Consider the following 57671-nt stretch of genomic DNA (forward strand, 5'->3'; position numbering starts at 1 on the left):
GCCACGTATTTTCGAGGCCAACCGCGAAACGCTCAAGGATCCGGACAAGATCTTTCCAGGGCAGGTCCTGCAGCTGCCGCCGAAATCGTAGGCGCATCGCACACCTGGCGCCTTTTCGACCCATTTTATAGTTTGATATCCGGAGATTGATCTATGCGTACTACAACCGTTTCCAGCACCCTCGCCATTGCCCTGGCCGGCGTTCTAGCGTTGTCGGGCTGCAACAAGAAGGCCGACGACGACAGCGTGTCCAAGGATCCAACCGCGGGCGCTGCCACCGAGGCAATGCCGGGTCCGGCCGGCACACCGCCGGCAAGCGATCAGGCCGGCCAGAGCAGCGCAACCGGCGCTGCCAGCACCGACAGCGCGGCATCTGCTGGATCGGCAGTCACGGTTTCCAGCGTGGTGGTGGGCACCCAGGCCGCTGCGGACAAGAGCGTGACGCCGTCTGCCAGCATCGGGAACAAGAACACGATCATCGTCTCGATCAAGACCGACGGTAGCGCCAATAACGTGCCGGTGGCGGCCAAGATGACCTATCAGGACGGCCAGGTTGCCGGCGAGCAGACCGCAACGCTCAACACCACCGGCGCAGAGACCACCAACCTGAGCTTCACCAAGCCTGATGGCTGGCCGGTCGGCACGTACACCGTGCAGGCGATGGTCAATGGCAAGCCGGCCGGTGCGCCGCAAACCATCTCGGTGAAGTGAGCACGCCGACGAACAAGGCACATCCCGCATCGCTAGTGGCGGGTGGCCGCACTGGCCATCCCCAGGGTTTTTGTAGACGGCGACAGTGCATTGGGCCGGATGCTTGACTCAGGCAATGACACAAAAGGGCGCGATCGCAAGGTGGCGCCCTTTTGCTTGCATGGCATGTTCGTTACAGCTGCATCCATTGCATCGGCCGGCGGCGGGATGGAGCATCCGCCTGTGGTCGCTTTACCCGGGCGCGGCTCAGACGCGACAATGCCGTGCTGATCCATCGCCGCGTTCCACGCGCTGGCTGATCGGCGTGCCAGCAGCGACCCCCGTCGCGCACGCCAACGCCAGTGCCAAGGACGCCGGCGCTCCTTCCGACCACACGAGCCATCGCACCTTATGTCGAAGACACCGAAGATCATCTACACGCTCACCGACGAAGCACCGTATCTGGCCACGCAGTCGCTGCTGCCGATCATCGATGCCTACACCGATACCGCCGGCATCGTGGTCGAAACCCGCGACATCTCGCTGGCCGGCCGCATCCTGTCGCTGTTTCCCGAGCACCTGAGCGACGCGCAGAAGATCGCCGACGACCTCGGAGAGCTGGGCGAGCTGGCCACCACGCCGGAAGCCAACATCATCAAGTTGCCCAACATCAGCGCCTCGGTGCCGCAGCTCAAGGCCGCCATCGCCGAACTGCAGGGCCAGGGCTATGCGCTTCCGGCGTATCCGGACACGCCCAAGGACGATGCGGAAAAGGACATCAAGGCGCGCTACGACAAGGTCAAGGGCAGCGCGGTCAATCCGGTGCTGCGCGAGGGCAATTCCGATCGCCGCGCGCCGCTGTCGGTGAAGAATTACGCACGCAAGCATCCGCACCGCATGGGCAAGTGGAGCAGCGACTCCAAGTCGCACGTGGCGCACATGGACGATGGCGACTTCTTCGGCAGCGAGCAATCCGCCACAGTGGCCGCAGCTGGCTCGTTGAAGATCGAGTTCGTCGGCAACGACGGCAGCAGCAGCGTGTTGAAGGACAAGGTCGCGGTCAAGGCCGGCGAGATCGTCGATGCCGCGGTGTTGAGCAAGCGCGCGCTGGCCGGCTTCATCGACGCGCAGATCGCCGATGCCAAGGCCCGCGACGTGCTGTTCTCGGTGCATCTGAAAGCCACCATGATGAAGGTCTCCGACCCGGTGCTGTTCGGCGTGGTGGTCGGCGAGTTCTACAAGGACACGCTGGGCAAGCATGCCGAGGCGCTTGCGTCGGCCGGCTTCGATCCCAACAACGGCATCGGCGACCTGTACGCACGCATCGCCACGCTGCCGGACGACCAGCAGGCGCAGATCAAGGCTGATATCCAGGCCGAATACGCGCAGCGCCCGGCCCTGGCCATGGTCAACTCCGACAAGGGCATCACCAACCTGCATGTGCCCAGCGACGTGATCGTCGATGCGTCGATGCCGGCGATGATTCGCGACTCCGGTCAGATGTGGAATGCCGAAGGCAAGCTGCAGGACACCAAGGCGGTGATTCCCGATCGCTGCTACGCCGATGTCTATCAGGCGGTGATCGACGACTGCAAGGCGCATGGCGCATTCGATCCGTCCACCATGGGCTCGGTGCCCAACGTCGGCCTGATGGCGCAGAAAGCCGAGGAATACGGCTCGCACGACAAGACCTTCCAGATTGCCGCCGCCGGGACCGTCAAGGTCACCGACGACACCGGCGCCACCGTCTTCGAACATGCGGTGGAAGCGGGCGACCTGTGGCGCATGTGCCAGGTCAAGGATGCACCGATCCAGGACTGGGTCAAGCTGGCCGTGGAGCGCGCGCGCCTGAGCCAGACGCCTGCGGTGTTCTGGCTGGACAAGGCCCGCGCGCACGATGCGCAGGTCATCGCCAAGGTCGACACCTATCTGAAGGACCACGACACCAATGGCCTGGATATCCGCATCCTGCCGCCGGTGGAAGCGACCACCTTCTCGCTGGAGCGCATCCGCAAGGGCCAGGACACCATCTCGGTCACCGGCAACGTGCTGCGCGATTACCTCACCGACCTGTTCCCGATCCTGGAGCTGGGTACCAGCGCCAAGATGCTGTCGATCGTGCCGCTGATGGCCGGTGGCGGCCTGTTCGAGACCGGTGCCGGTGGCTCGGCGCCCAAGCACGTGCAGCAGTTCGTCGAACAGAACAGCCTGCGCTGGGATTCGCTGGGCGAGTTCCTGGCCCTGGCCGCATCGCTGGAGCATCTGGGCAACCGCTACGACAACCCGTCCGCCACGATGCTGGCCAAGGCGCTGGACGTGGCCAACGGCCAGTTCCTGGACAACAACAAGTCGCCGGCGCGCAAGGTCGGTGAACTCGACAACCGCGGCAGCCACTTCTATCTGGCGATGTACTGGGCGCAGGCCCTGGCTGCGCAGACCGAGGACACCGCCCTGCAGGCCAAGTTCGCACCGCTGGCCAAGGCCCTGACCGAGAACGAAGCCACCATCGTGGCCGAGCTCAACGGCGCCCAGGGCAAGCCGGTCGAGATCGGCGGCTACTACCACCCGGACCTGGCCAAGGTCAGCCAGGCCATGCGCCCGAGCAAGACCTTCAACGACGTGTTGGCCACGCTGAAGGCCTGATCCAGCGCACCGCCTGGCGGTGCGTCCAGCAGCTGCGACAGTCAGGGCCCGCCTCGATCAGGGGCGGGCCTTGTCGTTTTCGGCGTTTGCATGCAACTGCGAGAACACCGTCGTTGCGTGCCAGGCCTGATGGCCTTGCAATGCCTTGCCTGCGAGAAATCCTGCGCCTGGTTGCGGGCAGCCCCGGTATCTGGTCGGCTGCGCGCCTGTTCGATTGGCCGGTGCGCTCGGCTGCACGCCGCAACATGCGCTGGGTACACTGCCGGCATGAGCCAGCTCCCGTTACCGCCGCAGTCCGAGCGCCGTGCGCTGGCGATCGCCCATGCCGTGTACGACGCCTTCGAGGACTACCACGCCCGGTTCGCCGAGATCACCGCACGCGCCAAACAGCGCTTCGAAACGCGCGACTGGAGCTGTGCGCGCGATGACGCGGTGGCACGGATCGCGCTCTACGACCAGTACATCAGCGAATGCATGCTGCGTCTGCGCGCGGTGCTGCTGGGGCAGGCGCACGATCGCGCGCTGTGGATGCGCGCACGCGTGCATTACGCCGCACTGCTGAGCGGGCTGATCGATCAGGAGCTGTACAAGACCTTCTACAACACCCTGACCCGGCGTTACTTCGGCACCCATGGCGTGGATGCGGATATCGAATTCATCGCGCTGGATATCGAGCCGACCGATGCGATCACCGTGCCGGTGGCGCGGCATACCTACGCTGTCTCGCCCGGCCGGCTGACCGACATGCTGGTGCGCGTGCTCGGCGATTATTCCTTCGAGGTTCCGTATGTGCATCGTACCCGCTGTGCAGCGGCGATCGCGGTGCGTCTGCTCGACGATCTCGCGCACTGGGGCGAGCATCCGGTGCGCAGTGTCGAATTGCTGGAAACGGTGTTCTATCGCGAGCGTCGCGCCTACCTGGTCGGCCGCGTGTTCGGCGAGCATCGCTTCTCGCCATGTGTCATCGCCCTGGTCAACGACGACGCCGGTCTGCGTGCCGAAGCGGTGCTGACCCGACGCAGCGACGTCGCGCAATTGTTCAGCAATTCGCGCAGTTATTTCCAGGCCGATCTGTCCACCGTCGGCGACGCGGTGGTGTTTTTGCGCAGCCTGCTTACCCACAAGCCGGTCGACGAGCTGTACACGATGCTCGGGCGCGCCAAGCAGGGCAAGACCGAGCGCTATCGCACCTTTTTCAGTCATTTCCAGGCCCATCCCTCCGAGCAGCTGGTGCATGCCGATGGCACGCCCGGGATGGTCATGGTGGTGTTTACGCTGCCCAGTTATCCGCTGGTATTCAAGCTGATCCGCGACCGCTTCGCGTATCCCAAAACCATGAGCCGCGCACAGGTGGAGGGCAAGTACGAGCTGGTGTTCCAGCTCGATCGCATCGGCCGCTTGCTGGACGCGCAGCCGTATCGCTTCCTGCGGTTTCCCAAGTCGCGTTTCTCGCCCGCGTTGCTGGAAGAGCTGCAGACCAGCTGTGCGACGAGTCTGAGCGAAGATGGCCAGGACGTGCTGATCGCGTTGTGCTACGTGCAGCGCCGCCTGCGCCCGCTCAATCTCTACCTGCGCGAACAACTGCCCGAGGCCGCGCATGCGGCCGCGCTGGACTACGGCCAGGCGATCAAGGACATGGCGCGCAACAACATCTTTCCCGGCGACATGCTGCTGAAGAACTTCGGCATCACCCGCCATCAGCGCGCGGTGTTCTACGACTACGACGAGCTGTGCCTGATCACCGAATGCACCTTCCGCGACTGGCCAACCCCCGCCACCTATGAAGAGCAGATGTCTGCCGAGCCCTGGTTCCATGTCGGCCCGCGCGACGTGTTCCCCGAGCGCTTCGCGCTGTTCATGGGCTTGCCGTCCTCGCAGCTGGAAGCGGTCAAGCACCTGCATCCGGAGCTGTTCGACCCGCAATGGTGGCGCGAGCTACAAGCCCGGCTGCGCGAGGACGACTACCCCGACACCCCGCCGTATGCGGATTCGCGTCGGCTGGCGTAGCCGCCGAACGACGGCAGGCGTGGCGCAGACGATAACCAGGTGCCCGTCTGCACGAATACCGCGCCCACAAAAAAAGCCCCGCGATGCGGGGCTTTTTCATATCGAGAATGCCGACCGAATCAGCGCTTCATCGAACTGAAGAACTCGTCGTTGGACTTGGTGGTCTTCATCTTGTCCAGCAGGAATTCCATCGCTGCGATTTCGTCCATCGGGTGCAGCAGCTTGCGCAGGATCCAGATCTTCTGCAGCAGCTCCGGCTCGATCAGCAGATCCTCGCGACGCGTGCCCGAACGGTTGATGTCGATCGCCGGATACACGCGCTTTTCGGTGATGCGACGGTTCAGATGCACTTCGCTGTTGCCGGTGCCCTTGAACTCTTCGTAGATCACCTCGTCCATCTTGCTGCCGGTTTCCACCAGCGCCGTGGCGATGATGGTCAGCGAGCCGCCTTCTTCGACGTTACGGGCCGCACCGAAGAAACGCTTCGGACGGTGCAGCGCATTGGCGTCCACACCACCGGTGAGCACCTTGCCCGAGCTGGGCACCACGTTGTTGTAGGCGCGTGCCAGACGGGTGATCGAGTCGAGCAGGATCACCACATCCTTCTTGTGCTCGACCAGGCGCTTGGCCCGCTCGATCACCATCTCGGCAACCTGCACGTGGCGGGCGGCCGGTTCGTCGAAGGTGGAGGAGATGACCTCGCCGCGCACGGTGCGCTGCATTTCGGTCACTTCTTCCGGGCGCTCGTCGATCAGCAGCACGATCATGTGCACTTCGGGATGATTGCTGGTGATGGCCGTGGCCACCTGCTGCATCATCATGGTCTTACCGGCCTTGGGCGGGGAGACGATCAGCGCGCGCTGACCCTTGCCCTGCGGCGCCATCAGATCCAGGATGCGGCCGGTGATGTCCTCGGTCGATCCATCGCCACGCTCCAGCCGGAAGCGCCGGCGCGGGAACAGCGGGGTCAAGTTCTCGAACAGCACCTTGTTCTTGCTGGCTTCCAGCGGCTCGCCATTGATGGTGTCGACGATCGACAGCGCGAAATAGCGTTCGCCGTCCTTGGGGAAGCGGATGCGGCCGGACAGGTGATCGCCGGTGCGCAGGTTGAAGCGACGGATCTGGCTGGGCGAGATATAGGTATCGTCCGGGCCGGCCAGGTAGCTGGCTTCTGCGGCACGCAGGAAGCCGAAGCCGTCAGGCAGGATTTCCAGCACACCGTCGGCGGCAACGCCTTCGCCGTGGCGGGTCAGCACCTTGAGCAGGGCGAAGATCACGTCCTGCTTGCGCGCGCGCGCCACGCCTTCCTGGATGTTGAGCTGGTCGGCGATGTCCAGCAGCTTCTGCGCCGGCATCCGCTTGAGATCGCTCAGCGAATAGACCGGGAAACCTTCCGGCACGGCCGGGTGCGGACGCGCGATGAACGGCTCGTTGCTGCCATCGGACGACGGCATGCCGCCGCCGCCCTCGTTGCCGAAGCGGTCGCGTCCACGGTCGCGGCGGTTGCGGAAGCGGTCACGGCGGTTGCCCTGCTGATTCTGCCCCTGGCCCTGACCTTGCTGGTTCTGGCCGCCATTCTGGGCTTGATCCTGGCCCTGGCCCTGACCTTGCGCCTGTGCCTGTGCCTGACCCTGGTTCTGGCCCTGAGCCCGGTGCTGCGCCTGATTCTGGTTCTGCTGCTGCTGCGCCTGATTGAAGCGCTGCTGCTGTGTCTGGCCACCCTCGCGGGAGTCGCCATGGGTGTCGCCGCCCGGGTTGCCCTGGTTGGCGCTGGGGGTGTTACCGGCATAAGAGGCGCCATCGCCGGACGTCTGCGCCGGTGCCGAGTCGGCAGCGTGCGACGGTGCCTGCGGGGCACGTGGAGCGTCGGATGCGGGGCTGGCGGGCAAGGGCAGGTTGGGCTGCTGCGCGCCACCGTCGTCGGTGGCAGCGGCGGTCTTGCTCACGCGCGGCTTGCGCACGCGCTTCTCGACAGGAGCGTCGACGCTGCTCCCGGTATCGGAGGAAGGATGATCGGACAAGTGCGTGATTCCTCGCTAAGAGTGCGAGCGCCCGGCTGGGGGGCGAACTTTAGGTGATGGGAGTCTAGAAGAGGTTTCTAGAGGGGTACGTCGGCGCACGAACGTGCTCCGGATCAACTGACACTATCACCGCTGCGCGCAACCGCGCAAGCGCCTGCCGCAGCAGGATTTAACTGCTGGCGCATCACCGGGCGCCCATCGCTGGACGCCCACCCGCTCAGGCGGCCGCGCCGCCCAGGGTCTTGTCGATCATCTGGGTCAGCTGGCCCTTGCCAACCGCACCGATCTGGGTGGCCTGCACCTGCCCGTCCTTGAACAGCAACAGCATCGGGATCGAACGCACGTGGTACTTGATGGCCAGGGCGCGGTTCTGGTCCACATTGACCTTGGCAACCTTCAGTCTGCCCTGGTATGTATCGGCCAGATCGTCCAGCACCGGGGCGATCATCTTGCAGGGTCCGCACCACTCGGCCCAGAAATCCACCAGCACCGGTTCGCCGGATTGCAGTACAGCTGTATCGAAGTCGGCATCGCCGACATGTTGAACCTTGTCGCTCACGTTGGGTCTCCTGGAAACCAAAACGGCCCGCCCGAACGGGCAGGCCGCTACATTGCGTTAAACTGGGGCATTGCGCGACTGAATCAAGTATCAGTCCTGAAGCCGCGCTGTCCGCCACAACAGCCGCAGTTTGCGACGCTGTCGGCATCGATGCAAGCCGCGCCCGGGCTGCCCAGGGCGCCTCACGAAGACGGAATAATGAGCGACAAACCGCTGACCGATTTGACTTTTTCCACGTTCGACCTGCATCCGGCGCTGATCGCCGGGCTGGAGAGCGCCGGGTTTACCCGCTGTACCCCGATCCAGGCGCTGACCCTGCCGGTCGCGCTGCCGGGCGGCGACGTCGCCGGCCAGGCCCAGACCGGCACCGGCAAGACCCTGGCGTTCCTGGTGGCGGTGATGAACCGCCTGCTGATCCGCCCGGCGCTGGCAGACCGCAAGCCGGAAGACCCGCGCGCGCTGATCCTGGCACCGACCCGCGAACTGGCGATCCAGATCCACAAGGATGCGGTCAAGTTCGGCGCCGACCTGGGCCTGCGCTTTGCGCTGGTCTACGGCGGAGTGGACTACGACAAGCAGCGCGAGCTGCTGCAGCAGGGCGTGGACGTGATCATCGCCACCCCGGGCCGGCTGATCGATTACGTCAAGCAGCACAAGGTGGTCTCGCTGCACGCCTGCGAGATCTGCGTGCTGGACGAAGCCGACCGCATGTTCGACCTGGGCTTCATCAAGGACATCCGCTTCCTGCTGCGGCGCATGCCCGAGCGCGGGACCCGGCAGACCCTGCTGTTCTCGGCCACGCTCAGCCATCGCGTGCTCGAGCTCGCCTACGAGCACATGAACGAGCCGGAAAAGCTGGTCGTCGAAACGGAAAGCATCACCGCCGCGCGGGTGCGCCAGCGCATCTATTTCCCCTCCGACGAAGAGAAGCAGACGCTGCTGTTGGGCCTGCTGTCGCGTAGCGAAGGCGCGCGCACCATGGTGTTCGTCAATACCAAGGCGTTCGTCGAGCGCGTGGCGCGCACCCTGGAGCGGCATGGCTACCGGGTCGGCGTGCTGTCGGGCGATGTGCCGCAGAAGAAGCGCGAGTCGCTGCTCAACCGCTTCCAGAAGGGACAGCTCGAAATCCTGGTCGCCACCGACGTGGCCGCGCGCGGTCTGCATATCGACGGGGTCAAATACGTCTACAACTACGACCTGCCGTTCGATGCGGAAGACTACGTGCACCGCATCGGCCGTACCGCGCGGCTGGGCGAAGAGGGCGATGCGATCAGCTTCGCCTGCGAGCGCTATGCGATGAGCCTGCCGGACATCGAGGCCTATATCGAGCAGAAGATCCCGGTCGAGCCGGTGACCTCCGAGCTGCTGACGCCGCTGCCGCGCACCGCGCGCGTGCCGGTGGAAGGCGAAGAGGCCGACGACGATGCGGGCGACAGCGTGGGCACGATCTTCCGCGAGGCGCGCGAACAGCGTGCTGCCGAAGAGCAGCGCCGCGGTGGCGGTCGCAGCGGCCCGGGCGGTGCGTCGCGCAGCGGCAATGGCGGCGGTCGTCGCGACGGCGGCAGCGCCGATGGCAAGCCGCGTCCGCGTCGCAAGCCGCGTGTGGAGGGCGCAGCCCCGGCCGCGGCAGCGCCGAGCGAAACGCCGGTGGTTGCTGCGGCGTCGGTCGAGGCGCCTTCCACCATCGTGGCCGATGCCGAGCGCGCACCGCGCAAGCGGCGGCGTCGTCGCAACGGCCGTCCGGTCGAGGGTGCCGAGCCGGCAGTGGCCTCCACACCGGTTGCCGCACCTGCCGCACCGCGCAAGCCCACCCAGGTGGTCGCCAAACCGGTGCGCAGCGCCGCCAAGCCGTCCGGCAGCCCGTCGCTGCTGAGCCGTATCGGTCGTCGTCTGCGCTCGCTGGTGTCCGGCAACTGATCGCCTACGGCCTGCGTCGCATCGCCGGGCTCCGGCGATGCGACGCAAGCGCTGGCGCTCCGGCATAATCGCCGGATGACCGTTCTGCGTTTCGACAACGTCAGCAAGCACTACGCCGGTGGCCACCAGGCGCTGACCGATGTCAGCTTCGAAGTGGCCGATGGCGAGATGCTGTTCGTGACCGGCCACTCCGGCGCCGGCAAAAGCACCCTGCTCAAATTGATCCACCTCAGCGAGCGACCCAGCCAGGGCGCGGTGCTGCTGGGCGAACGCAACCTGCTCAAGGTGCGCGGCCGGCAGATTCCGCTGCACCGTCGTCAGGTGGGTGCGGTCTATCAGGACCATCGTCTGCTCAACGACCGCAGCATCGCCGAGAACGTGGCGTTGCCGCTGATCCTGCGCGGCACCCGGCGTGCCGAGATCGGCAAGCGGGTGCGCTCGGCACTGGAGCGGATCGGTCTGGCCCATCGCGAGAGGGCCTTGCCGTCGCAGTTGTCGGCCGGCGAGCAGCAGCGCGTGGGCATCGCCCGCGCCATCGTCGGCGAACCGCGCCTGCTGGTGGCCGATGAGCCCACCGGCAATCTGGATCCGGCGCTGGCCGCGGAAATCATGCAGTTGTTCGCCGAGCTGCCCGCGCGCGGCACCAGCGTGCTGGTGGTCAGCCACGATTTGGCCCTGCTCAAGCAGATGCGCAAGCGCGTGCTGATCCTGGATCACGGCCGGCTGGTCGACGACATCTCGCCGCAGGATCTGGCCGAATGAGCAAACCCGCCAATACCGACGCCGTCGCCCCCTCGCGGGTCGGCGTGTGGATCGACCACCATCTGCACAGCATCGCCTTCAGCCTGGGCCGTGCCATGCGCAAGCCCTGGGCCACCTTGCTGACCATCGTGGTGATGGCGCTGGCGCTGGCCTTGCCGCTGGGGCTGTCGATCGCGCTGGACAACGTCAAGTTGCTGGCCGGCAGCGTGCAGCAGTCGCGCGAGATCAATCTGTTCCTGAAGGTCGAGATCGGCGCCGAGGCCGCGCGGGCCCTGGCCGGCGAGCTGCGCGCGCGCCCGGACGTTGCCCAGGTCACGCTGCGTACGCCGGCGCAGGGGCTGACCGAGCTGCGCGAGAGCGCCAAGCTCGACGAGGCGATCGATGCGCTGGGCGACAACCCGCTGCCCACGCTGTTGGTCGTCACGCCCACCGAGACCGCCGACGATGCGCAGCTGGCCGGCGCGCTGCAGGCCTTGCCGCAGGCCGACCAGGTGCAGCACGACGCGTTGTGGCGCAAGCGCCTGGATGGCTGGCTGCACTTCGGCGAGCGGCTGGTGCAGGTGCTGTCGGCACTGCTGGGCGTCGGCGCGGTGCTGGTGGTGGGCAATACGGTGCGGTTGGACATCCAGTCGCGGCGCGAGGAAATCGGCGTGCTGCAATTGCTGGGCGCCAGCGATGGCTTCATCCGGCGTCCGTTCCTGTATCTGGGGGCCTGGTACGGGCTCGGTGCCGGCGCCGTGGCGCTCGCGCTGATCGCCGCCTCCGGGCTGGCGCTGCGCGCGCCGTTGGCGATCCTGGCCGACAGCTACGGCAGCTCCTTTACCCTGCACGGGCTGGATCTGCTGCATTCTGCGATGGTCCTGGTCGGCACGCTGGTCCTGGGCTGGCTGGGCGCCTGGCTGGTGACCGGCCATTTCCTTCGCCAGACCCGTCCCACCGAGACCTGAGGCCTGCCATGCACCCACCAGATCTCAAGCACCTGATCAGTGACGCGCCGCGCGTGATGGTGGTCGATGGCTCCAAGCTGGTGCGCAAGCTGATCGCCGATGTGTTGCAGCGCGATCTGCCCAACGTGCAGGTGATCGGCTGCTCCAGCATCGCCGAGGCGCGCCACGCGCTGGAAGCCGGTGCGGTGGATCTGGTCACCACCTCGCTGTCGTTGCCCGATGGCGACGGTCTGACCCTGGCGCGCAGCGTGCGCGAAGCGGCCGGCCAGGCCTATGTGCCGGTGATCGTGGTCTCCGGCGACGCGCAGCAGCATCTGGTGGAGCGTCGCTTCACCGAGTACGTCACCGATTATTTCGACAAGGCGCTGGGTCACGAAGCCCTGGCGACCTTCATCCGCGGCTATGTGCAGCCCGAGCCGGTGGTCGGCGCGACCGTGCTGTACATCGAGGACAGCCGCGTGGTGGCCGAGGCGACCAAGCGCATGCTCGAGCGGCAGAGCCTGAAGGTGGTGCATGTGCTCACCGCCGAGGATGCCTTCGCGCTGCTGACCGCCGAGTCGCTGGGCCGCACCGAGCGCCGCATCGACGTGGTGCTGACCGATGTGACCCTGAAGGGCGAGCTCAACGGCCGCGACGTGGTCGAGCGCATCCGCATCGACTTCGCCTACGGCAAGCGCCGGCTGCCGGTGCTGGTGATGACCGGCGACACCAATCCGCGCAACCAGTCCGAACTGCTGCGCGCCGGCGCCAACGATCTGGTGCAAAAACCCATCGAAGAACGTCTGCTGGTGACCAAGGTGCTGTTCCAGCTGCGCCTGGCACGGCTCGAGGATCAGGCGGTCACGCTATGACCGAAGTGGCTGAGGTGGAAGCACGTATCCAATTGGAACCGTCGTGGAAGGCGCGGGTGGGCGATTGGTTACTGCGCCCGGAAATGCAGGAGCTGTCCGCATTCCTGCGCCAGCGCAAGGCGGCCGGCGCGCGGGTGTTCCCGCCGGGCCCGCAGATCTTTGCGGCCTTCGATGCCACCCCGTTCGAACAGGTCAAGGTGGTGATCCTTGGCCAGGACCCGTATCACGGCGAAGGCCAGGCGCATGGGCTGTGCTTTTCGGTGTTGCCCGGCGTGCCGGTGCCGCCGTCGCTGCTCAACATCTACAAGGAGATCCAGGACGACCTGGGCATCGCGCGGCCGGACCATGGCTATCTGATGCCGTGGGCGCGTCAGGGCGTGCTGCTGCTCAATGCGGTGCTGACGGTAGAGCAGGGCAGGGCTGGCGCGCACCAGAACAAGGGGTGGGAGGGCTTCACCGACCATGTCGTGGAGACCCTCAACCGCGAGCGTGAAGGCCTGGTGTTCCTGCTCTGGGGCAGCTACGCGCAGGCCAAGGGCAAGGTCATCGACCAGGCGCGCCATCGCGTGTTCAAGGCCCCGCATCCCTCGCCGTTGTCAGCGCATCGCGGCTTTCTGGGTTGCCAGCACTTCTCCAAGACCAACGAGCACCTGCAGCGCCGTGGGCTCGGTCCGATCGACTGGTCGCTGCCGCCGCGCAACGCGCTGGACACCACCTCGTCCAGGGGCTGAACGATCCTGGCGTCGGTCCATTTCGCGGCGTCTTTGTCACGGTCTGCGCAGGACGGCGGTGGTAGCGTAAGCGCCTGAAGTCGGGAGCTTTGCCTTAGAACGACGACACTGCAAAAAGCCCGAACGTCCTATAAATGGAATGCTGGGAACTCTTTCTGTACCCGGCAGTCCACTAGTTCGACTGCTAAGATGGTGCCCTATGAACCAGATCACCTCGACTGCCCTTGTGGCAAACAATCTCCCGATTCCCAGTGCGCTCGGTTCGCTGGACGCCTACATCGGTGCCGTGCACCAGATCCCGGTGCTGTCGGTCGATGAGGAACAGAATCTTGCCCGTCGCTTCCGTGACGAGCTGGATCTGGACGCCGCGCGCGAGCTGGTCCATTCCCATCTGCGCTTCGTGGTGCACGTCGCTCGCGGCTACAACGGCTACGGCCTGCCGCTTGGCGACCTGATCCAGGAAGGCAATATCGGCCTGATGAAGGCGGTCAAGCGCTTCGACCCGGAAATGGGCGTGCGCCTGGTCAGCTTCGCGGTGCATTGGATCCGTGCCGAAATGCACGAGTTCATTCTGAAGAACTGGCGCATCGTCAAGGTCGCCACGACCAAGGCGCAGCGCAAGCTGTTCTTCAACCTGCGCAAGTCCAAGACCCGCCTGGGCTGGCTCAATGCGTCCGAGGTGACCGCAGTCGCCAAGGACCTGAACGTCTCCGAGCGCGAAGTGATGGAGATGGAGTCGCGTCTGTCCGGTCGCGATATCGGCTTCGATGCCTCGTCCGACGAAGACGACGATCACGGCCCGCCGTCGCCGGTGAGCTACCTGGTGGCCAACGACGAAGATCCGTCGCAGGCTTACGAGCGTCACGACAGCGAAGACAATCAGCTGCAGCTGCTGCGCGAAGGCATGGCCGGCCTGGACACGCGCTCGCGCGATATCGTCAAGCGTCGCTGGCTGGACTCCGACTCCAAGGTGACGCTGCAGGAGCTGGCCGACGAGTACGGCGTGTCGGCCGAGCGTATCCGCCAGATCGAGGCGAATGCGCTGAAGAAGATGAAGGCACTGTTCGTCGCCTGATCCCTGATCGCGCGGCAGGTGGTATAGAAACGGCCCGGTTTTCCGGGCCGTTTGCATGTGTGGCGCTGCCGATGCTTCGCGTCCGAAGCCTGGTGGTTGCCCGTCGATGATCGACTACGTACGGCGGCCGCCTGCGCTATTCCGGCAGGCGCGCCACCGGCAGATGCCAGCCATAGCGGATGGCCATGAAACGCAGCCCGAAACAGACCAGCGCGCCGGTTGCCAGCGACCAGGCCTGCGGCACGTCGAGCATGTGCCCGATCGCGACCAGGCCGCCACCGGCCAGCGCGGCGACCGCATACAGCTCGGCCTGCAGCACCACCGGCGTCCGCGCCACCAGCAGATCGCGCGCGATGCCGCCGCCGATGCCGCTGAGCATGCCAAGCAAGGTCGCGCTGAGCGGGGTGAGCTGATAGTCGAGCGCCTTGCTGGTGCCGTAGACCGCAAACAGCGCCAACCCGGCCGCGTCGAACAGCTGCACCGGGTTACGCAGCCGTTCCACCGCCGCATGCCAGTAGAAACCGGCCACGCCGGCCAGGCAGGCGACCAGCAGGTACTGCGGATGCACCAGCGCGGCCGGCGGGGTGGCGCCGATCAGCACATCGCGCACGATGCCGCCGGACACCGCCGCCGCGCACGACAGCACCAGTACGCCGAACAGATCCAGGCGATTGCACACCGCCACGGTCGCACCGCTGAGGGCGAACACGAAGGTGCCGAGCAGATCCAGCAGAAACAGGAGAGTGGTCACGATCAGACTGTCGCATCAGGCCGCACAGCATCGCGCACGGCCTGCGGCGCTGTCATCCGTCCTTGCTGCTGGGCGGCGGGTCGTCGGTGGCACCGCCGAAGATGATGCGCGCGGCGCGCTGGTAGCTCCAGTACGCCATCGCCCAGTTCACCAGCACCACGAACCGGTTGCGGAAACCGATCAGGAAGTACACATGCGCGGCCAGCCAGAACCACCAGGCCACGATGCCGGAAAGCTTGAGCTTGCCCACATGCACGATGGCGGCCATGCGGCCGATCGTGGCCAGGTTGCCGTAGTCCTGATAACGGAAAGCCGGTGCAGGCTGACCGCGATGGCGGGCGCGGATCGTCCTGGCGATGTGCTTGCCCATCTGCTTTGCCGCCGGTGCCACACCCGGCACCGGGCGCCCGTCCTGCTGGACCGAGGCCAGGTCGCCGCCGACGAAGATCTCCGGGTGGCCAGGCACGCTCAGGTCCGGCTCCACCAGTACGCGGCCGGCGCGGTCCAGCGGCACGCCGAGCGTGCGCGCCAGCGGCGATGCGGCCACGCCGGCGGCCCATACCACGGTGCGTGCAGGCACGAAGGTCTCGCCGAGCTGATAGCCCAGCGCATCGATATGGCTGACCGGCGTGCCAGTGTGCACTTCCACCCCCAGGCGCTCGAGCTGCTTGCGCGCCTTGGCGGTGAGGTCGTCCGGGAACGAGGGCAGCACGCGCGGCCCGGCTTCGACCAGGCGCACGCGCGCCTGCTGCGGGTCGATATGGCGGAATTCGTTCTTGAGCGTGTGACGGGCGATTTCGGCCAGCGTGCCGGCCAGCTCGACGCCGGTCGGGCCGCCGCCGACCACGGCAAAACTCAGCCAGGCCGCGCGTGCGGCCGGGTCGGATTCGGCCTCGGCGCGCTCGAAGGCGAGCAGCAACTTGCGCCGCAGCACCAGCGCGTCGTACAGCGTCTTCAGGCCGGGCGCATGCTCGGCCCATTGATCGTTGCCGAAGTAGGCGTGAGTGGCGCCAGCGGCCAGCAGCAGCATGTCGTAGCCGAGCGTGCTGCCGTCGGCGAGCACCACCTCACGGCGGGCGGGTGCGATTTCAGCGACGTCGCCGAGCAGCACTTCGACGTTGCGCTGCTCGCGCAGGATGTGGCGCAACGGCGCGGCGATATCCGGTGCCGACAGCCCGGCGGTGGCGACCTGGTACAGCAGCGGCTGGAACAGGTGATGGTTCTGGCGGTCGATCAGGGTGATGCGGATGCCGGGATCGTCGAGCGCGCGGGTGGCCCATAAGCCGGCAAAACCGCCGCCAACCACAACCAGGTGCAGCGGAGCTTGGGAGGGGGAAGAAGTCATCGTAAGGTCCGATGGAATGCGACGCGGGCGCATCAGCTTGCCGCATCGTCAATGAATAGGATGCGTGCGCATGGCGCGTCTACGGCATCATGTCGTCTCTCATTCAGTCATCCGGTCACCGCATGTCGTCGCTGCCACCTCCCTTGCCGCCGCCGCCGTCCCCGCCGCCGATGCCGCCCGCACCGTCATCCGCCGCGCGGCCGAAAAAGAGGATCAGCAGCGTGACGATCGGCCTGCTGGGCTGCCTGTTGCCGCTCGCGGTGGTGGTGATCGGCGCCTTCGTCTGGTTGATCGTAACCGGGTGGTCGCTGTTTGCCGATCAGGCGCGCACCGCCCTGCAGGACGATGCGGTGATGCAGGCACAGATCGGCCAGATCCACACGATGCGGTTGGATCTGTATCGCACCAGTCTTGCGCCGGGCATCGATGACTTCGTCTTCGAGGTGGAAGGCGAACGTGGCGGTGGCCGGGTGCATGCCACCCTGGTCAGCGAGGGCGCCGATCGCGAACTGCTGACTGGCGGCGTGCTCACGCTGCACGATGGCCGGTACTTCCCGCTGGGCGGCACGGACGGCGGCGCTCGTGGCATCGACGTCGATGCCAACGATTTCTACAAGGAATGACCATGATCGACAATCCCGACAAACGCATCGCCTTGCTGATCGATGCCGACAACGCGCCGGCCGGCAAGATCGATGTGGTGCTGGCCGAAGTGGCGCGCTATGGCGTGGCCAACGTGCGCCGTGCCTACGGCAACTGGAAGAGCCCGCACCTGAAGAGCTGGGAAGCGGCGCTGCACGAATATGCGATCCGGCCGATCCAGCAATTTGCCTACAGCTCGGGAAAGAACGCCTCGGACATGGCGATGGTGATCGATGCGATGGATCTGCTGTACGCGCGCAATCTGGATGGCTTTGCGATCGTCTCCAGCGATGCGGATTTCACTCCGCTGGTGATGCGTCTGCTCACCGATGGCATGAAGGTGTACGGCTTTGGCGAGAAGAAAACCCCGGCGCCGTTCGTCAATGCCTGTTCCAAGTTCACCTATGTCGAAGCGCTGGGCGAGCAGGCGGCAGCGGCCAGCGACACCGCCGCCGGCCGCAAGGACGCCACCGCGCTGCGCGGCGACACCCGGCTGGTGCAGATGCTGCGCAATGCGATCGACAGTGCCTGCGAAGACGATGGCTGGGCGCACCTGGGGGCGGTGGGCAAGCAGGTGGCCAACCAGGCCTCGTTCGATCCGCGCAATTACGGCTATCGCAAACTCAGCGACCTGGTGCGTGCGATCGGCCTGTTCGAGATCAAGCAGGACGAGCAGGCCTTGTGGGTGCGCGATGCGCCCAAGGGCGGGCGGGCGAAAGCGGCGCAGACAGCGGCCGCTGTCGCCACGCAGGCGTCCACCGCGAAGCGTCCGGCGCGCACGACGCCCAAGCCGGCAGCGGGGAAATGAGGGGGGCCGACGCTGCAACGCAATCGGCTGCAGGCAGCGCCTCGATCACGCTATGGGGACGGCGCAATTCCAGCAATGTGCGCAAGGTGCTGTGGTGCGCCGAAGAAGCCGGGGTGACCTATACCTCGATCGAAGTCGGCGGTGCGTTTGGTCGCAACGACACGCCCGAGTATCGCGCGTTGAATCCCAACGGTCTGGTGCCGACGATGCAGGATGGCGACTTGGTGCTGTGGGAGTCCAATGCGATCGTGCGCTACCTGGCTGCGCAATATGCGCCGGCCCTGTATCCACAGGCACCGGCCGAACGCGCGCTGGGCGATCGCTGGATGGACTGGACCACCTCGACGTTTGCCGGCGTGTTCCGCGACCTGTTCTGGGGCGTGCTGCGCACGCCGGAGGCCGAGCGCGATCCTGCGCGCATCGCCGCGGCCCTGACGCGCTCGGGCGAACTGCTCGCACGCGCGGATGCGGCCCTGGCGCAGCAGCCGTATCTGTCCGGCGCACAATTTGCGATGGGCGATATTCCGCTGGGCAGCTTCATCTACGCGTGGTTCGAAATGCCGATCGAGCGGCCCGAGCTGCCGCATCTGCAGGCGTGGTACCAGCGCCTGCGCGCGCGGCCCGCGTACCAGCGTGGGGTGATGACTGCGCTTACCTGAGTTTCGCGCCACAGCTCAGGCCAGCGTGGTTCATGGCAAGCACCGCACGCGCCGCCGACCCAACACGTTGCTGCAAGTACGGGGCCTCGCACATCGCGCAGCCAAGTAGCTCGCGTTGTCGTAGGAGCGCACCGGGGCGCGATGGCATTCCCGGTAACGCCACATCGCGCCCAGGTGCGCTCCTACAACACCTGGGTCTGGCTGCTGCGCTGCCCCGCGTGCGATACGCCTGCACTAATACAGATCGATCGGATCCACATCCAGCGACCAGCGCACGCGTCGCGCCTGCGGCAGCGCATAGATCGCGGGCAGCTGCGCGTCCAGCAAGCGATGCAGCGCCGAACGTTGTTGCGCGGACAACAGCAACTGGGTGCGCTGGAAACCGGCGCGGCGCGGCATCGGTGCGGGCATCGGGCCGTAGCATTCCACTGCGGCAAACGCGGGCGATTGCGCGGTGCTGTCTGCGGTGGTCAGGCCGCGCACCGCCAGCAGGAATTGGTTGGCCGCGGCCACGTCCTTGGCCTCGGCGCGGAACAGCGCCAGATGCGCGAACGGCGGAAATCCCGCGGCCTCGCGCTGCTGCAGTTCGGCATCGGCGAAGGCGTGGTAACCGCCGTTGACCAGGGTCTGCAGCAAGGGGTGTTCGGGGTGATGGGTCTGCAGCCAGACCTCGCCGGGGCGGTCGGCGCGCCCGGCGCGTCCGGCCACCTGGATCAGCTGCTGGGAGAGTTTTTCGGCGGCACGGAAGTCGGCCGAGAACAGGCCTTCGTCGATGCCGACCACCACCACCATGGTCAGCCGTGGCAGATCGTGACCCTTGGCCAGGATCTGGGTGCCGACCAGGATGCCGGCCTCGCTGCCCAGGCGCGCCAGCTGGGTCTCCAGCGCATCGCGGCGCTGGGTGGTGCTGCGGTCGATGCGCACCACCGGAAACTCCGGGAATGCTTCGGTCAGGCGTTCTTCCAGCCGCTCGGTGCCGATGCCTTGCGGCTGCAGCGCCAGGCTGGCACAGGCCGGGCAGGCCAGCGGTGCCGACTGGCGCGCGCCGCAGTGATGGCATTGCAGGCGCCGCCCGCCGGCGTGCACGGTCATCGGGGTCTGGTGCAGCGGCGTGCTGCAGCGCTGGCAGGCGGCGGTCCAGCCGCAGTCGTGGCAGAGCAGCACCGGCGCATAGCCGCGGCGGTTCTTGAACACCAGCACCTGCTCGCCACGCGCCAGGGTGGCGCCGATGCCGGCCAGCACCTCCGGCGACAGGCCGTCCTTGAGCGGGCGCTTGCGCACGTCGAGCACGCGCACGCGCGGCGGACGCGCCTCGCCGGCCCGGCGCGACAGGCGCAGATGCCGGTAGCGACCGGAATAGGCGTTGTGCAGGCTTTCCAGCGACGGCGTGGCGCTGCCCAGGATCACCGGCACATCCAGCGCCTTGCCGCGCACCAGCGCGAAGTCACGGGCGTGATAGCGGATGCCGTCCTGCTGTTTGTAGCTGCCGTCGTGTTCTTCGTCGATCACGATCAGCCCGGCATTGGGCAGCGGGGTGAACACCGCCGAGCGCGTGCCGACGATCAGCTTGGCTTCGCCGCGCCACGCCGCCGCCCACACCCGTGCCCGCTCGCCATCGGACAGGCCCGAATGCAGCGCGTGCACCGGCACGCCCAGGCGGGCGCGGAAGCGGCCCAGGGTCTGCGGGGTCAGGCCGATCTCCGGCACCAGCACCAGCGCCTGGCGACCGGCCGCCATGCAGTCGGCGATCGCTTGCAGGTAGACCTCGGTCTTGCCGCTGCCGGTGACGCCATCGAGCAGATAGGTGGCAAAACCGCCCTGCGCACGGATCGCGTCGGCGGCGGACTGCTGTTCGTCGTTGAGCTGCGGGCCGCTGCCGGGGCGGGGCGGGATGCTGTCGGCCGGCACCGCCACGCGCTCGGCATGGCCGCGCTTGGCCAGGCTGCGTGCGGCCTGCCGCCACTGCGGCAGCAATGGGTCCAGCTGTTCTTCGCCCAGCGCACCGGTGAGCAGCAGGGCGGCCAGCAAGGCGGGGCGGCTGCCGGCGCGCAGGCTGGCGGTACCGCTGCGCCCGGCCTCGGTAAGCTGCCAGGCCCAGGCGTGGGTGTCGGCCAGCGGCTCGCCGCGGCGCAGCGGGCCGGGCAGGGCGCTGGACTGGGCCTCGCCCAGCGGGGCGTGGGTGTAGCGCGCCAGCCACTGCAGCGAACGGGCCAGCTCCTCGACCAGCAGCGGCGCGTCGTCGCACCATGCCAGTGCCGGGCGCAGCCCCTCGGCGGAGGCCAGCTGGCCGATCTCCACCACCACCCCGACCAGCTCGCGCGGCCCGAACGGCACCCGCACCCGGCAGCCGACCCGCGCCGGGTCGGTCAACGGGGCATCGGCCGGAGGCAGATAGTCGAACAGTTGGGGCAGCGGCACCGGCAGGGCGACGCGCAAGGTGGCGACGGTCGAAGACATCCGGCCAGTCTACCGACCCTGCCCAGTACCCGGCAGACGCTGATCGATCGCCCTCGAATCGGCGCTTCGGCTTACGACGCGTTTGTGTGATCGAAGTGATAAATCCGACGTAAACCTATGTGAGGGTTGAGGAAACGGGTTTATCCACACTGCCTGTGGATAAACCTGTGAATTAGTCTCGTGCTCCACGCTGTGAAGGCGGATTCACTAGACTCTGCAACCTCTTGGACATTTTTTCACCAATCGGCTTAAGTTTATAAGGATCAATAACTTAGGCGTGAAACACGAATGCAACAAAGAAAAATCAACAGTTGACAGACGCCTGCGCATCGGCATGTCTGCCGCTGTGCACAACCCGCGCGGGTGAGGGCGGTCGATGGCATCCGGGCGCAGCGCAGCCGGGTCGATCTGTCAAGCCATCGGCGGGGCGCGATTGCGTCGGTATCATGCCGACCGATGCTGGAGTTCCCATGACCGTAGTCCCCGACGCCCCCGTCACCCCTGCCGCGCTGTCAGCTTTCCTGCGCGGTGTCGAACGCCGGGGTCTGGTGCTTGCACACCTGCAATGCGGCGATGGCGCGATGGCCGAGCGGGCCCTGGCGGCGGCGTTGCGGGCGTTCAGCAGCCAGGCGGCGGGTCGCCTGATGGCCGGCTGGCCGATGCGCTTCTGGAGCCTGCTGGCAACTGCGCCACCGCTGCGACGCGAGCCCATGCCGGGAACCTGGTTGCCGCCGTTCACCGCGCTAGGGCGCATGCAGACCAGCGACCGGCTGGCGCTGCTGCTGCGTATCGTGGCCGGACTGGAAGAGGAGCCTGCCAGCGAGGTGCAAGGCATCGAGGTGGCGGCCTATCGGCAGTCGCTGGCCCGCGCCTGTCCGCGCGATGCGGCCGGCAATCCGGATGCGCAGGCCTGGCGGGCGCTGGCCGAGGCGGCGCAGCAGGAGTTGCGCGAGCTCAGCCCGGCGCAGGTCAGCCGGCTGGCACAGCTCCGCGAGTCGGCCCTGGCCGGCATGCCGCTGCAGCCTGTCGCGGCCGCGCCCGCCGCCGAGTCGCGCCGCCCGGCCGCGCCGCGCACCCGTCCTGCGCGCCATTGGCAGTGGCCACGGATCGACCGCCGCCACGCCGGCCTCGTGCTGGCCGTGCTGGCGTCGGCGCTGCTGCTCGCGGTGCTGGGCTGGTGGTGGACGCACCGCCGCCCGGCCCTGCCGCCCGAGCCGGTCTCGCAGGCCCCGGCCGGCGTGCTGCATGTCACCGATGCCGCGCCGGTGCTGGTGGAAGAGCTTCCCGCCGCCGACTTGCCGGATGCAGTGGCAAGCCCCGGCCTGGATCCGCGCGACCAGGCGATGCTCGCCGACCCGGACCTGGAACTGGCGCGTTCGGCCGATTTCTACGCCTGGTATGCGGCCGGCCACCCGGTGCCGGCCGACGAATCCGGCGCGCATGCCACCGCCGCCGGCCAGCCTGCCGCCACCCTGGAGACCGTCGATGACGATAATTAAGTGGTGCGGCCTGCTGATGGTGGCCGCGGTCGGCACGGCCGCCGCGCAAACCCTGCCGGCACCATTGGAAGAAGGCAGCGCGCCTGCGTCATCCGGCATGCCGACGCCCCTAGCCTCCACTGCCGCCACCCCGAGCGCTGCGCAGCAACGCGCGCGCTGGGACGCATTGACGCCGGCCCAGCGGGCCGAGCTGCGCGCCCGCTATGCGGCCTGGAAAGGGCTCACCGCCACCGACCGGGTAGTCTTGCGGCAGGCACGCGAACGTCTGCATGGCTTGCCCGACGACCAGCAACGCGCGTTGCGCACGCAGTTCACCGCGATGGATCGCCTGCATCGCGATGGCTGGCGCCTGGGCTCGCAGCTGGGCGCGTTCTATCCGCAGTTGCAGCCCTTGGTCGGCTACGTGCCGCCAGCGCAGCGCGACACGCTGCTGGCGGCGCTGCGCAGCCTGGATGCCGGGCAGCTGGAGCAATTGGCGATGCTGGCACAACGCACCCCGCCGCAGGAGCGCGATGGCTTGCGCGATGCCCTGCTTGCGCAGGCGCCGGCAACGCGCAGCGCCTGGTTGAAGCGCCAGCTGGCGCGCTAATCGGCAGCGGCGGGACAGCGCCGTTGCAGCATCCCTGCGCTGACGTCGTCTTCCCGCATCGTCGATGCCGGACACCGAGCCTGGGCATGCGGGGCTGCCGCCCTCGGCGATGCGTGTGCGAAGCGGCGACCGTCACGAAGGACATGGACCGCGCTGAAACCCAGGCATCCGTTTCGGTGACCAGCCACGCCGGCCGTTCGCCGCCGCGCACCTGCCGCCGCGCGCGTTCCCGGCGTGGCCTGGCCGCCGACAGCCGCTGCCCGCGTCGCAAGTGCGGGTAAGATAGCGGCCCCACGCGACCCGGTGCCAGCGCCTCCCGGCACGGCCGTAGTCCGCGCAGCGATCGGTTGTCATGTCTGTCTCTCCTGTACCCACGTCCGCGACGCCGCGCTTCGCCGCGGAAGTGCGCACCACCGGCCTGCTCGCATTGCCGCTGGTGCTCGGCCACGTCTCCACCGGCCTGATCGGATTTGTCGACAACGTCATCGCCGGTCACCACGGCACCGCCACGCTGGCGGCGGTCACCATCGGCACCTCGCTGCTGTGGCTGCCGATGCTGGTGCCGATCGGCACGTTGATCTCGTTGACCGCCTCGGTCTCGCAACTGCGCGGTGCCGGCCGCGAGCGCGAGATCGGCCCGCTGTTCCGCCAGGCCCTGTGGCTGTCGCTGGGACTGGGCGCGGTGATGTTCGCATTCCTGAGCGCGGTGCCGCCGCTGCTGCCCACCTTCGGGATTGCGCCGGACATCGTGCCGGGCGCGACCGACTTCCTGCATGCGGTGCGCTGGGGCGGTCCGGCGCTGACGTTCTACTTCTGCATGCGCTATCTCAGCGAGGGCATGCACTGGACCCTGCCGACCATGCTGCTGGGCTTTGGCGGCCTGCTGGTGCTGGCGCCGCTGGGCTACGCGCTGACCTATGGCAAGTTCGGCTTTGCCGAGCACGGTGCGCAGGGGCTGGGCATGGCTTCGGCGATCACCATGTGGGTGCAGGCCAGCGTGTTTGCGCTGTATCTGTGGCGCTCGCGGCGCTTCGCGCATCTGCAGTTGTTCGCCCATTTCGAGGGGCCGCGCTGGCGTGCGATCGGCGATCTGTTGCGCACCGGTCTGCCGATCGGCATCACCGTGCTGATGGAAGGCGGGCTGTTCATCGTCACCGCCTTGCTGATCGGCCGGCTCGGCTCCACCGAAGCGGCCGCGCACCAGATCGCGATCAACGTCGCGCAGCTGTGTTTCATGATTCCGATGGGCGTGGCCGAGGCGACCACCGTGCGGGTCGGGCATGCGGTCGGGCGCGGCGATCCGCTCGGCATGCGGCGTGCGGCCTGGGCCGGTTACGCCATCGTGCTGGGCACCCAGGCGCTGTCGGCCAGCGTGCTGTTGCTGGGCCACGATGCCATCGTGAGCGTCTATACCGACGATGCGGCGGTGGCCGCGCTGGCCTCGGTGCTGCTGCTGTTTGCCGCCACGTTCCAGTTTCCCGACGGCATTCAGGTGCTTTCCAGCGGTGCCTTGCGGGGGCTCAAGGACACCCGTGTGCCGATGTTCCTGGCGATGTTCTCGTACTGGGGTGTCGGCATGCCGATCGGGGCCGGGCTCGGCCTGGGGCTGGGATGGGGGCCGCAAGGCATGTGGATCGGCCTGATTCTGGGCCTGACCGTGGCGTCGGTCCTGATGGGCTTGCGCTTCCGGCAGACCAGCCGGCGGCTGACTGCCGGCGCGGCCCCCTGACTTCCAGCGCATGCCGCGCGTGCCGCGCAGCCGGTATGCTGGACACCATTGACTTGTATGCAGCGTCTTTCGACGGAGTTTTCCATGAACCACCCCGTGCGTCGCAGTCCCATCGCCAGTTTCTTCGTCGGCCTGTGGGATGTGATGAATTTCACCCGGCGCCTGATCTTCAACCTGGTGTTCTTCGGTTTCCTGTTCCTGGTGCTGCTGCTGTTCGTGGTGGCGATCGCGCGTGGCGACGGCAGCAAGCCGCTGGCCGAGCGCACCACCCTGGTGATCAACCCCGAAGGCACATTGGTCGAGCAGTTCAGCGCCGATCCGGTGAGCCGGTCGCTGGCCAAGGCGGTCGGCGACAAGAGTGCCGAGGAAGTGCAGCTGCGTGACCTGGTGCGGGTGATCGAGGCGGCCGGCAAGGACCGCAAGATCGAACGGGTGGTGTTGAACCTGGACAAGTTTCAGCCCTCCGGTTTCGCCTCGCAGCGCGAAGTGGCCGCGGCGTTGCAGAAGCTGCGCGCCTCCGGCAAGCAGATCGTCGCCTTCAGCGAAAGCATGAGCCAGGGCCAGTACCTGCTGGCCGCACAGGCCAACGAGGTCTATCTCGACCCGATGGGCAGCGTGCTGCTGGAAGGGCTTGGCCGCTATCGGCAGTATTTCCGCGAGGGCCTGCAGGACAAGCTCGGCGTGGACGTGCATCTGTTCCGCGTGGGCGAGTACAAGTCCGCCGCCGAGCCGTACATCCTCGATGCCGCTTCGGCCGACGCCAAGGAAGCGGACCTGTTCTGGATGAACGATGTCTGGCAGCGCTACCTGGCCGATGTCGGCAACGCGCGCAAGCTGAGCCCGGCGCAGCTGACCGCCGGTATCGACACACTGCCCGAGGGCGTGGCCGCGACCGGTGGCGATCTGGCCAAGTTCGCGCTGCAGCAGAAGCTGGTCGACGGGCTCAAGACCCGCGAGGAAGTCGATGCGTTGCTGGCCAAGCGCGGCGTCGCCGACAGCGATGCCGACAGCGGCTTTCGCAACATCGGCTTCAACGATTACCTGAGCCAGCTGCAGGCGCAGCGCTCGCCGATGGACAGCCGTCCGCAGGTGGCGGTGGTGGTGGCCGCTGGCGAGATCAGCAGCGGCGAGCAGCCGGCCGGTCGTATCGGGGGTGAGTCCACCGCCGCGTTGCTGCGTCAGGCGCGCGACGACGAGGAGGTCAAGGCGGTGGTGCTGCGCGTGGATTCGCCCGGCGGCGAAGTGTTCGCCTCCGAGCAGATCCGTCGCGAGGTGGTCGCGCTCAAGCAGGCCGGCAAGCCGGTGGTGGTGTCGATGGGCGATCTGGCCGCCTCGGGCGGTTACTGGATCAGCATGAATGCCGATCGCATCTATGCCGACCCGTCGACCATCAGTGGCTCGATCGGCATCTTCGGCATGGTGCCCAACCTGACCCGCGCGCTGGACAAGATCGGCGTGCATACTGATGGCGTGGGCACCACGCGGTTTGCGGGCGCCTTCGACATCACCCGTCCGCTGGACCCGGCCGCCGGCCAGGTGATCCAGGCGGTGATCAACAAGGGCTACGCCGACTTCACCGGCAAGGTGGCGCAGGCGCGTCACCAATCGGTGGATGCCATCGACAAGGTCGCACGCGGTCGCGTGTGGAGCGGTGCGCAGGCCAGGCAGCATGGCCTGGTGGACGCGTTCGGCGGCATGTCCGAAGCGGTGGCAGATGCGGCCGACCGCGCCAAGTTGAGCCGCGGCAAGTTCCGCGTGCGCTATGTGGAAAAGCCGGCGACGCCGTTCTCGCAGTTCATGAGCGGATTTGCCGGCAGCCGCATGGGCGCCTGGATGCTGGGCGATTCGGGCATGGCGCGCGCACTGCTGGCGCGTTCGCTGCCGGAAGTGGATACGCAGCTGCGCTTCGTCGAAGACGCGGTGCACGACAGCAAGGCGGGCGGCACCCCGGTCAAGTCGCTGGCGTACTGCTTCTGCGGATTCTGACGCGGCAGGTTTGCAGCATGATGGATCGATAACGCCGGCTTCGTGCCGGCGTTATCGTGTCTGCGCCAGTGGCGCCTGTGTCATGCAGCGTCGGCGCATTTCCGCAAACAGTGCATCAAGCGCGAATGCCGGAGCCCGCGCGTCATTTCGACTGCCTGCCGCCGTCTACGACCTACGTCCGCGACGCGCTGGCGTGATGCGATGCGCTCACTGCGTGGCCGCATCGATCGCCTTGCGTTGATCGTCTGCAGCCTGATCGGTTGCCGCCTGCACTGCGTGCGCCTTGTTCAACGGCTCCTGGATGTGGTCGCGCAGGGCGGTGGCCTGCGGCTCGGGCTTCTGCTCGGTGGGTGCAGGTTGCGGTCGCTGACAGGCGCCCAGCAGCAACGTCAGGCTGGTCGCAAGAATCCAATGCCGTTTCATCGTCGTGACCTCGCTCGGGGTGGCGGTATCCTAACGCCCGGGCCGCAGGCATGCGTCAATCGCGCTGCCGCGGCCGTCTCCTGCGTCTTGAAAGAGGATCACCCACGTGACAACCCATCGTTGGCGGCTGGATGGACAGACCGCGCTCATCACCGGCGCCAGCGCCGGCATTGGCTTTGCCATCGCGCGCGAATTGCTGGCCTTCGGTGCGGATCTGCTGATGGTGGCGCGCGATGCCGATGCGCTGGCGCAGGCGCGCGACGAGTTGGCCGAGGAATTTCCCGGGCGCGAGCTGCATGGGCTGGCCGCCGACGTGGCCGACGATGAAGAGCGGCGCGCGATTCTGGATTGGGTGGAAGACCATGCCGATGGCCTGCATCTGCTGATCAACAACGCCGGCGGCAACATCACCCGTGCGGCGATCGATTACACCGAAGACCAGTGGCGCGGCATCTTCGAAACCAATGTGTTCGCCGCTTTCGAGCTGTCGCGTTATGCGCATCCGCTGCTGACCCGCCACGCGGCCTCGGCGATCGTCAACGTCGGCAGCGTCTCCGGCATCACCCACGTGCGCAGCGGTGCACCGTACGGCATGACCAAGGCCGCGTTGCAGCAGATGACGCGCAACCTGGCGGTGGAATGGGCCGAGGACGGCATCCGCGTCAACGCGGTGGCGCCGTGGTACATCCGCACCCGTCGCACCTCCGGGCCGTTGTCGGATCCGGATTACTACGAACAGGTCATCGAGCGCACCCCGATGCGCCGCATCGGCGAACCGGAAGAAGTCGCCGCCGCCGTCGGCTTTCTGTGTCTGCCGGCAGCCAGTTACATCACCGGCGAATGCATCGCAGTGGATGGCGGGTTCTTGCGTTACGGGTTCTGACACGCCTGCGCGCGTGGTGACGCGGACAGTGCGTGTGCATGGCACCGTAAGATGCGCAGGCATGCGCCGAGCCGACGGCGCGCCTGTCCTGTCCGCTGGCGCCTGCGCGCAATGCAGGCGACAGCGCAGCCGGCCCGCTTGCGTGCGGCTCACTGCACTGTGCATGTCATCCGGAGACCGCTGACGGTTGCAGTGGCTCGAAAGAATCAGCCCGGCAAGCACAGCGCCGGCACGCTGGCTGCTGTGCGCTGCATCGCCGGTTGCAGCATCACGGCGTGGCGGACGGATTCGCGCAGCGGCTTTCGTCCAGCACCCGACGCATCTGCGCGTAGCGCTGCTTGCGCTCGGCCGATTGCGCCTCGTCGGAGAAATGCCAGGTCGATTCGGCCTGCTCGGCACGCTGACGCCAGGCCTCGCACAGGGTCTGGTCCGGCACCGGTGCGCAGCGATCGGTGACCACTTCGCAGGCGCTGCCGCCGCCGGTCGCCGGCCCACCCGCCAGGTTGGTGGTCTGCATCGGCAGGCAGCGCGTGGCCGGCTCGCGGTCTTCGGTGAAATAGCGCCCGTTGTCGTGCGCGGTGCATTCGAACAAGGGTGGCGGTGGCAGCGTGGATATCGAGGACGTGGCAGCTGGCGTCGGTGCCACCGGTACCGGTGGCGCAGCCGGGGCGGCAGCGGAGACATCGGCCTTAGGCGTGGTCCGCGGCTGCGTCGCGGGCGCTGTACGCGCAGGCGATGCTGCGCCCGCGACGCCCGGCGTCAACGGCACCGCGGCCGGTGCCGTCATCAGTTTCTTTTGCTGCTGCATGCCTTTCGGGCACGGCATGTTCTGCACGGTAAGCGCGCCGCTGGGATCGGTGCATCGATAGATCGCCACTTCCTGTGCGCCGGCCCACGAGGCAGACGCCAGCAATGCCGCCCCTAGCCAGCGCTTCATGCGCCGCCGCAATCGCGCTGCAGGCGCGCGTCGATGCCGCGCTGTTCGCGGCTCAGATCCTGGCGCTCGCTCTGCAGGGCATTGTTGTAGCGGCGGATCAGTTCCCAGCGACGGTCGGCCAGGCGCGCGCAGACTTCCTGTTCGGGCAGGGCATGGCATTGATCGCGGATCTGCACGTTGCCGTACGGCACGATCACCGTGCCGCCGTAGCCGCCGCCGTTGTAGCCGCCTTGGTAGCCTCCCTGATAACCGCCGCCGCCGAAGCTTGCGCTGCCGCGCAAGCTTCCACCGCGACCGGCGCTTCCCTGCACCGACATCGCCGGGCGTGGGCGGACCGATATCGGCGGACGCTGGATGCCGCCGCCGTTGACCGGTGGGGCAATGCCATTGCCCACATAGGCCGGGCCCCAGGTCGGCACCCAGCGCGGATTGCCTTCCGGGCTGTCGCTGGTATAGCGGTCGCCGTCTTCGGTGGTGCACTCGTACATCGGCTGCGGCGGCTGCACGGTGATGATGCGCACCTCGCGCGGTGGCTGCGTGGCGACGGCGGCCGGGGCGGCAACGGCGCGCTGCGGTCGCGGTGGCGGATCCTGCGGGCGCTGCAGGTCCAGCACCTGCTGGCGGCCGCTGCTGCATGGCGCATCTTGCAGGGCGACGGTGCCGGTGCTGCTGACGCAGCGGTAGATCCGCACATTCGGATCCGGCTTGCTGGCGGTGCTGGCCGCCGACGCAGGCAGCGCGGTGGCCAGCAACAGGAGGGTCAGGACGGTACGCATGGCCGCAGTGTGCGCGTCTGCCCGGCTGTGGGCAAAGGGGGGCAAGGCGTCCAGGGCCGCCGCGCGCCGACAGGCGGCGCGCGGCGGCTGCTCAGTCGCGCAGGATCTGGCCGCTACGGGCGTCGCGGATCTGGGTCGGTTGCGCCAACGCGCCCACTTCGCCGTCCGTCACCCCGTCGATGCTGGCCAGCAGAGCCGGGTCCAGCGCCTGAAAGCTGCGTGCGGGTGGCTCACCTGCCAGGTTGGCGCTGGTGGACACCAGCGGGCCGCCCCAGGCCGTACAGAGCGCGGCGACCAGCGGGTGTGCGCTGATGCGCACCGCCAGCCCGTCATGTGCGCCGGTGACCCAGCGCGGCGCCTGGGCGGTAATCGGCAGGATCCAGGTATGCGGGCCCGGCCAGCTGGCCAGCACCTGCTGCTTGCGGGCCGGTGCCAGCGCGTCGAGATCCACCCAGTCGTGCAAGACATCCACGCTGGCGGCGACCACGATCACGCCCTTGTCGACCGGGCGCCGTTTGATCTCCAGCAGCCGCAGCACGGCGGCCTGCTGGCGCGGGTCGCAGCCCAGTCCCCATACCGCTTCGGTGGGATAGGCAATCACGCCGCCCCGGTTCAGGGTGGCGACTGCGCGGTCCGGGCTGAGCGTGTGCTGCATGCGGCGCCCTTAGCCTGCGGCCTTGCTCACGGTCTTCTTGACCACGCGCTTGGCGGCCTTCTTGGCAGCGGCCTTCTTGGCCGGCGCCTTCTTCGCCGCGGTCTTGGTGGCCGTCTTCTTTACCGCGGTCTTCTTGGCTGCGGCGTCCTTGGCCTCCTTGGCCGAATCCTTCACCGCGTTCTTCTTGAGCGTGGCCTTCTTGGCGCCGAAGCCCTTGCGCACCGGCTTGCCGGTGTCGGCCAGCAGCTGCTGCACCTCTTCGAACGTCAGCGACGCCGGCTCGCGATCCTTGGGGATCTTGCCATTGAGCTTGCCATCGCTGATGTACGGGCCGAAACGGCCGTTGAGCACCTGGATGTCGCTGCCTTCGAAGTCCTTGATCACGCGGTTGCGCGCGATCTCTTCCTTCTCCTCGATCAGGAACACCGCGCGCTCCAGGTCGATGGTGTACGGGTCGTCCTCCTTCTTCAGCGAGGCATAGACGCTGCCGCGGCGCGCGAACGGGCCGAAGCGGCCGATGCCGACGCTGACGTCCTGTTCCTTGTCCTGGCCCAGCGCGCGCGGCATCTTGAACAGTTCCAGCGCGTCTTCGATGGAGATCGAGTAGATGCTCTGGCCCGGTCGCAACGAGGCGAAGGTGGGCTTTTCCTCGTCTTCGACGGTGCCGATCTGCACCATCGGGCCGAACCGGCCGATGCGCGCGCTGACTTCCTTGCCGCTGACCGGGTCGGTGCCCAGCACGCGCACGCTGCCAGCGTCGGTCTTGTCCAGCGAATCCTTCTTGTCCTCGACCAGTTCCTTGAACGGGCCCCAGAACTTCTCCATCAGCGGGATCCACTCTTCCTCGCCACGCGAGACCGCATCCAGCTCGTCTTCCAGCTTGGCGGTGAAGTCGTAATCCACGTAACGGGTGAAATGCCCCGACAGGAACTTGGACACGGCGCGGCCCACGTCGGTGGGACGGAAGCTGCGGCCTTCCATCTCCACGTACTTGCGGAACTGCAGGGTCTGGATGATCGAGGCGTAGGTGGACGGCCGGCCGATGCCGTATTCCTCCAGCGCCTTGACCAGCGCCGCCTCGGTGAAGCGCGGCGGCGGCTGGGTGAAATGCTGATCGGTGACGATGCGATCCAGCGGGATGTTGTCGCCGGCCTTCATCAGCGGCAACTTGCGGCCCTCGTCCTCGTCCTCGCTGCTCTTGGTGTCCTTGCCTTCCTCGTAGACCGCCAGGAAGCCGGGCACCACCACGGTGGTGCCGCTGGCGCGGAACACGTGCGCGCTGCCGGCCGACAGATCGACGCTGACGGTGTTGAGCGTGGCCGGGATCATCTGGCAGGCCACTGCGCGGCGCCAGATCAATTCGTACAGGCGACGCTCGTCGTCGGACAGGAAGCGTGCCACCTGCGCCGGGGTGCGCAGCGCCGAGGTCGGGCGCACCGCTTCATGCGCTTCCTGTGCGTTCTTGGACTTGGTGGTGTAGGCGTTGGGCTGGTCCGGCAACGAAGCGGTGCCGAAATCGCGCGCGATCACATCGCGGATTTCCGACAAGGCGTCCTGCGACAGGTTCACCGAGTCGGTACGCATATAGCTGATCAGACCGACCGAGCCTTCGTCGCCCAGCGCCACGCCTTCGTACAGCTTCTGCGCCACCTGCATGGTCTTGCGGGTGGTGAAACCGAGCTTGCGCGAGGCTTCCTGCTGCAGCGTTGAGGTGGTGAACGGCGGGGCAGGGCGACGCTTACGCTCCTTGCTGGCCACATCGGTGACATGCAGCACGCCTTGCGCGGCCTGCTGGATGCGCAGCCGCGCCGCTTCGGCGGTATCGCCATCGGTGACGGTGAACTGCTCGAACTTCTGCCCGTCCAGCTTGATCAGGCGCGCATTGAACGGCTGCGACGGATGCCGGCAATGCGCATCGATGGACCAGTATTCGCGTGCGATGAAGGCTTCGATCTCTTCCTCGCGCTCGACGATCATGCGCAGCGCCGGCGATTGCACGCGGCCGGCCGACAGCCCGCGCTGCACCTTGCGCCACAGCACCGGCGACAGGTTGAAACCGACCAGATAGTCGAGTGCGCGACGGGCCTGCTGCGCATCGACCAGATCGGCCGCGATCGCGCGCGGCTTGAGCATGGCTTCCTTGATCGCGCGCGGGGTGATCTCGGTGAACACCACCCGCTGCATCGTCTTGTCCTTGAGCAGTCCACGCTCTTTCAGGATCTCGGCGATGTGCCAGCTGATCGCCTCGCCCTCGCGGTCCGGGTCGGTCGCCAGATAGATGTCGTCGGCGCCCTTGGCCGCGCGCGCAATGGCTTCGACATGCTTCTCGTTCTTTTCGATCAGGTCGTAGCGCATCGCGAAGCCGTTGTCCGGATCGACCGCGCCTTCCTTGGGAACGAGATCGCGCACGTGCCCATACGAGGCCAGGACGGTGAAGTCCTTGCCGAGGTATTTATTGATCGTCTTGGCCTTGGCAGGCGATTCGACGATGAGCAGGTGCTTGGGCATGGTGGCGAATTCTTTGGGCAGAGCCCGGGGGGCGGGTAGCGTGGCCTAATTGGCCGGTGGAGGGAAGCAGATCGAATGGTTCCCACAGGTCAACGCCCGGGAAACGAGCCCGGGCGTTCAGTTCTCTTACTAGAAAGATCACGGCGGACGCCGCCGTGTCAAGCGGCCAGAGCCGCCAACTGCTAGCTCTGGCTCATTCCGATGGCGGCGAGCAGGAAGGCGACCGCCACGACCGTGAGCACCAACAGCACCGCATAAATGGCCAGGACCACGATGGTGACCGTGTCCAGACCCCTGGATTGCCGCTCCGGGTGATCCGTGAACGCCCAGCGGTCCACCACCAGGGTGTCGCACACCTTGTCGTGCGGAGCCTGCTTGCGCGTGGTCATGCCGGCCATGAACGCCGCCACGATCATGCCGATGCCCAGGGTGAGCACAGTGATCAGCATGTAGGCCAGATAGCGCAGCACATTGCGCCAGAAACCGACCCGGCCGCCGTTGCTGTCGGCGCGCACCAGCTTGATGCCGCAGGCGAGCTTGCCCAGGCTGGCCTGGTGCCGGCTGGACTGCATCCAGGCGAAATACAGCGTCGGGATCGCCAGACCGATGCCATAGGACATCACCAGGATCGCAATGCCGAGCGCGCTGCCGTCGTCCAGCGCCGAGCCGGAATCGCCCCGGGTGGTCGCCAGCGCCACGACGAACACCAGCGGGACCACGATCAGGTACACCGCAAAGCTGGTGATCAGGCTGTCCAGGATGCTGGCGGCCACGCGCCGCCACAGGCCAGCGTAGACGACCGGGGCATCGCGCAATGCGACGCTTGCCGCGGGCGCGGCGACGGAATCCCAGGCGCCTGGAAGCGGCGCGCCGGCCGGTGGTTGCGACACGGCATGCGCGGGTGTTGCAGGCGCGTGGGAGGTGTCGGTCAGGAGCGGGCTCGATGCCGCCGGGGTTGCCGCAGGGTCTGCCGGCGTGGTGGGCCACGCCGCTGGATCTGTCAGCGCAGTCTGCCCGCTCGACGGACGCTGCAGGTGGTCGGCTACGGCAGGGTGATCGGCAAGCCCGGAGTCGGACCGCCCGAGCGCAGCGTCTGCCGCCGGGCCGGCAAACGGCGCATCTGCGGCAGGCGTGTGATCCACCGCGATGCTGGTTGGGTGAACCGTCGCCTGCGGCTCACTGTGCGCAACGTTCACCGGCACATCTCCGACGCTCGGCGCGGCGGTGTCGATCCCCAGCTCGGCCGCGACCTCGCCCAGTGCGACCCATTGCGGCAAGCCTTCGCGCCAGACCAGGCTGGATGCGTCGATCAGGCCTTCCGACAGGCGCGCGCGAAGCGTGTCCGTGTCCACCGGCCCCTGGCGCTCGCGTTGTGCGTCGGCGTAATACCACTGCGTCATTGAAGTCCCCTTGCGTGAAACGATTGACTAGCCGCGGCAGTCCGGCGGAAGTTGGTTGTCGTCGATCTCGGAGCTGCACTGCCAGCTGCCGGCGTCCGCGTCGAAATCCAGCCACAGCGCCTTGCCGTCGATCCTGGTCATTTTCGGCGCATGCAGCAGCGCCTCGACTCCGCAGTCGGTGGTGTCGAAACGGCCGATCTGCACGCTGGTCAGGACATCGGTTGCATACTGCTCGGGCGCGAGAAAGCCGGTGTCGCCGTTGACCGGGCAACGGCCCTGCTGCGCCAGAAATTCGGCGATCTGCGGCTTCAAGGGCGCCAGTGCCGTGATCGCCTGGGCGACCTTGGTGCGCGCGGTGTAGTCCTGGTAAGCCGGCAGCGCGATCGCCGCCAGGATGCCGATCATCGCCACCAGCACGAACATGCCCACCACCGCGCCCAGCACCAACGCCAGCGGCCAGCCCGGTCCGTTGCTGGGCAGGCGATGCGCTGACGAAGAGGGTGCACTGACGGCGGCGTTGTGAACAGCCGCTGGCGGAACCGGCGGCAGGGGCGGCGGCTGCGCTGCGGCGCGCAGATCGGTGGACATCGGTGGCCCGAGCTCGTCGGCGCACGCAGACAGCGGCACCCAGCGGGCAAATCCGTCGCGCCAGACCAAGGTGTCCAGCGCGATCGCGTGATCGCGATACAACGCCAGCAATGCCTCGTCGGCCACGGGGCCACGCCGATGGCGGTTGCCTTCGGCGTAATACCAACTGCTCATTGCCGTTCCCTCGCACGCTTCCGTTGCGGCTTCCGCCTCAGTGTACGGGTTCAGGCTCGTCCAGGAACATCTGCGTTTCCATCCAGGCGTAGGCCGCTTCGGCACCCGGCTGGTTGAACAACACCATCAAGACCACCCATTTGAGGTCGTCCAGATCCAGTTCGTCCTGATCCAGCGCCATGGCGCGGTCCAGTACCAGCTCGCGCTGGTCGGCGTCGAGGATGCGGTGTTGCTCCAGGAACAGCAGAAAGCCACGGCAGTCCACGTCGAGCTTGTCCAGCTCCGGGCCGTGATAGATGCGTACCGGTCCATCGACATGCGGGCGCGCGACACTGGGCCGCTGCTCGGAGAGCGCGTCCAGCCAGTCGAAGGCTTTGCTGATTTCTGCGGGACTGAAACCGGCCTGGATCAGGCCATTCTGAAGCGAGTCACGGTCGCGGACCAGGTCCGCATCTTCGCTGAAATAATGTTCGAACAGGTACAGCAGTACATCAAGAATGCTCTCTTTCATTGCCCCTCGGCCTGCGTCGCGCGACGCTGTGGAGGTGAAGAAACTAGGGATTGCGGGTATAGCGACCGTGCTCGGTGACCACGTCTCCCTCCAGTTCCATGATGAGCAGCATGGAGGACAGCGTGGCGGCCGTCAATCCGGTGCGTTCGACCAGGGAATCCATAGGGGTTGGGTCGTGGCCCAGCGCCTGCCACAAGCGCTGGTAGTCCGGATCCGGGCGCGCCGGGCCGGCCTGCGGCGGTGTCCTGGCCTGATCAGTGGGGGCGGCCAGGCGCTGGCGCAAGGCGTTTGCCAGTTCGCCCGACAGCAGGCGCAGGCCGTCGATGACCTGGCCCGGCTCCTGCGCCAGGGTGGCGCCCTGCCGGATCAGGTGATGGCAGCCACGCGCGAGCGGGTTGTGCAGCGAGCCGGGCAGGGCGAACACCTCGCGCCCGGCCTCCGCTGCCAGCCGCGCGGTGATCAGCGCGCCCGAGCGCATGGCCGCTTCCACCACCAGGGTGCCCAGTGCCAGCCCGGCGATGATCCGGTTGCGGGCCGGGAAGTGTGCCGCGACCGGCCCGGTGCCGGGCAGGTACTCGCTGACCACCGCGCCACGCGCGGCGATGCGATCGCGCAGGAAATGGTGATTTGCCGGGTAGGCCACATCCGCCCCGGTGCCCACCACCGCCACGGTGATGGCCTCGGCGCTGGCAAGCGCGGCCTCGTGTGCGATCGCGTCCACGCCGGCGGCCATGCCGCTGACGATGGCCAGCCCGGCGCAGGCCAGGCTGGAGGCGAATGCACGGGTGTGGTCGCGGCCGCCGGCCGTGGCGGAGCGGCTGCCGACCACGGCCACGCCCGGGTGCCAGAGCGCGTCCGGGTCGCCGTCCACGAACAGGGCCAGCGGCGGATTGACGATGTGGCGCAGCAGGGCGGGGTAGTCGGGATCGTTCAGGCCGATCAGGTGATGGCCCGGCTGCTCGCACCACTGCAGGGCGACGTCCAGGCTGCGCGCATCGGGAGCCTGCAGCCGGGCCGCCTGCAGCTCGTCGCAGCCGGCGGCACGCCAGGCCTGGGGCCCGGCGGTCAGTATCTCGGCCGGACTGGCGAAACAGCTCAGCAGTGCGTTGCGCGGCGGGCTGCGGCCACCCGCCAGGAGCAGGGTCAGGAGTGCGCGCAGGTCGGAAGTGGGGAGGGCCATGCGTCCAGCCTGGACCGCAAACGTCGACGGCGCCCTCAGGCGCCGTCGCATTACCGCATCGGAATTTTTGCTTACTGCGCGTCGGGATGCTTGACGAAGTAGCCCAGGCCGGTCGGCTTGACGCTTTCCATCACCAGCGCATAGCTGACCTTGTCGAAGGTGCGGAACACCATCGCGTGCGAGGCGTATTCGTCGGGCAGGCCGACGGTGGAGCCGGCCGGGCCGCTGAAGTCGTCGTCGGCCCGCGAGAAGCGCGAATGCTTGACGCGGTCGCTGACCGTGCGGCCCTTGCGCCAGATCGAGAACACCGTGCCGTTGTTGATGCCCTCGCGGGCACCGCCGGAGATGGCGATCACATCGCGGGTGCCGCCGACGGTGAAGGCGTCGGAGATGGCCAGTACCCGCAATTCGGTCTGCAGGGCCTGGTCCGACGGCGGATGCGGGATGAACTGCAGGTCGTAAGGCTGCGCCTCGACGGCGACGATGCGGTCGCCGGCGCGTACTTCGCGGCCGCTGTCCTGCAGCAGCAGGGTGGCCGCCTTGGAGTTGCCGCCCGCCGCGCTGCGCGTGATGGTGCCGACGTTGACCTGCGCCAGTTCGTAGCCGAGGAACTCGCGGCGCGTGCTCGGCGCGATGTAGTTCTTCCAGATGTTGCCGGCGCCTGCGGTGATGTTGCCGGCCGCGTCGAGGTCTTCGTTGTGCTTTGGCAGGCTGAACTTCACCGTCGGGCGTACCACCGCAAAACGCTGGCCCGGCTGTGCATCGTCCAGGCCCACCACGTAGGCCACCTGGCCGGTGGTGGCGCGCGTGCGGCCGCCTTCCAGACCCACCACATACGGCAGCTGGTCGAAGTCGTCGGTGACGCGCAGGTTCTTCAGGAACGGCTCGACATCCGCCAGCGGAATCGCGTTGATCGGCGCTTCCTGGCGCGGGCCGGCCTGGACGGTGCCCTTGGCGACGCGATCCAGGTAGGCCAGGCTGATCACGTCGCCCGGATAGATCAGGTGCGGATTCTGGATCTGCGGGTTGGCCTGCCAGATTTCCGGCCACAACCACGGTTTTTGCAGGAAACGTCCAGCGATGTCCCACAGGGTATCGCCCTTGCGGACCACGTAAGTGTCTGGATGTTCGCCCACCGCTTGCGCGGCAGCGTAGGTCGCGACGGTCAGCATCGCCGCAGCGACGACCGTACGAAGTCGGTTCAACATGAGTGCCTTCTTGCCTGATTCCCCAACAGGTCTGCGCACTATAGTCCAGAAACCGGGGCGTCACGCAAGCATTGCGCTAGAATGACAGCGTCTTGCCGGCGCAGCGCCGGTGTTCCCCAGACGGGTAATCCCATGGCTTTGCTCCCTATCCTCGAATTCCCCGACCCGCGGCTGCGCACCAAGGCCGCGCCGGTCGACGCTGCCGAGCTCACCAGCCCGGCATTCCAGACCCTGCTCGACGACATGTTCCAGACCATGTACGAGGCGCCCGGCATCGGCCTGGCCGCCAGTCAGGTGGACGTGCACAAGCGTTTCATGGTGATCGACGTCAGCGAGGAAAAGACCCTCCCGCAGGTGTTCATCAACCCGGAGATCGTGAGCAGGCAGGGCGAGCAGGTGTATCAGGAAGGTTGCCTGTCGGTCCCGGGCATCTATGCCGATGTCGCCCGCGCCGATGCGATCACCGTGCGCTATCTCGACCGCGAGGGCAAGGCGCAGGAACTGAGCACCGATGGCCTGCTGGCGGTATGCATCCAGCACGAGATGGACCATCTGGACGGCAAGTTGTTCGTCGATTACCTGTCGCCGCTCAAGCGCGAAATGGTGCGCAAGAAACTGGCCAAGCAGCGTAAGCACGTAGCCTGAGGGCCGGGATTTGGGATTGGGGATTGGTGAAGCGGGTTTTTCTGGCTGCTTGCCGGATCCGTTGGTCCCCATGCCCAATCGCCAGGCGCGGCGCTATTGCGTGCGATTGAGGCGATGGCGCAGGCAGTCGCTGCGCGCGCTCCGCGTACTCGGAGGGGGCGAACTTCGGGATTGGGAATGTGGAATGGGCTAACCATTAGTTCTGTTGCCCAAGCCCCCTGCTGTGAATCCCGATGCCCGAATCCCCATTCCACGCCGCTGCCGCTGCTGCCACTCCCCAATCCCCACTCCCGAATCCCCGCCCTATGAGAATCGTATTCGCCGGTACGCCGGATTTTGCCGTCGCCTCGTTGCGCGCAGCTGCACAGCGGCATGAAGTGGTGGCGGTCTACACCCAGCCGGATCGGCCTGCCGGCCGTGGCCGTGGGTTGACGCCGTCGCCGGTCAAGCTGGAGGCGATCGCGCGCGGCATCCCGGTCTTGCAGCCGCAGACGCTGCGCTCGCCCGAGGCCCTGGCCACGCTGCGCGCGCTCGATGCCGATCTGATGGTGGTAGTGGCCTACGGCCTGATCCTGCCCAAGGCGGTGCTGGCCGCGCCGACCCATGGCTGCTGGAACGTGCATGCCTCGTTGTTGCCGCGCTGGCGTGGCGCTGCGCCGATCCAGCGCGCGATCGAGGCCGGTGATACCGAAACCGGCGTCTGCCTCATGCAGATGGAAGCCGGGCTGGATACCGGCCCGGTGCTGCTGTCGCAGCGGCTGGCCATCGGCGAGCAGGAAACCGGCGGGCAGCTGCACGACCGCCTGGCCGCGCTGGGCGCGCAGGTGCTGGCCGATGGCCTGGGCCTGCTGCGTGCGGGCATCCGTCCGGTGGCGCAACCGCAGCCGGCAGAGGGCGTGACCTATGCGCACAAGCTGGACAAGACGCAGGCGCGGCTGGACTGGACCCAATCGGCGCAGGAACTGGCGCGGCGCGTACGCGCGTTCAATCCATGGCCGGTGGCCGAGGCGATCCTGGCCGGCGAGCGCGTGCGCCTGCATGGCGCGGTGGCGCTGGAGCTGGCGCATCAGCAGGCACCGGGCTCCCTGCTCGCTGCCGGCAAGCAGGGCATCGACATTGCCTGCGGGCAGGGGGCGCTGCGGGTGCGCGTGCTGCAGCGCGAGGGCGGCAAGGCGATCACCGCTGCCGACTACCTCAATGCGCGCCGCGACCTGCCGGCGCTGCGCTGATGCCGGCAGAGACCGCAACTGCCGGCGTCGGCTCGCGCCTGGCCGCGGCCCGGGTGCTGACGGCAGTGTTCGACCAGGGCCGCTCGCTCAAGGCCGAACTGGCCGCGACCTTGCCCGGCCTTGACGATCCACGCGACCGCGCGCTGGTGGAGGCGATCTGCTTTGCAGTGCTGCGCCGCCGCCCGGCCTATGACGTGGCATTGCGGCAGTGGCTGGAACGTCCGTTGCCGCCGCGCGATGCCGAACTCAAAGCGCTGCTGATGGCCGGCTTCGCCCAGCTCGACGTGCTGCAGCTGCCCGCCCATGCGGCCCTGTCCGCCACGGTGGACGCGTGCCGCGCGCTGGGCCGGCCGCGCCAGGCCGGCATGGTCAACGCGATCCTGCGGCGCGCCCAGCGCGAGGGATTTCCGGCGGTGTCCGCCGATGCGGGCTGGCCGTCCTGGCTGCGCAAGCAGCTGCGTGCCGACTGGGGCGACCAGGCCGAGACCATCTTCGTGGCAAGCGCGCAGATGGCGCCGATGTGGCTGCGCGTGCAGCGCTCGCGGATTGACCCGGCCGGCTATGTCGCGCGGCTGGCAGCGCTGGGCATCGGCGCGGACACGGATGCGGTGTTGCCGGATGCGGTGCGTCTGCACGGCGCGGTGCCGGTGAGCCAGTTGCCGGGCTTTGCCGACGGTGATGTCTCGGTGCAGGACGGCTCTGCGCAGCAGGTTGCCGATGCGCTGGCGCTGGCGCCATCTGCACGCGTGCTCGATGCCTGCGCAGCCCCCGGTGGCAAGGCCGCGCATCTGCTGGAACGTCATCCTGGCCTGCAGCTCACCGCGCTGGATGTGGATGCGCGCCGGCTGGAGCGGGTGCAGCAGACCTTGCAGCGCACCGTGCCGGGTGCGCAGGTGACCTTGCATGCGGCTGACGCGGCCGATACCGCCGCATGGTGGGACGGCCAGCCGTTCGATGCGGTGCTGCTGGATGCGCCATGTTCGGCCACCGGCGTGGTGCGCCGGCAGCCCGACGTGCTGCTGCATCGCCGTGCCGACGATATCGACGCCTTGTGCGCGTTGCAGGCGCGTCTGCTCGATGCCACCTGGCGCACGCTGCGGCCGGGCGGGCAGCTGCTCTACACCACCTGTTCCCTGCTTGCACGCGAGAACCAGGCGCAGGTGCAGGCATTCCTGCAACGCACCGCCGATGCGCAGGCGCAGCCGCTGGGTGCGCAGTTCGGTCATGCGGCCGGTGCCGGACGGCAGCGTTTCCCCGGCGAGCAGCACTGCGACGGTTTTTTCTACGCGCTTTTGCTAAAAGCGTCCTGACCGCGCGCTACCCCCGGCGCTCCACCTGTGCACCCATTGCGGCCCGTCATGCTCAAGACTCGTGCTTCCAAGGATTTCTGGCTGCTGGCCATCACGGCCGTTCTGGTGATCGGTGCCGGCCTGGGACTGCGCGACCCCTGGCCGTCGGACGAGCCACGGTTTGCACTGGTTGCCAAGCAGATGGTGATGAGCGGCGACTGGCTGTTCCCGCATCGCGGCAACGAGCTGTACTCGGACAAGCCGCCGATGCTGATGTGGCTGCAGGCGCTGTTCTACACGCTGCTGGGCAACTGGCGGGTGGCGTTCCTGTTGCCGTCGCTGCTGGCGGCGCTGGGCACGCTGGCCTGCGTGTACGACCTGGGGCGGCGTCTTTGGACCCGACGCGTGGGCGCGTATGCGGCGTGGATGCTGCTGTTCACGCTGCACTTCACCTTTCAGGCCAAGAAGGCGCAGATCGATCCGCTGGTGGTGTTCTGGATCACCCTGGCCAATTACGGATTGCTGCGTCATCTGTTGCTGGGGCCGGCCTGGCGCTGGTGGACGCTGGGCTGGTTCGCCGCCGGGCTGGGCGTGATCACCAAGGGGGTCGGCATCATCGCCCTGCTGATGCTGATCCCGGCCGGCATTGCGGCGGCGCGCGGGTGGCCGGGCGTACGCGTGCATGTGCGCGATCGGCGTTTCTGGCTGGGGCCGCTGTTCTTCTTCGTCGCGATCCTGCTGTGGTTCGTGCCGATGATGGTGACTGCGCTGACCGCCGGCCAGCCCGAATACCGGGTCTATCTCAACGACATCCTGCTGCGCCAGACCGCTAAGCGTTACGCCAATTCCTGGGATCACGCGCAGCCGGTCTGGTACCACTTCAAGGGTATGGCCACGATGTGGCTGCCGACCATCCTGGTGCTGCCCTGGGCGATCCCGGCCTGGTGGCGCCGGCTCAAGCGACGCGATGCGCGCTATCTGTTGCCGCTGGCCTGGTGGCTGCTGGTGCTGGTGTTCTTCACCATTCCCAGCGGCAAGCGCGATGTGTACATCCTGCCGGCGCTGCCGATGTTCTGCCTGGCCCTGGCGCCATTGGCGGCAGGCCTGCTGCGCCGGGCCGGGGTGCAGCGGCTGCTGTTCGGATTCGTGCTGCTGCTGACGGTGGCCTTTGCTGCGGGCGGCGCGGCGATGCTGATCGGGCACCCGGGGTTCGAGCAGAGGATCATGGACAGCCGCGGGGTCGGCAGCGAGGCCACCGACCCGCTCGGCTGGCTGTTGCTGGCGGTCGGTCTGTGGGGCGTGGCCAGTCTGTTGCTGCTGCGGGTGCGCCGTTCCGCGCTTGCCGCCGCATCGCTGCTGGGCGCGTGGTGGGTGGCGTTCGGTCTGGTCTGCTCTCCGATCTTCAACGAGTCCAGCTCGGCGGGCGCGGTGATGCGCGAGGCCGGGCGTCGGATCGGACCGGACGCGCAGCTCGGGCTGGTGGCCTGGAAGGAGCAGAACCTGCTGATGGCCGACCGCCCCGCGCAGACCTTCGGCTTCAAGGTACCGTGGGAACAACAGCTGCAGCGTGCGGTGGCCTGGCAGGCGGAACGTCCGCACCAACGGTGGCTGATGGCGCAGGAGACCGCGCTGCTGGCCTGTGTGGACCGCAGCCGCAGCCAGATGGTGGGAGTGGCCAACCGCCGTCGCTGGTGGCTGGTGCCGGCCGATGCCGTGCATGGCAGCTGCGTGGCGAGCTCCGAGCAGCGGGCGGTGGAAGCGCAGGAGCAGGGCAACCTGGACACCGAATGAGCCGGCGCAGCGCAGGTGTCTGCCGCGATCGGCGGCCCGTCAATGCCGCCGCCGGCCGCTGTCTAGCATGGATTCATGCGGGGCATCGTTAGCTTGGCCGGCGTCGCTGACGCACGTCGCCCGATTTCGCCCCCATTGGCCACCGATGTCTGAATGAATTCCTTGCCCACCCAGCCCGCTTCGCTTTCCTCGTCGGCCCCCATCGCGTCACCGGCGGGCATGGGCATTGCCGAACTGGGCGTGTTCGCGTTGACCGCACTGGTGGTCAGCATGCCGAGCGGGTTGCTGCCCTTCGGGCTGTGCCTATTGCTTGGCTCGCTGGTGGGTTGGCGCAGCCTGCGCGCAGGCGTCGCCGCGCGCCGTGGGTCGCTGCGCGCGTTGGGGTGGTTGACGGCGGCGGTGATCGCGATGTCGCTGTTGTCGGTGGCCTTGTTCGAACACGGGCTGCGCGATGTCGACAACCGCTCGCGCTTTCTGGTGCTGCCGTGGGCGGCGGTGTGGGCGTACGCACTGCAGCCGCGGCAGGTCTGGCTATGGCGTGGCGCGCTGGCGGGCGTGTTCGCGGCAATGTTGATCGCCATGCTGCAGGTGATGAACGGTGCCGACCGCGCGGAAGGCTGGACCAATGCGATTGTCTTTGCCGATATCGCGCTGATGCTGCTGGTGGTGGCGGTGTTCTGCCGTCCGCTCGGCAACGTGCGCTGGCTGGTGGGCGCGGCCATCGCCACGGTGGTGGTGATCGTGCTCAGCGGCAGTCGCGGGGTGTGGTTGTCGTTGCTGATGACCTTGGGCGTGCTGATCTGGGGCGCGCCCTGGCAGAGTGCTCGCATGCGCTTGCTGACCTTTGTCGGCAGTGCGGTGCTGGCAGTGGGTGTGGTGCTCAGCGTGCCGGCATTGACCGAGCAGATGCGCCTGGGCGAGTTGCAGAGCGACCTGCAGCGCTATGAGGTCGGCGACAGCGACTCGTCCGCCGGTGCCCGTATCGAGCGCCTGCATGTGGCCTGGGACACCTTGCGCGCGCATCCGCTCACCGGCATCGGCGTCGGGCGCTTCGACGATGCGATGCGCGAGCTGCCGGTGTGCGCCGGCGACACCTGGCTGCTGCGCTGTCATCTGGGCCATGCGCACAACGATCTGGCCGAGTGGGGCGCCACCCAGGGTGTTCCGGGCCTGTTGCTGCTGTTTGCGGTGTACGGGGTGCCGTTTTGGATCTTCGTGCGGCTGCATCGCCGCAGCGGCGAGCGCCAGTTCCGCGGACCGGCAGCGGCCGGTGTGATGATCGTGGCCAGCTATGCCCTGTGCGGACTGACCCAGTCGATGTTTGCGCACCAGGTGTCGGCCAGTTTCTACACGGCGCTGGTCGGTGTGCTGGTGGGCCTGGCGGCGCGCCAGGCGCAGGAGGCCTCGGCGCGAGTGGCCGACAGGGTCTAGCGAGCGGTCCGGCAGCGGGTTGCGGGCTCTGCGCCCACCACCGGGATGGATGTTGCGACCGCCGGCTCCGCGTGTGTCTTGCGCCAACGTCGCGGCGAGCGCAGCGGTGTTGCCGGCCGCTCTCAGTCGACGCGCCGATCGTCCGCACGCGGCGGGTCCTGCACCGGTTGGTTGTGCTGCAGCAGCCACAGCATGATGGTCTTCTGGCGCACGTAGTTGGCGCGGACGTAGGCGTAGATCAACCCGTGCCAGCCATCGCGAAACCCGCCGCGCAGCAGATAGCCGCGCCAGAAGCGCCAGGCCGGCGCCAGCACCAGCTTGCTCCAGGTCGCACGCTTGCCGCGCGCGTGCTCGTGCTCGGCCATCATCTGCGCGTAGCGCTGGGTCTTGGCCAGTTGCTGCGCCAGCGAGCGGTACGGGTAATGGATCAGATCGCCGGCCAGGGTCACCACTGCACCATCGACACTGGCCGCCTCGTGGATCTCGCGCTTGCCGCGCCAGCCGCCGCGGCGTCGATTGAACAACCGCAGCACCCGATCCGGATAGGCATTGCCATGGCGCAGGAACCGGCCGAAATAATCCGACAGCCGTGCGAAGCGATAGCCGGCCGCATCGGCAAAGCCGCCATCGCGCGCGGCAACGATCGACGCCCGCAAGGCATCGCTGACGCGTTCGTCGGCATCCAGGCACAGCACCCAGTCGTGGCTGGCCTGCGCAACGCAGAACGCCTTCTGGCTGCGGTAGCCATCGAAGGCGCGCTGCAGGACGCGCGCGCCCTGTGCGGTGGCCAGCGTCACGGTGGAGTCGGTGGAGCCGGAGTCCACCACCACGATCTCGTCGCAGAACGCCAGCGAGCGCAGGCAGTCGCGTAGGCGATCGGCCTCGTTGAACGCGATAATGCAGGCGCTGATGCGCGGCCGTTCGTCGGGTGCGGTCGAAGAGGACATGTGATGGCTCAATACCTGCTGTTCGCAACGGAGCGTTACGCGTTGCCTATTCTGGCGCCATTGGCGCAGGCATTACAGGCCCGCGGCCATGCGGTGGCGGCGTGGTTCGAGGGCGGTGCGCGCGGACTGGCGTTGCCGGACGTGCGCGAGGTCGGCCTGCGCGAGGCGCTGGCGTTGCGCCCGCGTGCGGTGTTCAGTGCGGCCAACTGGGTGCCACCGTTCATTGCGGGTGCCAAGGTGCAGTTGTTCCATGGTTTCAATGTGCAAAAGCGCGAAGACAACCGTGGGCACTTCCGCGTGCGCGGGCTGTTCGATCTGTATTGCACGCAAGGCCCGGCCACCACGGCGCCGTTTCGCGCACTCGCCGAGCGCGAAGGGCATTTTGCGGTGGTAGAAACCGGCTGGCCCAAGCTCGACCCGGTGTTCCGCGACGATGGCGGCCGCAGCGCTGCACTGCGCGCGCCCGCCAACGGGCGGCCGGTGATCCTGTTCGGCTCCACGTTTACCGAGCGCCTGAGCGCTGCGCCCGCGCTCTACGACGAGATCGCCGCCGATATCGCGCGCGGTGCGCATTACTGGCTGTTGACGCTGCATCCGAAGTGCGCGCCGGAACTATTCGATCGCTATCGCGCGTTGGCCGGGCCGCATGCACGCTTTGTCGAACCCGAACAGGTCATGGCCGCGCAGCGTGCGGCCGATGTGCTGGTGTCGGACACCTCGTCGATCGTGTCCGAGTTCGTGGTGCAGCACAAACCGGTGGTGACCTTCCGCAACCGCGTGCCGCAGCCGCATATGCTGGACTTCCAGCAGCCCGGGCAATTGCCGCAGCAGCTGGCGCGCGCGCTGGCGCCGGATGCGGCGCTGCGCAATGCGCTCGCCAGGTATGCCGATGCGATCCACCCGTATCGCGACGGGCAGTCCTCGGAGCGGGTGATGGCAGCGACCGAGGACTTCATCGCCGGCAAGCTGGGTCCACTGCGGCGCAAGCCGTTGGGCGCAGTGTGGCGAGGCCTGCAGATCCGCCGCGAACTCGGATACTGGGGCCCGGCGCAACGTTGATCGCCGCCAGTCGCCCGTTGACGAGATACCGCCGCCAATCAGCGGTTGATCCAATCCCCAATCCCCCAATCCCGATTCCCGATTCACCAACGCAGCTTGCGCCGCGCCAACGCGGCACCCAACTGCGCCTGCAGCACCTGCGCCTGCGCCAATGGCACAAAGCGCAGGCGCAACCCCGGGCCGGTCGCGCTGGCGCCGGCAGTGTCCAGCCACAGCGTCGCGGTGCCGGACAGACGGTCCAGCGGCGAGCGTTGCAGTTGCAGCGCCTGCAGCTTGTCCAGCTCGGCCAGCCGCCACCAGCGTTTCCACCAGCCGCCGCGTACGGCGACAAACCGCGCATCCACCGCATAGCCCATGCGATGCACCTGGCGATGCGCCTTGAACGCACTCCACGGCAACCACAGCAGCAACCACGCTGCCTGGTTGCCGAATTGCCAGGCCAGGCCGATCACCAGCGGCAGCAGCAACAACAGCGTGGGCAGACTCAATCGCCACCAGCAATGCGTGGCGATCGCCTGCCACTGTGCCGGCGGCCAGGCAATCCCCGGCAGCAGGCGCTGCAACAAGGCATCGCAGCGCTGCGGCTCGGCAATCGGCGCCAGCTCCTTCAACGCGCTGCCTTCGCTGTCGGCGGTGCCGGCCACTGCGGTCTCCACCCGCAACTGGCGACGGCCGAACAGGCGATGCAGGCGGCTTTCGTACAGCGTCCACGACTGGATGCGCCGCAGCGCCACACTGCTGCGGATCCGCGTCAGTAGGCCGCGCTCCACGGTGAGGCGGCGCTCGGACTGGCTGAGATGAAAGCCGTGGTGCTGCGCCAGCGCCAGTGCCACCGACAGCGCACGCATCGCGACCAATACGGCCAGCGCACCGAGCACCACCAACGCGGCGGTGACCGCCGCCCCCGGATGGATCTGGCTGACGTAGCGGTACGCCAGCTCGCCGTTGTGCTCGACGAAGTTGGACACCGTGCGGCGCGGAATCATCTGGTAGATCACGCCGAAGCTGGCCGCCACCACCACCATGCCGCGATTGGAGATCAGCCCCAGCCGGATCACTTCGGCCAGCGGCAAACGCAGGAGGGTGGTGCTGTCGTTGACGACCTGCGGCGTGCTGGCATCGGCGTCATGCGCGCGGCGACGGATCAGGTCTTCCAGCGCCAATGCCTGGTCCAGCCGCAGCACGCGCATTTCCGCTTCGGGCTTGTGGCCGCCGGCCGATTCCAGGCGCACCTCGGCCACGCCGGCCAGCCGGTGCAGCAGCGATTGATGCACCACCACGTTGTGGATGCGCGCGAACGGAATATCGCGTCGGCTGCGTTCCAGCAGCCCGCTGCGGATCGCCACGCCATCGGTGCCGATGCGGTAGCGGTAGGTGAAATAGCGCAGCACCGAGATCGCCACCAGCACCGCCATCACCACGCCGGTGGCGATGTGGTCGGCCGAGTCGCGGCTGCCATCGCGGCTGCCGAACAGCACCAAGGCCGCCAGCGGAATCAGGAACTGGCGGATCTGCTGCAACAACACGAACACCCACGACAGCGGATGCAGGCGCTGCTCGTCCTGGTGGTGGTGTTCGATGGCGCTCACAGCGCGTCGTCGTCGTGATCGAGCTGGCGGGCGAGGCGGTCGCGCAGGCGTTCGGCATCGCCCTGATCCAGGCCGGACAAGGCCACCGCGTTGAGCCGGCTGCCGGCGGTATGCACCACCAGCGTGGTCAGCCGGGTGGCGCGTTCGATCGGGCCGCGGCGCAGGTCCACGTGCTGCACGCGCGAAATCGGAATGCGCGTGTCGCTCTGCCACAGATGCCCGCGTTGCAGCGCTAGGCCGTGCTGGTCGAGTTTCCAGTGGGTGAGCCGATGCCGCTTGACCCCGAACCACGCACCCAGCAGCGCGGCCACCACGGTCACGCCCAGCACCACCGGCCAGTCATGCCAGGCGTGCAGCACGGTGACGGTCACGCCGGCTGCGATCAGCCCGGCACATCCGCCGCCCAGCGCGCCGTTGACGCCGGCCACATACGCCCCGCGCTGCGGCAGCGGTTGCCACTGCGTGTGGTCCACCGCCGGAACCTGTGCCGGCGCGGCAGCGACGATGACCTCGGGGTGCGGCGGTGGAGCGTCGTGCACAAGGCTGGCCTGCAGGAGCGGTGCGCAAGCATAGCCGGGCGCCGCGGGCAGGCGCATCCGGCGCAGCGGGGCTTACTGCGCGGCCAGAATCAGCGCGTCCACATCCAGCGCATGCCCGGCACGCGCGGCCTTGGTGCGCAGGTACTGCTCGTTCTCCGGGGTGATGTCGCCGGTCACCGGGATGCGGTCTTCGACCGCGATGCCGGCCGCACGCAGGCGTTCGGCCTTGGCGGGGTTGTTGGTCAGCAGCCGGATCCGGCCGATGCCAAGACCACGCAGCATCGCCACCGCACTGCCGTAGCGGCGCTCGTCCGGGCCGAAGCCCAGTTGCGCGTCGGCATCGATGGTGTCCAGGCCGGCATGCTGGTAGCCGTACGCGCGCATCTTGGCGGCGATGCCGGTGCCGCGGCCTTCCTGGTCCAGATACAGCAGCACGCCGCCGCCGAGCTCCTTCAGCTTGGCCAGGCCATGCCGCAGCTGGTCGCCGCAATCGCATTTGAGCGAACCGAACAGATCGCCGGTGAGGCAGGAGGAATGCACGCGCACCGGCACTGCCGCCGACAGGTCGGGCTGGCCGACCACGATCGCCACTTGGTCACGCTGTGCCACCCCGCCGCGAAACACCACGAACTCACTCATCCCCAGCCCGCGCAACGGCACCGGCGTGCGGGTGACCAGCTCGTAGCCGGCCGCGGCGGATTTGGCGCAGCCGCTGCCCAGATCGTCCAGTGTCAGCGACTGGCAACCGGCAAAGGCGGCGTGGTCATCTGCATCGTGCAGCTCCACGGCCAGCATCGCCGGCAGCAGCAGCCCCAGCCGCGCGATTTCCACCGCGCCTGCGTCCAGCGCATCGCCCGCGGTCCACTGCGTCGGTACCGGGGTATCGCGCAGGTAGGCCAGGGCAGCGAGCTGGTCGTAGTCGTGTTCGACCAGCGCCACGCGTGCGCCCTGCGGCGCGCTCAGGCCCAGCACCTGGGCGCGGGTCGGGGTGACGAACAGATAGTGCCGCCCCTGCGCCGCACGCGCGAAGGCCGCGTAGGACTGCGCGGTGCTGCTGTCCAGCGCCAGCACCGCGCGCGCCTGCCCGTTGGCCGCCGTCAGCAGCACCGGGCGGCCGGCGCGCAGTTCGGAGGCGGCGCGCTCGCAACGGATCGCCGCCGGATCACCGAAGGCCTGTGCGCTGGGGGAGGGGACGGGGCTGCTCATGCACGACTCCAGATGGGGACTGCCACGGCCGCTTCAAGGCGGACGCTGCCGCGGCCGTTGCCTGCCGCGCGCGGCCATTGTCGCGTGGTTCGCAATTGCCGGTCGCCACGGCCGGGTGGAACGCTGCATCCAGCGCCCGCAATTGGAGTTGCGCGGCGGGCGCGGGTGGATTGCAGGCCGGCTGCGTTGTTCATCGCCCGGCAATGCCTTTTAATCCCAAGACCCTCTGCCCGCATCGGACCCCATGTCTCTCATCGACTGCAGCGAAGACCGCCACGCCAGCGCCATCCTGGAGATCTTCAACGACGCCATCGCCAACTCGACCGCGTTGTACGACTACAGGCCGCGGCCACCGGAGAGCATGGTCGGCTGGTTTGCGACCAAGCGTGCGGGCGGCTTTCCGGTGATCGGGGTGGAAGCTGCCGACGGCAGCCTGATGGGGTTCGCCAGCTACGGCACCTTCCGCGCCTGGCCGGCGTTCAAGTACAGCGTGGAGCATTCGATCTACGTGCACCGCGACCATCGCGGCAAGGGGCTTGGACGCCTGCTGTTGCAGGGCGTGATCGCGGCGGCGGAACAGCGCGGCGTGCATGTGCTGGTCGGCGGTATCGATGCCAGCAATCAGGCCAGCATCGCCCTGCACGAACAATTCGGCTTCACCCATGCCGGCACCGTGCGCGAGGCCGGTTTCAAGTTCGGCCGTTGGCTGGACCTGGCGTTCTATCAGCGCATCCTCGCCACGCCGGCCGATCCGCACGACGATTGAGCCGTTGCCGTTGCCGCGCTGTGCGCTAGCGGATCGGTCTTCAGCCAACCGGCCTCAGTGCGGATGCCGCTCGGTCGCATACGGATTGGGCTCGCCGCTGCCCGGTGGGCGCAGCGTGTAGCGTTTGTAGGTCCATTGGTATTGCGCCGGGTCGCGCCGGGCGATCTGTTCGATGCCCGCGTTGAGCGCGCTGGCGGCGCGCACCGGGTCGGCGTCGGCCACTGCCGGGTCGGCCGGCTGCACATGCAACGCAAATTGCAGGTCGCCACCGGCACGTTCGCACCAGCCATACAGCACGATCGCGCCGGTGCGCTCGGCAAGTCGGTTGACCAGGGTCATGGTCAAGGCGGGGATGCCGAAAAATGGCGCAAACACGCCATCGCCCATTTTCGGCTGCTGGTCGGGCAGGATGCCGACCGCACCACCGTCCTTGAGCACCTTGAACAACTGCCGCACGGCCGGGCCTTCGGCACGCACTTGACGCACATTGTCGCCGCCGCGTGCCAGTTGCAGGAAGCCGTCCACCGCGTCCGATTCGGGCGGGCGATACACGATGGCGATCGGCCCGCGTTCGGACAGCCACTGGTTGAGCAGCTCCCAGTTGCCGAAGTGCGGTGCGGCCACGATCACGCCACGCCCGGAAGCCAGCGCTGCGTCGTAGAGCGCCTGGCCATTGCGTTGCAGCCGCGCCAGGTTCTCGGCCGGTGGGCGGGTCCAGGTGCGCAGCACTTCCAGCGTCTGCTGCGCGGTCGACCGCAGCACCTGTGCATGCAGCTGCGCGCGCCGGCCGGCATCCAGTTCTGGGTACGCCAGTTCCAAGTTGCGGCGTGCCACGCGGGCTTCGCGCGCATTGAGCTTGCGCCAGCTCCAGGCCAGCGCGTCGGCCACACGTTTGAGCAGCGGCCACGGCATGCGGCCCACGGTGGCGGCAATGGTGTAGAGCAGGCGAGCGCGAACATCGGGTTTCATCCGCGCAATTCTAAACAGCGCGGCCGGCCAAGACCCGCGCGTGACAGTGCGAACAGCGCTGGGCATGCTGCGCGGCACAGTTTGCTGCCAGAGAGTGCCCATGCTTGCGCTGATCCAACGTGTCACCCGCGCCGCAGTCACGGTCGATGCGCAGACCGTCGGGCAGATCGGTCCCGGGCTGCTGGCCCTGGTCGGGGTCGAGCCCGGCGACACCGATGCGCAGATCCGGCGCCTGGCCGAGCGCCTGCTTAGCTACCGCGTGTTCGCCGACGACGCCGGCAAGATGAACCGCTCACTCACCGACACCGGCGGCGGCCTGCTGCTGGTCAGCCAGTTCACCCTGGCCGCGGACACCAGTTCCGGCAATCGCCCCGGCTTCAGCACCGCGGCGCCGCCGTTGGAGGCTGAACGGGCGTTCAATCAATTGGTGGCGATCTGCCGCGAAAAACATCTGGGCGGGGTGGAAACCGGGCGCTTTGGTGCCCATATGGTTGTCGACCTGGTCAACGATGGCCCGGTGACCTTTCTTCTCAGACCCTAGATATCACGTCTACCAGCGGTCCTGTCTTGAATCCGGCAGACCGGGCTTCACGCTGGTATAATGCTAGGTTCTCTTTCCAATCTCAAAGCCGGTGGCGCGAGCACTCATGGCCAACGAACGTCCTGCCCAGCAATCCGACATCAAGCTACTGATCAGCAAGGGCCTGGAACAGGGCTATCTGACCTACGCCGAAGTCAATGACCACCTGCCCGACGACTTGGTCGACCCGGAGCAGATCGAAGACATCATCAGCATGATCAACGGCATGGGCATCGATGTCCATGAAGTTGCGCCCGATGCTGAAACCCTGTTGCTCAACGATGGCAACACCGGCAACCGCGAGGTTGACGACACCGCAGCCGAAGAAGCTGCCGCCGCGCTGACCGCGCTCGACACCGAAGGCGGCCGCACCACCGACCCGGTGCGCATGTACATGCGCGAAATGGGCACGGTCGAGCTGCTGACCCGCGAAGGCGAAATCGCCATCGCCAAGCGTATCGAAGAGGGCCTGAGCCAGGTCCAGGCAGCACTGGGCGTGTTCCCGCTGTCGACCGAAATGCTGCTGGCCGATTACGAAGCGCACAAGGAAGGCAAGAAGCGTCTGGCCGAGATCGTGGTCGGCTTCAACGACCTGATCGAAGAAGCCGATGCCGCCGCTGCCGCGCTGGCCGCCGCCGGTCCCGTCGCCGTCGACGAGGATGCGGCCGATGAAGACGACGACGAAGACGGCGATGACGACGCTGCCGAAGAAGAGGCCGGCCCGACCGGTCCTGACCCGGTGGAAGTGGCCACACGCATGGAGAACCTGGCCAACGAATACGCCAAGTTCAAGAAGGTGTATGCCAAGAACGGCGCCGAGCACAAATTGGTGGTCAAGGCGCGCGAGGACATGGCCGCCATCTTCACCACGCTCAAGCTGCCGCTGCCGCTGACCGATGCACTGGTCACCCAGCTGCGTGGCGTGGTCAACGGCATCAAGGATCACGAGCGCAAGGTGCTGCACCTGGCCACCACCGTGGCGCGCATGCCGCGCAAGGATTTCATCCGCTCCTGGGAAGGCAACCAGACCAACCTGGAATGGGTGGAAGACGCACTCAAGCGCAAGCAGAAGTGGTCGTCGGCGCTGCGCGACGTCAAGGACCAGATCGTCTCCGAGCAGCAGGGCTCGATCGAGATGGAGAAGGCCAACTACCTGACCCTGGGCGAGATCAAGGAGATCAGCCGCGCGATGGCCTATGGCGAAGCCAAGGCACGCAAGGCCAAGAAGGAAATGGTCGAGGCCAACCTGCGCCTGGTCATCTCCATCGCCAAGAAGTACACCAACCGCGGCCTGCAGTTCCTCGACCTGATCCAGGAAGGCAACATCGGCCTGATGAAGGCCGTGGACAAGTTCGAATACCGTCGCGGTTACAAGTTCTCCACGTATGCAACCTGGTGGATCCGTCAGGCCATCACCCGTTCGATCGCCGATCAGGCGCGCACCATCCGTATTCCGGTGCACATGATCGAAACGATCAACAAGTTGAACCGCATTTCCCGCCAGATGCTCCAGCAGTTCGGCCGCGAGGCCACGCCGGAAGAGCTGGCCAAGGAAATGGACATGCCCGAGGACAAGATCCGCAAGGTGATGAAGATCGCCAAGGAGCCGATCTCGATGGAAACCCCGATCGGCGACGACGAGGATTCGCATCTGGGCGACTTCATCGAGGACACCAACGTGGAGTCCCCGATCGACAACACCACCAACATCAACCTCTCCGAGACGGTGCGGGACGTGTTGGCAGGGCTGACCCCGCGCGAGGCCAAGGTGCTGCGGATGCGCTTCGGTATCGACATGAATACCGATCACACCCTGGAAGAAGTCGGCAAGCAGTTCGACGTCACCCGCGAGCGGATTCGTCAGATAGAGGCCAAGGCGTTGCGCAAGCTGCGTCACCCGAGCCGTTCGGAACAGCTGCGCTCGTTCCTGGACATCGACTGATCCGGTAGCCGTCTCGGTGCAGTGATCACGCAACAGCCCCGCACATGCGGGGCTGTTGCATTGTGGGGCATGCCGCAGGCTATGCTTGGCCGGGTGGACGTCGCCGGAACACGGATGCGCCGGGGATGGCGCAGGCGACATTCACGCCTTGGCGACGAAGCCGGACAGCGGCGCAACATGCGGCCGAGGTTTCTTGCTGGCTCACGTGACGTTCTAGCCGTGGCTTCTAAGTTGATGGACGAATGGAACGAGGCCGTCGTATGAGCAGGCAAAGCCGCTTTGAAACCACCACGTACCGCGAGCACGAGATTCGCGTACGCGCCGAACAGGCATCCCCGGGCGCCAGGTGGACGCTGTGGGTCGACGTGTATGCGCTGGGCGGTAAACGCCAGCCACGCATCGGTGGCCGGGAACCGGGCTGGGAGACCTACCAAGAAGCCATCGCGCAGGGATTCCGCGCAGGCCGGCAGTTGGTCGATGCGCAGCTTGAGATGGCTTAGCAGCCGGGATTGGGGAGTGGAGATTTGGGATTGCCGAGGTACTTGTGGCTCCGGATCGTCCACCGCGCGTGGTGCGCAGGACGCATGGAACGCGTACAAATTCAGAAGCCCGGCTCAGGCCGGGCTTTTTTGTGTGGCATGCGCGGGCACGTGTATGCGGGCGCTTCTCCTCCTCGATGCCTGATGTCAGCAGACAGCGACGCGCGCAGGCAGGTAAACTTTCGCGTCAGCTGGACGGTCCGACATGCCCCGCATCTCGCCACCCACCCCGCCGGGCCTATAGCTCAACGGTTAGAGCAGAGGACTCATAATCCTTTGGTTCCAGGTTCGAATCCTGGTGGGCCCACCAGTAAAATCAATGATTTGCTGACGCGTCTCATCTTAAGAGAGAGGCCAAAGGTACATTTTCGGTACAGTCCGGGAAGTAGAGACCTATGGCAACACTCGTAAAAACCCCCGCAGGTTCTTGGAAGGCCGTCATCCGTAAGACTGGATGGCCTCCTGCGATCAAGACATTCCGCACCAAGCGTGATGCCGAGGACTGGGCTAGGCGCGCCGAGGATGAGATGGTGCGCGGTGTGTACATCCGCCGCGCCGGCTCCGAGCGCACTACCGTTGAAGCTGCGATGCGGCGATACCTGGCCGAAGTCACGCCAGGCAAGCGGCCTGTCACGCAGATCAGTGAAGTGCGCCGTGCCGAAGTTCTGATCAAACATCTTGGCCGTTATTCATTGGCGGCGGTGACCGCAGAGATCGTTGCTCGCTTCCGCGACGAGCGCTTGGCCGGAGACCTGGATGCGCAGGGGCAACGCCGGCCGCGCAGTAACAACACAGTGCGCTTGGAACTCGCGTTGCTTGGGCACATGTTTACGGTGGCATTGAAGGAATGGGGCCTAGGGCTCATCCACAGCCCGGTGCTAGGCATTCGGCGCCCGCCACCTGGCCCAGGGCGAGATCGCCGCTTGATTCCGCACGAGGAGCAGCGCCTGCTTCGCGCAGTAGATGGCCACTCAAATCCGATGCTCGGTTGGATCGTACGCTTAGCCTTGGAAACGGGAATGCGCGCTTCCGAACTGGTGGGCCTGCGACGCAGCCAGGTTGACTTGGTGCGCCGCGTGGCCCGTCTTCAGCAGACAAAGAATGGAAGTTCGCGGACTGTCCCCTTGACCCAGGAGGCTGTGCGAGTGTTGCGAGTTGCGTTGGCCAACCCTGTACGTCCTATCGACACCGATCTGCTGTTCTATGGCGAGCCTGGGCGAGACGGTAAACGTCGCTCTTACCAATTTAATCCAGCTTGGATGAAGCTCAAGCGCGACTCCGGAATGGCGGATCTACATTTTCATGATCTACGGCATGAGGCAATCAGTCGACTTGTTGAAGCAGGCCTTTCAGACCAGGAAGTTGCTGCGATCAGTGGTCACAAATCCATGCAAATGTTGCGGCGATACACACACCTGCGGGCTGAGGATCTTGTATCAAAGTTGGACCGAATCGGAAGAGGGGTTGCCTAACTGATAAGTGGATAGGGAGGTATCTCCTGCCGTTTGATAACTTTGCTCAAAACGCGCTGTGTTCTCCCAAATACACTCATGGGAGCACGACCAAATTATGTCAATTTGGCTTTCATTAAGGGTGTGCACAGACAGAAATAAAATTTGTTGCATTTCTGTTTTCCATTGTTATCGGGCTTATTTTTAGCCGAAATTAGGTTGTCAGCGGATCAGGCAGTGTCTGCAAAAAAAACCAATATATAGCATCTTGGTATTTTAGAAATTTCAGTGCATGTTTGACCAAAGGATTTGAAGTCATGAGGATGAGCATCTACAGAAATCAACCGTAGGTCCATGCACTCCTATGACAACTGAAGAATATCTGCTGCAGAAGTATGGGCCGCTTATGAAGCTGGTTGACGTTGCTGCTCTTTTAGGACATTCTCCCGACGGAATGCGTGTAGCGCTGTACTCGAATAATGAGGTTTCTCAAAAACTCAGGCCCACAATGTTGCGTGTAGGGAGGCGTGTCTACTTCCGAACGCTTCAAGTCAAGGATGCATTGTCACTTGACGGAGAAGCAGTGCCTGCCGACAGCGTTGCAGGCTAGTCTAGTTATGAGCGAATTTATCAGCATCAAGCGTCGTGCGTTCTCGGCAGTGCCTGATGACATCTTGACCGACCACCGATTGGGATGGACTGCACGTGTCGTCCTATCCTGGATGCTTGGGAGAAGTTCTGATTTTAAGTTAAATATTTGGCATGTACGTAAGACCTTCAAATTGAGCGAGCAGCAGTGGCTTCGCGCTCGGAGAGAAATGCAAGCTGCTGGTTACTTCCAGCAAAAGCGGGAGCGTGATTCGCAAGGAAAAATAAAGTGGTTGCAAGTTGTCACAGATACGCCTGATCAGCACATCGCTACGACTACATCAAACCCTGAACCATACCCCCAAAAACCGGGGTATGGCCGTCCAAAGCATGGGGACTCATCCAATGGCCTGTCAGGCCTTGGTGCACAGGGGGGTAAACCAAGTGTAAGTAGTACCAAGAAGAGCAGTACCAACTTAATTAAGACTATTGATGAAAAACCACTACAACCTACTGCGTGTAAGGTCATCAACGGTAAAAACGATGGCGACACAGATGCAGGCGTCCCGGTTGGAAGAGAATTTTTCTGGCCGCGCTCATTAAATGCGTCACAAAGGCGTGCAGTGGAACTGCTGATGGCTGGAATAGACGTTGACGAAGCACAGCTTCTCTTGGACGAGCTTGCCGGAGTGCTTTCGACCAACAGCATCAAGACCACCCCAGAACGTTGGCTAAGAGCCATCGTTTCGCGCTACGAGAGAGGTGAATTTGAGCCAGTAGCTGGAGTAGCCGTATCGGAGGCAAGAAAGAGCACGAGCGAGAAGAAAGCGATTGAGCCAGTTCGTAGCCTTCAGCGATCGTCACCAGGGGCCAGCAAGCCGTACATGGATCAGATAGGTGCAATGCTTAGGGTGAAAACGTAAAAGCTAATGAGCACCACGACGCCTGATAAATATTTATCGTTTCATAACCTCGAAGACTACTGTGACAGTCTGGAAAGAAGAGGGGAAATTCAGGTGATCTTACATGCCGAACGAAAGAGGGGATACGCAATGCGTATCAACGACGGCGCCGAATCTCGAGTAGTTGTCGATAGGTATGGCATGCAGCTATGGTTCCGCACCGTCGATCAGGCTTTGGAAGATCTGGCAGATGTACCGTATTTGAGCGAAAATCTAATCATCGTCCGAAGCAACTGGT

50 protein-coding genes, 1 tRNA gene and 1 pseudogene (2 of these 52 cut by a window edge) are annotated in these 57671 nt (G+C 66.6%); 32 read left to right on the forward strand and 20 right to left on the reverse strand.

The genetic code is table 11. From position 1 onward, the window contains the following. The 4 genes from FHT09_RS00245 to aceK form a co-directional block, all read left to right on the forward strand. A protein-coding gene (locus FHT09_RS00245; RefSeq protein ID WP_104536487.1) for a LysM peptidoglycan-binding domain-containing protein crosses the window boundary here: on the forward strand, positions 1-91 show its end. The gene continues 203 nt to the left of window position 1, outside the view; 91 of the gene's 294 nt are visible here — the last part of the coding sequence; its start codon lies off the left edge, out of view; its stop codon occupies positions 89-91. Between the two features lie 62 nt (positions 92-153). Beyond that, complete coding sequence (locus FHT09_RS00250; RefSeq protein ID WP_104607254.1) at positions 154-711, forward strand: hypothetical protein; 558 nt, start codon at positions 154-156, stop codon at positions 709-711. 390 nt (positions 712-1101) lie between these two features. Further along, positions 1102-3333: an NADP-dependent isocitrate dehydrogenase gene (locus tag FHT09_RS00255; RefSeq protein WP_104607253.1), complete on the forward strand. Its 2232-nt coding sequence runs from the start codon at positions 1102-1104 to the stop codon at positions 3331-3333. A 267-nt stretch (positions 3334-3600) separates the two neighbouring features. Further along, positions 3601-5340: a bifunctional isocitrate dehydrogenase kinase/phosphatase gene (gene aceK, locus FHT09_RS00260; RefSeq protein ID WP_104607252.1), complete on the forward strand. Its 1740-nt coding sequence runs from the start codon at positions 3601-3603 to the stop codon at positions 5338-5340. Between the two features lie 119 nt (positions 5341-5459). Here aceK and rho read toward each other — a convergent pair whose 3' ends face one another. Beyond that, positions 5460-7361 carry a transcription termination factor Rho gene (gene rho, locus FHT09_RS00265; RefSeq protein ID WP_104607251.1) on the reverse strand — a complete coding sequence of 634 codons (1902 nt, stop codon included), beginning with the start codon at positions 7359-7361 and terminating at the stop codon, positions 5460-5462. A gap of 217 nt (positions 7362-7578) precedes the next feature. Further along, the gene (gene trxA / locus FHT09_RS00270) at positions 7579-7920 is read right to left on the reverse strand and encodes a thioredoxin TrxA (protein WP_005923050.1); all 342 of its coding nucleotides are present in this window, start codon (positions 7918-7920) and stop codon (positions 7579-7581) included. A gap of 198 nt (positions 7921-8118) precedes the next feature. Between trxA and rhlB the strand changes: the two genes are divergently transcribed. From rhlB to rpoH, 6 genes are all read left to right on the forward strand, one after another. Continuing rightward, the gene (gene rhlB / locus FHT09_RS00275) at positions 8119-9837 is read left to right on the forward strand and encodes an ATP-dependent RNA helicase RhlB (RefSeq protein ID WP_104607250.1); all 1719 of its coding nucleotides are present in this window, start codon (positions 8119-8121) and stop codon (positions 9835-9837) included. Positions 9838-9912: 75 nt separating this feature from the next. Beyond that, positions 9913-10599 carry a cell division ATP-binding protein FtsE gene (gene ftsE, locus FHT09_RS00280; protein WP_016903688.1) on the forward strand — a complete coding sequence of 229 codons (687 nt, stop codon included), beginning with the start codon at positions 9913-9915 and terminating at the stop codon, positions 10597-10599. Further along, the gene (gene ftsX, locus FHT09_RS00285; protein WP_104607249.1) at positions 10596-11546 is read left to right on the forward strand and encodes a permease-like cell division protein FtsX; all 951 of its coding nucleotides are present in this window, start codon (positions 10596-10598) and stop codon (positions 11544-11546) included. Before ftsE ends, ftsX begins: the two co-directional genes overlap by 4 nt. An 8-nt stretch (positions 11547-11554) precedes the next feature. Next, on the forward strand, positions 11555-12397 hold the full coding sequence (locus FHT09_RS00290) for a response regulator (protein ID WP_166773926.1): 843 nt from the start codon (positions 11555-11557) through the stop codon (positions 12395-12397). Between the two features lie 5 nt (positions 12398-12402). Beyond that, entirely contained in the window at positions 12403-13128 is a 726-nt protein-coding gene (gene ung, locus FHT09_RS00295) for a uracil-DNA glycosylase (RefSeq protein WP_104536759.1), read from the forward strand. A gap of 199 nt (positions 13129-13327) precedes the next feature. Further along, positions 13328-14203: an RNA polymerase sigma factor RpoH gene (gene rpoH / locus FHT09_RS00300; RefSeq protein WP_024938885.1), complete on the forward strand. Its 876-nt coding sequence runs from the start codon at positions 13328-13330 to the stop codon at positions 14201-14203. A 136-nt stretch (positions 14204-14339) separates the two neighbouring features. On the opposite strand, the gene FHT09_RS00305 is transcribed toward rpoH, so the two are convergent. Together FHT09_RS00305 and FHT09_RS00310 are read right to left on the reverse strand one after the other, a co-directional pair. After that, positions 14340-14954: a trimeric intracellular cation channel family protein gene (locus FHT09_RS00305; protein WP_104607248.1), complete on the reverse strand. Its 615-nt coding sequence runs from the start codon at positions 14952-14954 to the stop codon at positions 14340-14342. Positions 14955-15006: 52 nt separating this feature from the next. Further along, positions 15007-16299 (reverse strand): NAD(P)/FAD-dependent oxidoreductase, encoded by a 1293-nt coding sequence (locus FHT09_RS00310; protein ID WP_104607247.1) that lies wholly within the window; start codon positions 16297-16299, stop codon positions 15007-15009. 221 nt (positions 16300-16520) lie between these two features. Here FHT09_RS00310 and FHT09_RS00315 point away from each other — a divergent pair, with 221 nt between their 5' ends. From FHT09_RS00315 to FHT09_RS00325, 3 genes are read left to right on the forward strand one after another with little or no spacing between them, the layout of a single operon-like run. Beyond that, positions 16521-16922 carry a hypothetical protein gene (locus FHT09_RS00315; protein ID WP_146096271.1) on the forward strand — a complete coding sequence of 134 codons (402 nt, stop codon included), beginning with the start codon at positions 16521-16523 and terminating at the stop codon, positions 16920-16922. After that, positions 16919-17749, forward strand: coding sequence for an NYN domain-containing protein (locus tag FHT09_RS00320; protein WP_181141448.1), 831 nt, complete (start codon positions 16919-16921; stop codon positions 17747-17749). Before FHT09_RS00315 ends, FHT09_RS00320 begins: the two co-directional genes overlap by 4 nt. Further along, complete coding sequence (locus FHT09_RS00325) at positions 17746-18408, forward strand: glutathione S-transferase (protein WP_184416795.1); 663 nt, start codon at positions 17746-17748, stop codon at positions 18406-18408. Before FHT09_RS00320 ends, FHT09_RS00325 begins: the two co-directional genes overlap by 4 nt. Positions 18409-18642: 234 nt before the next feature. On the opposite strand, the gene FHT09_RS00330 is transcribed toward FHT09_RS00325, so the two are convergent. After that, complete coding sequence (locus FHT09_RS00330; protein ID WP_104607237.1) at positions 18643-20865, reverse strand: primosomal protein N'; 2223 nt, start codon at positions 20863-20865, stop codon at positions 18643-18645. 470 nt (positions 20866-21335) lie between these two features. On the opposite strand from FHT09_RS00330, the gene FHT09_RS00335 reads away from it, so the two are divergent. The 4 genes from FHT09_RS00335 to sppA all read left to right on the forward strand — a co-directional run bounded on the left by FHT09_RS00335 (position 21336) and on the right by sppA (position 26668). Then, positions 21336-22364 carry a hypothetical protein gene (locus tag FHT09_RS00335; protein WP_104607238.1) on the forward strand — a complete coding sequence of 343 codons (1029 nt, stop codon included), beginning with the start codon at positions 21336-21338 and terminating at the stop codon, positions 22362-22364. After that, complete coding sequence (locus FHT09_RS00340; protein ID WP_104607239.1) at positions 22351-22953, forward strand: DUF3106 domain-containing protein; 603 nt, start codon at positions 22351-22353, stop codon at positions 22951-22953. Before FHT09_RS00335 ends, FHT09_RS00340 begins: the two co-directional genes overlap by 14 nt. A 352-nt stretch (positions 22954-23305) precedes the next feature. Continuing rightward, entirely contained in the window at positions 23306-24682 is a 1377-nt protein-coding gene (locus FHT09_RS00345; protein ID WP_104607240.1) for an MATE family efflux transporter, read from the forward strand. An 84-nt stretch (positions 24683-24766) separates the two neighbouring features. Next, positions 24767-26668 (forward strand): signal peptide peptidase SppA, encoded by a 1902-nt coding sequence (sppA, locus tag FHT09_RS00350; RefSeq protein WP_104607241.1) that lies wholly within the window; start codon positions 24767-24769, stop codon positions 26666-26668. Positions 26669-26875: 207 nt separating this feature from the next. Here sppA and FHT09_RS00355 read toward each other — a convergent pair whose 3' ends face one another. Then, complete coding sequence (locus FHT09_RS00355; RefSeq protein ID WP_104607242.1) at positions 26876-27091, reverse strand: hypothetical protein; 216 nt, start codon at positions 27089-27091, stop codon at positions 26876-26878. Between the two features lie 106 nt (positions 27092-27197). Between FHT09_RS00355 and FHT09_RS00360 the strand changes: the two genes are divergently transcribed. Further along, on the forward strand, positions 27198-27974 hold the full coding sequence (locus FHT09_RS00360) for an SDR family oxidoreductase (RefSeq protein ID WP_104536472.1): 777 nt from the start codon (positions 27198-27200) through the stop codon (positions 27972-27974). A 268-nt stretch (positions 27975-28242) separates the two neighbouring features. On the opposite strand, the gene FHT09_RS00365 is transcribed toward FHT09_RS00360, so the two are convergent. From FHT09_RS00365 to FHT09_RS00405, 9 genes are all read right to left on the reverse strand, one after another. Continuing rightward, on the reverse strand, positions 28243-28911 hold the full coding sequence (locus FHT09_RS00365) for a hypothetical protein (RefSeq protein WP_104607243.1): 669 nt from the start codon (positions 28909-28911) through the stop codon (positions 28243-28245). Next, positions 28908-29687 (reverse strand): hypothetical protein, encoded by a 780-nt coding sequence (locus FHT09_RS00370; RefSeq protein WP_104607244.1) that lies wholly within the window; start codon positions 29685-29687, stop codon positions 28908-28910. Before FHT09_RS00370 ends, FHT09_RS00365 begins: the two co-directional genes overlap by 4 nt. A 91-nt stretch (positions 29688-29778) precedes the next feature. Then, positions 29779-30342: a Sua5/YciO/YrdC/YwlC family protein gene (locus FHT09_RS00375; RefSeq protein ID WP_104607245.1), complete on the reverse strand. Its 564-nt coding sequence runs from the start codon at positions 30340-30342 to the stop codon at positions 29779-29781. 9 nt (positions 30343-30351) lie between these two features. Further along, the gene (locus FHT09_RS00380) at positions 30352-32850 is read right to left on the reverse strand and encodes a DNA topoisomerase I (RefSeq protein WP_104645420.1); all 2499 of its coding nucleotides are present in this window, start codon (positions 32848-32850) and stop codon (positions 30352-30354) included. 182 nt (positions 32851-33032) lie between these two features. After that, the gene (locus FHT09_RS00385; protein WP_104607594.1) at positions 33033-34250 is read right to left on the reverse strand and encodes an RDD family protein; all 1218 of its coding nucleotides are present in this window, start codon (positions 34248-34250) and stop codon (positions 33033-33035) included. Between the two features lie 27 nt (positions 34251-34277). Beyond that, positions 34278-35012, reverse strand: coding sequence for a pilin (locus FHT09_RS00390; protein ID WP_184416796.1), 735 nt, complete (start codon positions 35010-35012; stop codon positions 34278-34280). Positions 35013-35049: 37 nt separating this feature from the next. Further along, positions 35050-35523, reverse strand: coding sequence for a DUF494 family protein (locus FHT09_RS00395; RefSeq protein ID WP_003484452.1), 474 nt, complete (start codon positions 35521-35523; stop codon positions 35050-35052). Between the two features lie 43 nt (positions 35524-35566). Then, positions 35567-36703: a DNA-processing protein DprA gene (gene dprA / locus FHT09_RS00400; protein WP_184416805.1), complete on the reverse strand. Its 1137-nt coding sequence runs from the start codon at positions 36701-36703 to the stop codon at positions 35567-35569. 71 nt (positions 36704-36774) lie between these two features. After that, entirely contained in the window at positions 36775-37911 is a 1137-nt protein-coding gene (locus FHT09_RS00405) for a LysM peptidoglycan-binding domain-containing protein (RefSeq protein ID WP_104536464.1), read from the reverse strand. Between the two features lie 132 nt (positions 37912-38043). Here FHT09_RS00405 and def point away from each other — a divergent pair, with 132 nt between their 5' ends. The 5 genes from def (at position 38044) to FHT09_RS00430 (ending at position 44296) form a co-directional block, all read left to right on the forward strand. Then, positions 38044-38556: a peptide deformylase gene (gene def / locus FHT09_RS00410; protein WP_104536463.1), complete on the forward strand. Its 513-nt coding sequence runs from the start codon at positions 38044-38046 to the stop codon at positions 38554-38556. A gap of 305 nt (positions 38557-38861) precedes the next feature. Then, positions 38862-39785 carry a methionyl-tRNA formyltransferase gene (fmt, locus tag FHT09_RS00415; RefSeq protein ID WP_104607160.1) on the forward strand — a complete coding sequence of 308 codons (924 nt, stop codon included), beginning with the start codon at positions 38862-38864 and terminating at the stop codon, positions 39783-39785. Next, entirely contained in the window at positions 39785-41095 is a 1311-nt protein-coding gene (rsmB, locus tag FHT09_RS00420) for a 16S rRNA (cytosine(967)-C(5))-methyltransferase RsmB (RefSeq protein WP_104607161.1), read from the forward strand. The genes fmt and rsmB overlap by 1 nt, the downstream gene beginning before the upstream one ends. Before the next feature lie 48 nt (positions 41096-41143). Then, the gene (locus FHT09_RS00425) at positions 41144-42865 is read left to right on the forward strand and encodes a glycosyltransferase family 39 protein (protein WP_104607162.1); all 1722 of its coding nucleotides are present in this window, start codon (positions 41144-41146) and stop codon (positions 42863-42865) included. Positions 42866-43018: 153 nt separating this feature from the next. Beyond that, positions 43019-44296 (forward strand): O-antigen ligase, encoded by a 1278-nt coding sequence (locus FHT09_RS00430; RefSeq protein WP_104607163.1) that lies wholly within the window; start codon positions 43019-43021, stop codon positions 44294-44296. A gap of 122 nt (positions 44297-44418) precedes the next feature. On the opposite strand, the gene FHT09_RS00435 is transcribed toward FHT09_RS00430, so the two are convergent. Then, the gene (locus tag FHT09_RS00435) at positions 44419-45243 is read right to left on the reverse strand and encodes a glycosyltransferase family 2 protein (RefSeq protein WP_104607164.1); all 825 of its coding nucleotides are present in this window, start codon (positions 45241-45243) and stop codon (positions 44419-44421) included. Between FHT09_RS00435 and FHT09_RS00440 the strand changes: the two genes are divergently transcribed. After that, the gene (locus FHT09_RS00440; RefSeq protein WP_104607165.1) at positions 45244-46302 is read left to right on the forward strand and encodes a CDP-glycerol glycerophosphotransferase family protein; all 1059 of its coding nucleotides are present in this window, start codon (positions 45244-45246) and stop codon (positions 46300-46302) included. Positions 46303-46385: 83 nt separating this feature from the next. Here the strand turns inward: FHT09_RS00440 and FHT09_RS00445 are convergent, their stop codons facing one another. From FHT09_RS00445 to ribA, 3 genes are all read right to left on the reverse strand, one after another. Next, entirely contained in the window at positions 46386-47891 is a 1506-nt protein-coding gene (locus FHT09_RS00445; RefSeq protein WP_104607166.1) for a PH domain-containing protein, read from the reverse strand. Next, on the reverse strand, positions 47888-48364 hold the full coding sequence (locus tag FHT09_RS00450; RefSeq protein ID WP_104607183.1) for a PH domain-containing protein: 477 nt from the start codon (positions 48362-48364) through the stop codon (positions 47888-47890). The genes FHT09_RS00445 and FHT09_RS00450 overlap by 4 nt, the downstream gene beginning before the upstream one ends. A gap of 138 nt (positions 48365-48502) precedes the next feature. Next, complete coding sequence (ribA, locus tag FHT09_RS00455) at positions 48503-49636, reverse strand: GTP cyclohydrolase II RibA (protein WP_104536455.1); 1134 nt, start codon at positions 49634-49636, stop codon at positions 48503-48505. Positions 49637-49880: 244 nt separating this feature from the next. Between ribA and FHT09_RS00460 the strand changes: the two genes are divergently transcribed. Further along, entirely contained in the window at positions 49881-50402 is a 522-nt protein-coding gene (locus FHT09_RS00460) for a GNAT family N-acetyltransferase (RefSeq protein WP_104536454.1), read from the forward strand. Positions 50403-50456: 54 nt separating this feature from the next. On the opposite strand, the gene FHT09_RS00465 is transcribed toward FHT09_RS00460, so the two are convergent. Further along, positions 50457-51473, reverse strand: a complete 1017-nt coding sequence (locus tag FHT09_RS00465; RefSeq protein WP_181141434.1) for a lauroyl acyltransferase — start codon at positions 51471-51473, stop codon at positions 50457-50459. On the opposite strand from FHT09_RS00465, the gene dtd reads away from it, so the two are divergent. The 7 genes and pseudogenes from dtd to FHT09_RS00500 all read left to right on the forward strand — a co-directional run. Then, positions 51472-51912: a D-aminoacyl-tRNA deacylase gene (gene dtd / locus FHT09_RS00470; protein WP_104536452.1), complete on the forward strand. Its 441-nt coding sequence runs from the start codon at positions 51472-51474 to the stop codon at positions 51910-51912. The genes FHT09_RS00465 and dtd overlap by 2 nt on opposite strands. Before the next feature lie 106 nt (positions 51913-52018). Then, on the forward strand, positions 52019-53893 hold the full coding sequence (gene rpoD, locus FHT09_RS00475) for an RNA polymerase sigma factor RpoD (protein ID WP_104536451.1): 1875 nt from the start codon (positions 52019-52021) through the stop codon (positions 53891-53893). 177 nt (positions 53894-54070) lie between these two features. Next, positions 54071-54393 (forward strand): annotated as a pseudogene (locus FHT09_RS00480) (DUF6566 family protein). A 273-nt stretch (positions 54394-54666) separates the two neighbouring features. After that, positions 54667-54742: transfer RNA gene (locus FHT09_RS00485), tRNA-Ile, on the forward strand. A gap of 85 nt (positions 54743-54827) precedes the next feature. After that, positions 54828-55904, forward strand: coding sequence for a site-specific integrase (locus FHT09_RS00490; protein ID WP_104607170.1), 1077 nt, complete (start codon positions 54828-54830; stop codon positions 55902-55904). 596 nt (positions 55905-56500) lie between these two features. Continuing rightward, on the forward strand, positions 56501-57394 hold the full coding sequence (locus FHT09_RS00495; RefSeq protein WP_146096575.1) for a hypothetical protein: 894 nt from the start codon (positions 56501-56503) through the stop codon (positions 57392-57394). Positions 57395-57400: 6 nt separating this feature from the next. Beyond that, positions 57401-57671 carry the 5' portion of a hypothetical protein gene (locus FHT09_RS00500; protein WP_053055281.1) on the forward strand. It continues 2 nt past the right edge of the window, so 271 of the gene's 273 nt are visible here — the first part of the coding sequence; the start codon lies at positions 57401-57403; only part of the stop codon is in view: it crosses the right edge, with 1 base visible at position 57671.

Source organism: Xanthomonas sp. CFBP 8152 (assembly GCF_014199025.1).
Lineage (GTDB): Bacteria > Pseudomonadota > Gammaproteobacteria > Xanthomonadales > Xanthomonadaceae > Xanthomonas > Xanthomonas arboricola_B.

Bases quoted from the DNA above. Each gene is read 5' to 3' on its own strand.
- FHT09_RS00250 (WP_104607254.1), top strand. From the start codon at position 154: ATGCGTACTACAACCGTTTCCAGCACCCTCGCCATTGCCCTGGCCGGC.
- FHT09_RS00255 (WP_104607253.1), top strand. From the start codon at position 1,102: ATGTCGAAGACACCGAAGATCATCTACACGCTCACCGACGAAGCACCG.
- aceK (WP_104607252.1), top strand. From the start codon at position 3,601: ATGAGCCAGCTCCCGTTACCGCCGCAGTCCGAGCGCCGTGCGCTGGCG.
- rhlB (WP_104607250.1), top strand. From the start codon at position 8,119: ATGAGCGACAAACCGCTGACCGATTTGACTTTTTCCACGTTCGACCTG.
- ftsE (WP_016903688.1), top strand. From the start codon at position 9,913: ATGACCGTTCTGCGTTTCGACAACGTCAGCAAGCACTACGCCGGTGGC.
- ftsX (WP_104607249.1), top strand. From the start codon at position 10,596: ATGAGCAAACCCGCCAATACCGACGCCGTCGCCCCCTCGCGGGTCGGC.
- FHT09_RS00290 (WP_166773926.1), top strand. From the start codon at position 11,555: ATGCACCCACCAGATCTCAAGCACCTGATCAGTGACGCGCCGCGCGTG.
- rpoH (WP_024938885.1), top strand. From the start codon at position 13,328: ATGAACCAGATCACCTCGACTGCCCTTGTGGCAAACAATCTCCCGATT.
- FHT09_RS00310 (WP_104607247.1), bottom strand. From the start codon at position 16,299: ATGACTTCTTCCCCCTCCCAAGCTCCGCTGCACCTGGTTGTGGTTGGC.
- FHT09_RS00320 (WP_181141448.1), top strand. From the start codon at position 16,919: ATGACCATGATCGACAATCCCGACAAACGCATCGCCTTGCTGATCGAT.
- FHT09_RS00325 (WP_184416795.1), top strand. From the start codon at position 17,746: ATGAGGGGGGCCGACGCTGCAACGCAATCGGCTGCAGGCAGCGCCTCG.
- FHT09_RS00330 (WP_104607237.1), bottom strand. From the start codon at position 20,865: ATGTCTTCGACCGTCGCCACCTTGCGCGTCGCCCTGCCGGTGCCGCTG.
- FHT09_RS00335 (WP_104607238.1), top strand. From the start codon at position 21,336: ATGACCGTAGTCCCCGACGCCCCCGTCACCCCTGCCGCGCTGTCAGCT.
- FHT09_RS00340 (WP_104607239.1), top strand. From the start codon at position 22,351: ATGACGATAATTAAGTGGTGCGGCCTGCTGATGGTGGCCGCGGTCGGC.
- FHT09_RS00345 (WP_104607240.1), top strand. From the start codon at position 23,306: ATGTCTGTCTCTCCTGTACCCACGTCCGCGACGCCGCGCTTCGCCGCG.
- sppA (WP_104607241.1), top strand. From the start codon at position 24,767: ATGAACCACCCCGTGCGTCGCAGTCCCATCGCCAGTTTCTTCGTCGGC.
- FHT09_RS00355 (WP_104607242.1), bottom strand. From the start codon at position 27,091: ATGAAACGGCATTGGATTCTTGCGACCAGCCTGACGTTGCTGCTGGGC.
- FHT09_RS00365 (WP_104607243.1), bottom strand. From the start codon at position 28,911: ATGAAGCGCTGGCTAGGGGCGGCATTGCTGGCGTCTGCCTCGTGGGCC.
- FHT09_RS00370 (WP_104607244.1), bottom strand. From the start codon at position 29,687: ATGCGTACCGTCCTGACCCTCCTGTTGCTGGCCACCGCGCTGCCTGCG.
- FHT09_RS00375 (WP_104607245.1), bottom strand. From the start codon at position 30,342: ATGCAGCACACGCTCAGCCCGGACCGCGCAGTCGCCACCCTGAACCGG.
- FHT09_RS00380 (WP_104645420.1), bottom strand. From the start codon at position 32,850: ATGCCCAAGCACCTGCTCATCGTCGAATCGCCTGCCAAGGCCAAGACG.
- FHT09_RS00385 (WP_104607594.1), bottom strand. From the start codon at position 34,250: ATGACGCAGTGGTATTACGCCGACGCACAACGCGAGCGCCAGGGGCCG.
- FHT09_RS00390 (WP_184416796.1), bottom strand. From the start codon at position 35,012: ATGAGCAGTTGGTATTACGCCGAAGGCAACCGCCATCGGCGTGGCCCC.
- FHT09_RS00395 (WP_003484452.1), bottom strand. From the start codon at position 35,523: ATGAAAGAGAGCATTCTTGATGTACTGCTGTACCTGTTCGAACATTAT.
- dprA (WP_184416805.1), bottom strand. From the start codon at position 36,703: ATGGCCCTCCCCACTTCCGACCTGCGCGCACTCCTGACCCTGCTCCTG.
- FHT09_RS00405 (WP_104536464.1), bottom strand. From the start codon at position 37,911: ATGTTGAACCGACTTCGTACGGTCGTCGCTGCGGCGATGCTGACCGTC.
- def (WP_104536463.1), top strand. From the start codon at position 38,044: ATGGCTTTGCTCCCTATCCTCGAATTCCCCGACCCGCGGCTGCGCACC.
- fmt (WP_104607160.1), top strand. From the start codon at position 38,862: ATGAGAATCGTATTCGCCGGTACGCCGGATTTTGCCGTCGCCTCGTTG.
- rsmB (WP_104607161.1), top strand. From the start codon at position 39,785: ATGCCGGCAGAGACCGCAACTGCCGGCGTCGGCTCGCGCCTGGCCGCG.
- FHT09_RS00425 (WP_104607162.1), top strand. From the start codon at position 41,144: ATGCTCAAGACTCGTGCTTCCAAGGATTTCTGGCTGCTGGCCATCACG.
- FHT09_RS00430 (WP_104607163.1), top strand. From the start codon at position 43,019: ATGAATTCCTTGCCCACCCAGCCCGCTTCGCTTTCCTCGTCGGCCCCC.
- FHT09_RS00435 (WP_104607164.1), bottom strand. From the start codon at position 45,243: ATGTCCTCTTCGACCGCACCCGACGAACGGCCGCGCATCAGCGCCTGC.
- ribA (WP_104536455.1), bottom strand. From the start codon at position 49,636: ATGAGCAGCCCCGTCCCCTCCCCCAGCGCACAGGCCTTCGGTGATCCG.
- FHT09_RS00460 (WP_104536454.1), top strand. From the start codon at position 49,881: ATGTCTCTCATCGACTGCAGCGAAGACCGCCACGCCAGCGCCATCCTG.
- dtd (WP_104536452.1), top strand. From the start codon at position 51,472: ATGCTTGCGCTGATCCAACGTGTCACCCGCGCCGCAGTCACGGTCGAT.
- FHT09_RS00465 (WP_181141434.1), bottom strand. From the start codon at position 51,473: ATGGGCACTCTCTGGCAGCAAACTGTGCCGCGCAGCATGCCCAGCGCT.
- rpoD (WP_104536451.1), top strand. From the start codon at position 52,019: ATGGCCAACGAACGTCCTGCCCAGCAATCCGACATCAAGCTACTGATC.
- FHT09_RS00490 (WP_104607170.1), top strand. From the start codon at position 54,828: ATGGCAACACTCGTAAAAACCCCCGCAGGTTCTTGGAAGGCCGTCATC.
- FHT09_RS00495 (WP_146096575.1), top strand. From the start codon at position 56,501: ATGAGCGAATTTATCAGCATCAAGCGTCGTGCGTTCTCGGCAGTGCCT.